General features: G+C 70.0%; 54 protein-coding genes, 1 tRNA gene, 1 other RNA gene and 1 riboswitch. Of the genes, 28 read left to right on the forward strand and 28 right to left on the reverse strand.

Going from position 1 to position 53,208, the window contains the following annotated elements:
• Positions 1 to 28: 28 nt before the first annotated feature.
• Positions 29 to 889 (reverse strand): alpha/beta fold hydrolase, encoded by an 861-nt coding sequence (locus ACWFRB_RS16860; protein ID WP_452642266.1) that lies wholly within the window; start codon positions 887 to 889, stop codon positions 29 to 31.
• 116 nt (positions 890 to 1,005) lie between these two features.
• On the opposite strand from ACWFRB_RS16860, the gene ACWFRB_RS16865 reads away from it, so the two are divergent.
• From ACWFRB_RS16865 to ACWFRB_RS16875, 3 genes are all read left to right on the forward strand, one after another.
• Complete coding sequence (locus ACWFRB_RS16865; RefSeq protein ID WP_452642267.1) at positions 1,006 to 1,629, forward strand: TetR/AcrR family transcriptional regulator; 624 nt, start codon at positions 1,006 to 1,008, stop codon at positions 1,627 to 1,629.
• A 23-nt stretch (positions 1,630 to 1,652) separates the two neighbouring features.
• The gene (locus ACWFRB_RS16870) at positions 1,653 to 2,468 is read left to right on the forward strand and encodes a serine hydrolase domain-containing protein (protein ID WP_452642268.1); all 816 of its coding nucleotides are present in this window, start codon (positions 1,653 to 1,655) and stop codon (positions 2,466 to 2,468) included.
• 126 nt (positions 2,469 to 2,594) lie between these two features.
• The gene (locus tag ACWFRB_RS16875; RefSeq protein ID WP_452642269.1) at positions 2,595 to 3,113 is read left to right on the forward strand and encodes a DUF3145 domain-containing protein; all 519 of its coding nucleotides are present in this window, start codon (positions 2,595 to 2,597) and stop codon (positions 3,111 to 3,113) included.
• Here the strand turns inward: ACWFRB_RS16875 and ACWFRB_RS16880 are convergent.
• A complete protein-coding gene (locus ACWFRB_RS16880; protein WP_452642270.1) occupies positions 3,110 to 3,475 on the reverse strand; it encodes a winged helix-turn-helix transcriptional regulator in 366 nt (121 codons plus the stop codon). The genes ACWFRB_RS16875 and ACWFRB_RS16880 overlap by 4 nt on opposite strands.
• Before the next feature lie 100 nt (positions 3,476 to 3,575).
• Between ACWFRB_RS16880 and ACWFRB_RS16885 the strand changes: the two genes are divergently transcribed.
• The 3 genes from ACWFRB_RS16885 (at position 3,576) to ACWFRB_RS16895 (ending at position 5,733) form a co-directional block, all read left to right on the forward strand.
• The gene (locus ACWFRB_RS16885) at positions 3,576 to 4,226 is read left to right on the forward strand and encodes an NAD(P)-dependent oxidoreductase (RefSeq protein WP_452642271.1); all 651 of its coding nucleotides are present in this window, start codon (positions 3,576 to 3,578) and stop codon (positions 4,224 to 4,226) included.
• Positions 4,227 to 4,404: 178 nt separating this feature from the next.
• Positions 4,405 to 5,259, forward strand: a complete 855-nt coding sequence (locus ACWFRB_RS16890) for a DUF559 domain-containing protein (RefSeq protein WP_452642272.1) — start codon at positions 4,405 to 4,407, stop codon at positions 5,257 to 5,259.
• Positions 5,260 to 5,532: 273 nt separating this feature from the next.
• Entirely contained in the window at positions 5,533 to 5,733 is a 201-nt protein-coding gene (locus ACWFRB_RS16895; RefSeq protein ID WP_027500001.1) for a cold-shock protein, read from the forward strand.
• 73 nt (positions 5,734 to 5,806) lie between these two features.
• Here ACWFRB_RS16895 and ACWFRB_RS16900 read toward each other — a convergent pair whose 3' ends face one another.
• The 6 genes from ACWFRB_RS16900 to aceE all read right to left on the reverse strand — a co-directional run bounded on the left by ACWFRB_RS16900 (position 5,807) and on the right by aceE (position 14,338).
• Entirely contained in the window at positions 5,807 to 7,240 is a 1,434-nt protein-coding gene (locus tag ACWFRB_RS16900; protein WP_452642273.1) for an acyl-CoA carboxylase subunit beta, read from the reverse strand.
• 92 nt (positions 7,241 to 7,332) lie between these two features.
• The gene (locus ACWFRB_RS16905; RefSeq protein WP_452642274.1) at positions 7,333 to 8,583 is read right to left on the reverse strand and encodes a KasA/KasB family beta-ketoacyl-ACP synthase; all 1,251 of its coding nucleotides are present in this window, start codon (positions 8,581 to 8,583) and stop codon (positions 7,333 to 7,335) included.
• On the reverse strand, positions 8,580 to 8,885 hold the full coding sequence (gene acpM, locus ACWFRB_RS16910) for a meromycolate extension acyl carrier protein AcpM (RefSeq protein ID WP_077041999.1): 306 nt from the start codon (positions 8,883 to 8,885) through the stop codon (positions 8,580 to 8,582). The genes ACWFRB_RS16905 and acpM overlap by 4 nt, the downstream gene beginning before the upstream one ends.
• Positions 8,886 to 9,004: 119 nt before the next feature.
• Complete coding sequence (locus tag ACWFRB_RS16915; protein WP_077041998.1) at positions 9,005 to 9,922, reverse strand: ACP S-malonyltransferase; 918 nt, start codon at positions 9,920 to 9,922, stop codon at positions 9,005 to 9,007.
• Positions 9,923 to 10,049: 127 nt separating this feature from the next.
• Positions 10,050 to 11,366: a PucR family transcriptional regulator gene (locus ACWFRB_RS16920; protein ID WP_452642275.1), complete on the reverse strand. Its 1,317-nt coding sequence runs from the start codon at positions 11,364 to 11,366 to the stop codon at positions 10,050 to 10,052.
• Positions 11,367 to 11,476: 110 nt separating this feature from the next.
• A complete protein-coding gene (aceE, locus tag ACWFRB_RS16925) occupies positions 11,477 to 14,338 on the reverse strand; it encodes a pyruvate dehydrogenase (acetyl-transferring), homodimeric type (RefSeq protein ID WP_452642276.1) in 2,862 nt (953 codons plus the stop codon).
• A 272-nt stretch (positions 14,339 to 14,610) separates the two neighbouring features.
• Between aceE and ACWFRB_RS16930 the strand changes: the two genes are divergently transcribed.
• The 3 genes from ACWFRB_RS16930 to ACWFRB_RS16940 all read left to right on the forward strand — a co-directional run bounded on the left by ACWFRB_RS16930 (position 14,611) and on the right by ACWFRB_RS16940 (position 15,625).
• The gene (locus ACWFRB_RS16930; protein WP_097212206.1) at positions 14,611 to 15,033 is read left to right on the forward strand and encodes a DUF3052 domain-containing protein; all 423 of its coding nucleotides are present in this window, start codon (positions 14,611 to 14,613) and stop codon (positions 15,031 to 15,033) included.
• 25 nt (positions 15,034 to 15,058) lie between these two features.
• A complete protein-coding gene (locus ACWFRB_RS16935) occupies positions 15,059 to 15,523 on the forward strand; it encodes a peroxiredoxin (protein ID WP_097212084.1) in 465 nt (154 codons plus the stop codon).
• 30 nt (positions 15,524 to 15,553) lie between these two features.
• A tRNA-Val gene (locus ACWFRB_RS16940) sits at positions 15,554 to 15,625 on the forward strand.
• 114 nt (positions 15,626 to 15,739) lie between these two features.
• Here the strand turns inward: ACWFRB_RS16940 and ACWFRB_RS16945 are convergent.
• On the reverse strand, positions 15,740 to 16,153 hold the full coding sequence (locus ACWFRB_RS16945) for a hypothetical protein (RefSeq protein WP_452642277.1): 414 nt from the start codon (positions 16,151 to 16,153) through the stop codon (positions 15,740 to 15,742).
• Positions 16,154 to 16,471: 318 nt separating this feature from the next.
• On the opposite strand from ACWFRB_RS16945, the gene ACWFRB_RS16950 reads away from it, so the two are divergent.
• Positions 16,472 to 17,350, forward strand: a complete 879-nt coding sequence (locus ACWFRB_RS16950; RefSeq protein WP_452642311.1) for an NAD(P)-dependent alcohol dehydrogenase — start codon at positions 16,472 to 16,474, stop codon at positions 17,348 to 17,350.
• Between the two features lie 17 nt (positions 17,351 to 17,367).
• Here the strand turns inward: ACWFRB_RS16950 and ACWFRB_RS16955 are convergent, their stop codons facing one another.
• The 3 genes from ACWFRB_RS16955 to ACWFRB_RS16965 all read right to left on the reverse strand — a co-directional run bounded on the left by ACWFRB_RS16955 (position 17,368) and on the right by ACWFRB_RS16965 (position 19,060).
• Positions 17,368 to 18,180, reverse strand: coding sequence for a transglycosylase domain-containing protein (locus ACWFRB_RS16955; RefSeq protein WP_452642278.1), 813 nt, complete (start codon positions 18,178 to 18,180; stop codon positions 17,368 to 17,370).
• Positions 18,181 to 18,523: 343 nt separating this feature from the next.
• On the reverse strand, positions 18,524 to 18,649 hold the full coding sequence (locus ACWFRB_RS16960) for a hypothetical protein (RefSeq protein ID WP_452642279.1): 126 nt from the start codon (positions 18,647 to 18,649) through the stop codon (positions 18,524 to 18,526).
• Positions 18,650 to 18,709: 60 nt separating this feature from the next.
• On the reverse strand, positions 18,710 to 19,060 hold the full coding sequence (locus ACWFRB_RS16965) for a type II toxin-antitoxin system Phd/YefM family antitoxin (protein WP_452642280.1): 351 nt from the start codon (positions 19,058 to 19,060) through the stop codon (positions 18,710 to 18,712).
• A gap of 93 nt (positions 19,061 to 19,153) precedes the next feature.
• On the opposite strand from ACWFRB_RS16965, the gene ACWFRB_RS16970 reads away from it, so the two are divergent.
• Entirely contained in the window at positions 19,154 to 19,624 is a 471-nt protein-coding gene (locus ACWFRB_RS16970) for an acyltransferase (protein ID WP_452642281.1), read from the forward strand.
• A gap of 95 nt (positions 19,625 to 19,719) precedes the next feature.
• Here the strand turns inward: ACWFRB_RS16970 and ACWFRB_RS16975 are convergent, their stop codons facing one another.
• Positions 19,720 to 20,424 carry an excalibur calcium-binding domain-containing protein gene (locus ACWFRB_RS16975; RefSeq protein ID WP_452642282.1) on the reverse strand — a complete coding sequence of 235 codons (705 nt, stop codon included), beginning with the start codon at positions 20,422 to 20,424 and terminating at the stop codon, positions 19,720 to 19,722.
• 106 nt (positions 20,425 to 20,530) lie between these two features.
• On the opposite strand from ACWFRB_RS16975, the gene ACWFRB_RS16980 reads away from it, so the two are divergent.
• Positions 20,531 to 20,695 carry a hypothetical protein gene (locus tag ACWFRB_RS16980; RefSeq protein ID WP_189636474.1) on the forward strand — a complete coding sequence of 55 codons (165 nt, stop codon included), beginning with the start codon at positions 20,531 to 20,533 and terminating at the stop codon, positions 20,693 to 20,695.
• Positions 20,696 to 20,699: 4 nt separating this feature from the next.
• Here ACWFRB_RS16980 and ACWFRB_RS16985 read toward each other — a convergent pair whose 3' ends face one another.
• Genes ACWFRB_RS16985 through ACWFRB_RS16995 form a run of 3 tightly spaced genes read right to left on the reverse strand, consistent with a single transcriptional unit; the run spans position 20,700 to position 23,279 of the window.
• Entirely contained in the window at positions 20,700 to 21,272 is a 573-nt protein-coding gene (locus ACWFRB_RS16985; RefSeq protein ID WP_452642283.1) for a thermonuclease family protein, read from the reverse strand.
• Positions 21,273 to 21,282: 10 nt separating this feature from the next.
• Positions 21,283 to 22,590, reverse strand: coding sequence for an FtsX-like permease family protein (locus ACWFRB_RS16990; RefSeq protein ID WP_452642284.1), 1,308 nt, complete (start codon positions 22,588 to 22,590; stop codon positions 21,283 to 21,285).
• Complete coding sequence (locus ACWFRB_RS16995; protein WP_452642285.1) at positions 22,587 to 23,279, reverse strand: ABC transporter ATP-binding protein; 693 nt, start codon at positions 23,277 to 23,279, stop codon at positions 22,587 to 22,589. The genes ACWFRB_RS16990 and ACWFRB_RS16995 overlap by 4 nt, the downstream gene beginning before the upstream one ends.
• A gap of 143 nt (positions 23,280 to 23,422) precedes the next feature.
• Here ACWFRB_RS16995 and ACWFRB_RS17000 point away from each other — a divergent pair, with 143 nt between their 5' ends.
• A complete protein-coding gene (locus ACWFRB_RS17000) occupies positions 23,423 to 24,418 on the forward strand; it encodes a cobalamin biosynthesis protein (protein WP_452642286.1) in 996 nt (331 codons plus the stop codon).
• Here the strand turns inward: ACWFRB_RS17000 and ACWFRB_RS17005 are convergent.
• The 3 genes from ACWFRB_RS17005 to ACWFRB_RS17015 are packed head-to-tail and all read right to left on the reverse strand — an operon-like array spanning position 24,344 to position 26,464.
• Positions 24,344 to 25,249: an SURF1 family cytochrome oxidase biogenesis protein gene (locus ACWFRB_RS17005; protein WP_452642287.1), complete on the reverse strand. Its 906-nt coding sequence runs from the start codon at positions 25,247 to 25,249 to the stop codon at positions 24,344 to 24,346. The genes ACWFRB_RS17000 and ACWFRB_RS17005 overlap by 75 nt on opposite strands.
• Positions 25,250 to 25,299: 50 nt before the next feature.
• Positions 25,300 to 25,806 (reverse strand): low molecular weight protein-tyrosine-phosphatase, encoded by a 507-nt coding sequence (locus ACWFRB_RS17010; protein ID WP_452642288.1) that lies wholly within the window; start codon positions 25,804 to 25,806, stop codon positions 25,300 to 25,302.
• On the reverse strand, positions 25,793 to 26,464 hold the full coding sequence (locus ACWFRB_RS17015; RefSeq protein ID WP_452642289.1) for an HAD hydrolase-like protein: 672 nt from the start codon (positions 26,462 to 26,464) through the stop codon (positions 25,793 to 25,795). Before ACWFRB_RS17015 ends, ACWFRB_RS17010 begins: the two co-directional genes overlap by 14 nt.
• Before the next feature lie 55 nt (positions 26,465 to 26,519).
• Between ACWFRB_RS17015 and cobC the strand changes: the two genes are divergently transcribed.
• Both cobC and ACWFRB_RS17025 read left to right on the forward strand, forming a co-directional pair.
• Positions 26,520 to 27,554: an Rv2231c family pyridoxal phosphate-dependent protein CobC gene (cobC, locus tag ACWFRB_RS17020; protein ID WP_452642290.1), complete on the forward strand. Its 1,035-nt coding sequence runs from the start codon at positions 26,520 to 26,522 to the stop codon at positions 27,552 to 27,554.
• Positions 27,554 to 28,684: a Nif3-like dinuclear metal center hexameric protein gene (locus ACWFRB_RS17025; RefSeq protein ID WP_452642291.1), complete on the forward strand. Its 1,131-nt coding sequence runs from the start codon at positions 27,554 to 27,556 to the stop codon at positions 28,682 to 28,684. Before cobC ends, ACWFRB_RS17025 begins: the two co-directional genes overlap by 1 nt.
• On the opposite strand, the gene ACWFRB_RS17030 is transcribed toward ACWFRB_RS17025, so the two are convergent.
• The gene (locus tag ACWFRB_RS17030; protein WP_452642292.1) at positions 28,681 to 29,907 is read right to left on the reverse strand and encodes an FAD-dependent monooxygenase; all 1,227 of its coding nucleotides are present in this window, start codon (positions 29,905 to 29,907) and stop codon (positions 28,681 to 28,683) included. The two genes, ACWFRB_RS17025 and ACWFRB_RS17030, sit on opposite strands and share 4 nt — an antisense overlap.
• 124 nt (positions 29,908 to 30,031) lie before the next feature.
• Here ACWFRB_RS17030 and ACWFRB_RS17035 point away from each other — a divergent pair, with 124 nt between their 5' ends.
• The 4 genes from ACWFRB_RS17035 to ACWFRB_RS17050 all read left to right on the forward strand — a co-directional run bounded on the left by ACWFRB_RS17035 (position 30,032) and on the right by ACWFRB_RS17050 (position 34,420).
• Positions 30,032 to 30,736 carry a TetR/AcrR family transcriptional regulator C-terminal domain-containing protein gene (locus ACWFRB_RS17035; protein ID WP_452642293.1) on the forward strand — a complete coding sequence of 235 codons (705 nt, stop codon included), beginning with the start codon at positions 30,032 to 30,034 and terminating at the stop codon, positions 30,734 to 30,736.
• Positions 30,737 to 30,825: 89 nt separating this feature from the next.
• The gene (locus ACWFRB_RS17040; protein WP_452642294.1) at positions 30,826 to 31,563 is read left to right on the forward strand and encodes a zinc ribbon domain-containing protein; all 738 of its coding nucleotides are present in this window, start codon (positions 30,826 to 30,828) and stop codon (positions 31,561 to 31,563) included.
• A 53-nt stretch (positions 31,564 to 31,616) separates the two neighbouring features.
• Positions 31,617 to 32,726 (forward strand): bifunctional RNase H/acid phosphatase, encoded by a 1,110-nt coding sequence (locus ACWFRB_RS17045; protein WP_452642312.1) that lies wholly within the window; start codon positions 31,617 to 31,619, stop codon positions 32,724 to 32,726.
• Positions 32,727 to 33,025: 299 nt separating this feature from the next.
• Positions 33,026 to 34,420 carry a dicarboxylate/amino acid:cation symporter gene (locus tag ACWFRB_RS17050; RefSeq protein WP_452642295.1) on the forward strand — a complete coding sequence of 465 codons (1,395 nt, stop codon included), beginning with the start codon at positions 33,026 to 33,028 and terminating at the stop codon, positions 34,418 to 34,420.
• A gap of 137 nt (positions 34,421 to 34,557) precedes the next feature.
• Here ACWFRB_RS17050 and ACWFRB_RS17055 read toward each other — a convergent pair whose 3' ends face one another.
• Both ACWFRB_RS17055 and ACWFRB_RS17060 read right to left on the reverse strand, forming a co-directional pair.
• Positions 34,558 to 35,796: an SLC13 family permease gene (locus ACWFRB_RS17055; RefSeq protein WP_452642296.1), complete on the reverse strand. Its 1,239-nt coding sequence runs from the start codon at positions 35,794 to 35,796 to the stop codon at positions 34,558 to 34,560.
• A gap of 23 nt (positions 35,797 to 35,819) precedes the next feature.
• Positions 35,820 to 36,344 (reverse strand): DUF1697 domain-containing protein, encoded by a 525-nt coding sequence (locus tag ACWFRB_RS17060; RefSeq protein WP_452642297.1) that lies wholly within the window; start codon positions 36,342 to 36,344, stop codon positions 35,820 to 35,822.
• A gap of 86 nt (positions 36,345 to 36,430) precedes the next feature.
• Here ACWFRB_RS17060 and rnpB point away from each other — a divergent pair.
• The 4 genes from rnpB (at position 36,431) to ACWFRB_RS17080 (ending at position 39,619) form a co-directional block, all read left to right on the forward strand.
• Positions 36,431 to 36,846, forward strand: an RNA gene (rnpB, locus tag ACWFRB_RS17065) — RNase P RNA component class A.
• Between the two features lie 46 nt (positions 36,847 to 36,892).
• Positions 36,893 to 37,666: a potassium channel family protein gene (locus tag ACWFRB_RS17070; RefSeq protein ID WP_452642298.1), complete on the forward strand. Its 774-nt coding sequence runs from the start codon at positions 36,893 to 36,895 to the stop codon at positions 37,664 to 37,666.
• Positions 37,667 to 37,962: 296 nt separating this feature from the next.
• The gene (locus ACWFRB_RS17075; RefSeq protein WP_452642299.1) at positions 37,963 to 38,151 is read left to right on the forward strand and encodes a hypothetical protein; all 189 of its coding nucleotides are present in this window, start codon (positions 37,963 to 37,965) and stop codon (positions 38,149 to 38,151) included.
• 46 nt (positions 38,152 to 38,197) lie between these two features.
• Complete coding sequence (locus ACWFRB_RS17080; RefSeq protein WP_452642300.1) at positions 38,198 to 39,619, forward strand: RNB domain-containing ribonuclease; 1,422 nt, start codon at positions 38,198 to 38,200, stop codon at positions 39,617 to 39,619.
• Here ACWFRB_RS17080 and ACWFRB_RS17085 read toward each other — a convergent pair.
• From ACWFRB_RS17085 to ACWFRB_RS17105, 5 genes are all read right to left on the reverse strand, one after another.
• Complete coding sequence (locus ACWFRB_RS17085; RefSeq protein ID WP_452642301.1) at positions 39,594 to 40,466, reverse strand: CHAD domain-containing protein; 873 nt, start codon at positions 40,464 to 40,466, stop codon at positions 39,594 to 39,596. The two genes, ACWFRB_RS17080 and ACWFRB_RS17085, sit on opposite strands and share 26 nt — an antisense overlap.
• A gap of 48 nt (positions 40,467 to 40,514) precedes the next feature.
• A complete protein-coding gene (gene pip / locus ACWFRB_RS17090; RefSeq protein ID WP_452642302.1) occupies positions 40,515 to 41,471 on the reverse strand; it encodes a prolyl aminopeptidase in 957 nt (318 codons plus the stop codon).
• Positions 41,472 to 41,476: 5 nt separating this feature from the next.
• Positions 41,477 to 41,923 carry a hypothetical protein gene (locus ACWFRB_RS17095; protein ID WP_452642303.1) on the reverse strand — a complete coding sequence of 149 codons (447 nt, stop codon included), beginning with the start codon at positions 41,921 to 41,923 and terminating at the stop codon, positions 41,477 to 41,479.
• A 134-nt stretch (positions 41,924 to 42,057) separates the two neighbouring features.
• Entirely contained in the window at positions 42,058 to 42,906 is an 849-nt protein-coding gene (gene panB / locus ACWFRB_RS17100; RefSeq protein ID WP_452642304.1) for a 3-methyl-2-oxobutanoate hydroxymethyltransferase, read from the reverse strand.
• 183 nt (positions 42,907 to 43,089) lie between these two features.
• The gene (locus tag ACWFRB_RS17105; protein WP_452642305.1) at positions 43,090 to 43,965 is read right to left on the reverse strand and encodes a DUF559 domain-containing protein; all 876 of its coding nucleotides are present in this window, start codon (positions 43,963 to 43,965) and stop codon (positions 43,090 to 43,092) included.
• 138 nt (positions 43,966 to 44,103) lie between these two features.
• Here ACWFRB_RS17105 and ACWFRB_RS17110 point away from each other — a divergent pair, with 138 nt between their 5' ends.
• From ACWFRB_RS17110 to ACWFRB_RS17120, 3 genes are read left to right on the forward strand one after another with little or no spacing between them, the layout of a single operon-like run.
• A complete protein-coding gene (locus tag ACWFRB_RS17110) occupies positions 44,104 to 45,678 on the forward strand; it encodes an alpha/beta hydrolase (RefSeq protein ID WP_452642306.1) in 1,575 nt (524 codons plus the stop codon).
• Positions 45,679 to 45,733: 55 nt separating this feature from the next.
• Positions 45,734 to 47,074 carry a type I glutamate--ammonia ligase gene (gene glnA / locus ACWFRB_RS17115; RefSeq protein ID WP_097212112.1) on the forward strand — a complete coding sequence of 447 codons (1,341 nt, stop codon included), beginning with the start codon at positions 45,734 to 45,736 and terminating at the stop codon, positions 47,072 to 47,074.
• A 6-nt stretch (positions 47,075 to 47,080) separates the two neighbouring features.
• Positions 47,081 to 50,095, forward strand: coding sequence for a bifunctional [glutamine synthetase] adenylyltransferase/[glutamine synthetase]-adenylyl-L-tyrosine phosphorylase (locus ACWFRB_RS17120; RefSeq protein ID WP_452642307.1), 3,015 nt, complete (start codon positions 47,081 to 47,083; stop codon positions 50,093 to 50,095).
• A gap of 10 nt (positions 50,096 to 50,105) precedes the next feature.
• Here the strand turns inward: ACWFRB_RS17120 and ACWFRB_RS17125 are convergent, their stop codons facing one another.
• Complete coding sequence (locus ACWFRB_RS17125) at positions 50,106 to 51,209, reverse strand: serine hydrolase domain-containing protein (protein ID WP_452642308.1); 1,104 nt, start codon at positions 51,207 to 51,209, stop codon at positions 50,106 to 50,108.
• Positions 51,210 to 51,379: 170 nt separating this feature from the next.
• A riboswitch (M-box (ykoK) riboswitch) is annotated at positions 51,380 to 51,554 on the forward strand.
• 313 nt (positions 51,555 to 51,867) lie between these two features.
• On the opposite strand from ACWFRB_RS17125, the gene ACWFRB_RS17130 reads away from it, so the two are divergent.
• Together ACWFRB_RS17130 and ACWFRB_RS17135 are read left to right on the forward strand one after the other, a co-directional pair.
• Positions 51,868 to 52,629 (forward strand): MgtC/SapB family protein, encoded by a 762-nt coding sequence (locus ACWFRB_RS17130; protein ID WP_452642309.1) that lies wholly within the window; start codon positions 51,868 to 51,870, stop codon positions 52,627 to 52,629.
• Positions 52,630 to 52,792: 163 nt separating this feature from the next.
• Positions 52,793 to 53,182 (forward strand): hypothetical protein, encoded by a 390-nt coding sequence (locus tag ACWFRB_RS17135; RefSeq protein ID WP_452642310.1) that lies wholly within the window; start codon positions 52,793 to 52,795, stop codon positions 53,180 to 53,182.
• The last annotated feature ends 26 nt before the right edge of the window (positions 53,183 to 53,208 follow it).

Consider the following 53,208-nt stretch of genomic DNA (forward strand, 5'->3'; position numbering starts at 1 on the left):
GCTCAGTCGAGCAGCCCGGCGCCGCTGTCTATTCGGTCAGCCACTCGTCGATGAGGCCGGCGACCCGGTCCGGCGCGTCGAGCGGCACGAAAGCGCCGCAGTCGTCGAGGACCTCGAGTCGAGCGCCGGGGATGTCGGCCGCCAGCCTGCGCCCGAGGTCCAGCTCGAAGACGCGGTCGTCGGCGCCCCAGATGAGCAACGCGCCGCCCGTGAAGGTGCGCAGCTGCTGGGCGGCGGCCAGGGTGTGCGAGGCGTCGATCCCCGCGAAGAACTTGACGGTGTCTCGGCGCAGCCTCCGGTCCCGCAACGGCCGGGTCCAGCCGGCGACCACCTCGTCGCCGGGCCCGCGATGGCTGAGGGGGCGCGGGATCGCGAACCGCCGTGCCGCCCGCAGTCGCATGAGCTGCCCACCGAGGGCGAGGACGCCTGGCGCCCTGCCGAGCGCGAAGAAGGCGCGCAGGGACCGGGGCGGAAACTGCTCGTAGGCATCGCATGCGGTGAGGACCAGCGTCCGCACCAGGTCCGGATGCCGGGCGGTCAGGATCTGGCTCAGGCCGCCGCCGGTGTCGTTGCCCACCACCGTGACCCGCCGGAGCCCGAGCCGCCCGACCATCTCGGCGGCGAGGTCGGCCAGTGCTGGCGGATCCAGTGCGGCGCCGGGGTTCATCGGCCGGGTGTGCGAGCCGAGGGGAAGCGTCGGCAGCAGGCATCGGTAGCCGAGCGCGGCGGCCCGGGCGGCGACGCCGTCCCAGAGGTGACTGTCGACCAGCGCGCCGTGCACGAACAGCAGCGGGCTGCCGGTCGGGGCGCCGATCTCGCGCAGGTGTACCGGGCCCGCGGTGGTCTCGATCCAGCGTTCTGTTTCCAGGTTGGTGCCGCTCTGCGTCATGTCGGACTCCTGTATTGAAAGTGGATTCAATAGCGACTTCGACGGTAGCCTCTGTTGAACGTCATTTCAATAGCCTCCGAACCCCTAGAGTGGGCGCGACCGAGGGGAGGCCGCCGATGCCCGAGCAACGCACCCGGCTGACGACCGAGCAGCGTCGTGCCGAGCTGATCGAGGCGACCCTGCGTGCGCTGGCCACCCGGGAGCCGGAACGGCTTTCCGTGCAAGAGATCTCGGCCGAGGCCGGGGTGTCCGTCGGGCTGCTGTACCACTACTTCGGCGGTAAGGACGCGCTGGTCTTCGCGGCGATGGAGTCCGCGGCGGACAAGATGATCGCGGACCTGACCGCGGCCACGGGGGAGGGACCCCTGCTCGGCAGGCTGATGGCCGGGCTCGGGGCCTACCTCGATCACGTGCAGCTGCACAGCGTCGGGTGGCAGGCCTTGATGCGGGCGGGCGGGAGTTCGGGCCTCGCCGAACTCGGGCGCCGGGTGGACGCGGCCTCGTTCGAGCTGATCCTCGATGCACTCGGCATCGAATCGCCGAGCGAGATCGCGGTCATGGTGATCGAGGGCTGCCTGGCGTTCGAGAAGGCCGCGTGCCTGCGCTGGCTCGCGAGCGAGGACGTCGAACGGGCGGTGCTCGAGCAGGTGCTCGCCGGGACGTTCCTGTCCGCACTCCAATCCGTCTCGGGTGCGGATCCGGCTGTGGCGGCTGGGCTGGCCAGGCTGGCGGAGGGCTGAGCGCGGTCTCGTAGGCTGCACGGGTGCACAGCCTCGATGCGATCGAACACTGGCCCGTCGACCACGCCGCGGTGGCGGTGATCGGTCCGGACGGCCGGATCGGCGCGGCCGGGGACCAGGACCGGGTGTTCGCGCTGGCCTCGGTCACCAAGCCGCTCGTGACGTACGCCGCGCTGGTGGCCGTCGAGGAGGGCGCGATCGAGCTCGACCAGCCCGCGGGGCCGCCCGGCGCCACCGTGCGGCACCTGCTCGCACACACTTCCGGGCTGGCGTTCGGCGAGCCGACCGTGCAGAGCGCGCCCGGGACCAAGCGGATCTACTCCAGCGCCGGATTCGAGGTGCTGGCCGACCTCATCGCGGCCGAGACCGACATCGCGTTCCCGGATTACCTGAGCGAGGCGGTGTTCGCCCCGCTCGGCATGGCGGCGTCGACCCTCGACGGTCCGGCCGGGCACGGCGCCAGGTCCAACGCGGCCGACCTTTCGAGATTCGCCGGGGAGCTGCTGAGCCCGACCCTGATCTCGGCGGAGACGGCGCGGGAGGCCACGAGGGTCCAGTTTCCCGGCCTGGACGGTCTGCTGCCCGGCTACGGCGTTCAGCGGCCCAACGACTGGGGGCTCGGCTTCGAGATCAAGTCCGGCAAGGCGCCGCACTGGACCGGCGCGACGAACTCGCCGTCGACCTTTGGCCACTTCGGTCAGTCCGGGACCTTCCTGTGGGTCGACCCGGACCGCTCGATCGCGTGCGTCGCGCTGGCCGACCGGGCCTTCGGCGACTGGGCCAAGGCCGCCTGGCCGCCGCTGAGCGAGGCCGTGCTGGCCGAGCTCGCGGGTGCTTGATCACACCAATCTCTCCTATAACTGGCGCAACAGGGGGCGCACAGGGCACACTGGTGACGCAAATCGCGCGGCAGGCACATATGAGGTCGTTGGGGAAGACGTCCCTCGTCTGAGCCGGAGGTGCTTGTGCGCGCGTTGAATCAGTTCGCCGATGCGACGACTGGTGTGCTCTACGTGCATTCGTCGCCCGCCGCGGTGTGTCCCCACGTCGAATGGGCACTCACCGCCACTCTCGAGAGCCCAGCCAACCTCAAGTGGACCTCGCAGTCCGCCGGGGCCGGGCTGCTGCGCGCGACCAGCAACTGGGTCGGGCCGGTCGGCACCGGCGCGCGACTGGTCACCGCGATGCGGTCCTGGCCGATGCTGCGGTTCGAGATCACCGAGGACCCAAGCGACGGCGTCGACGGCGAGCGGTTCAGCCATGTCCCCGGGCTGGGACTGTGGCGCGGCGCGATGAGCGCGAACGGCGACGTGATCCTCGGCGAGATGCGGTTGCGCGCGCTGATGCAGGCGCACGGCAGCACGGGGGAACTGGCCTCCGAGCTCGACACGGCGCTCGGCACGGCCTGGGACGAGGCGCTCGAGCCGTACCGCAGTGGCGGCGAGGGCGCCGAGGTCACCTGGCTGCGCAGGAACGTCGGCTAAGTCGCGTCCCGGACCCGGTTCCTGGCGTTGAGCAGCTCGTCCAGGTGTTCGCGGGACCATTCGCAGGCCGCTGCCATGGGCTCGAACAGCGAGTGGCCGAGCGGGGTGAGCTCGTACTGCACCCGGGGTGGGATCTCGGCGTAGGCGGTGCGGGTGAGCAGGCCGTCGCGCTCCATCGCCCGCAATGACTCGGTGAGCACCTTCGGGGTGACCATGCGAAGCGGTACCTGGAGCTCCGAGAACCGGCGCGGGCCCTCCCGCAGGCAGGTGATGATCCGCGCGGTCCACTTGTCGCCGATCCGAATTGGCGTTGGGCCGGTCGAACAACCCTCGAACATGTCGGGCGACAGGGGATTCGTCACCTGGTCAGCGTAACTATCGTTGCGGTAACCGGCACCCTGCTCGCTACCTTCGCGTCGTCGGCAGGCGATCGTGCGCCTGCCCCGTCGAACGGAGCCACCCATGAGCAGGATCATCATCTTCGGAGCAGGCGGGCGTGCCGGGCGTCGTGCGGTGGCCGAGGCCGTCGCGCGCGGTCATCAGGTCACCGCGGTGGTCCGCGATGTCGCGCGGTACCAGGAGCTCGCGGACGAGGGCGCGGACCTGGTGTCAGGGGACGCCACCAGTGCTGACAGCGTTGCCGCGCTCGCGACTGGCCACGACGCGGCGATCAGCGCGGTCGCCCGGATGGATATGCCGTCGGCGGAGTTCTACGTCGCTGCCACCGAGGCGCTGCTCGACGGGCTCGGCCGGGCCCTCGTGGATCGGATGCTGGTCGTCGGGATCGGCACGCTGCTCGAGACGGAGCCGGGCGTCCGTGTGCTCGATGCACCGGGCTTCCCCACGGGGGCACGGGAGTTCTCGCTCGGTCACGCGGCCGGGCTGGAGATGCTCCGCGGCGCCGAGACCGACGTCGACTGGCTCATGCTGGCGCCGCCGCCGATCGTCCTCGACGAGGTTGCGGAGCGCACAGGGCGATACCGGATCGGTGGTATTTCGGTGCCGGCCGGCGTGGAGGGATCCCCAGCCTTCTCCTACGCCGACCTCGCCGTCGCGCTCATCGATGAGGTCGAGCGTCCGAAGCACAGCCGGGAGCTGGTCGCTGTCGGCTGACGGGAACCGGCGAGGGGAGGTTCTCGGGGCAGGGGTCGAGTGCGGCCGCCGAGAACCACCCCTTCGGCGCGGGAACCACCCCCTCGGCCGCCTGTGGACGAGCGGTTCGGTCATCCACAGAACGCACATTCCCTGCCCGACGGGGGATCGGTTCGGGGATTGTCGAGGGGTGAACCCGATGCCGTTCCGAGGAACCCTGGCGGTGCACCTGGGCACCGTCACGGCGCATCAGCTCAGGCGGGATTTCGTGCGGCTGCACCGAGACGTCTACGTGCACAAGGGCACTCCGCCGACCGCAGTGGCCCGTGCGCGCGCCGCACAGCTGTGGTCGGGGGAAGCCGGTGTGCTCGCCGGGTTCTCTGCCGCGGCCCTGCACGGCAGCAGGTGGATTGATGCGAGCGAGCCCGCCGAGTTGATCCGTATCGGTCACGTGCGCGCGCCGAAGGGAATTGTCGTCAGGAAGGCGCGACTGCTCGACGGTGAGACCTGTCGGATCGACGGCGTCGCCGTCACCACCCCGGCGCGAACGGCGTTCGACCTCGGACGTGCACTCGGGTTCGATCGCGCAGTCGAGGTCCTCGACGCACTGTGCCATGCGACTGGACTCGACCCCGCCGAGGCGTTGGCGATCGTGGAGCGGCACCCCGGCGCGCGCGGCGTGGTCCAGCTGAGACGGGTGCTCGAACAGGTCGACGGCGGGGCGGAATACCCGCCCGAGACCCGCACCCGGCTGTTGATCGTGCGCGACGGGCTGCCACGCCCTGAGACACAGATCCGGGTCCGCGACGAGTCGGGGCGTGTCATCGCGAGATCGGACCTCGGGTGGGAGCGCTGGCGGGTCCTGGTCGAGTACGACGGGGACCACCACTGGCTGGATGAACGGCAACGTGCACGCGACATCGACCGGGCCGCGGGCCTCGAGGCGCTGGGGTGGGCGGTGATTCGGGTGAGTGCAGAGCTGCTGCGTGATCGGCCCGACGTGGTGCTGGAGCGGGTGCGCGCGAAGCTGCGGGTGGGCGGGGCGCCAGTGTGAGCAGTCGAGGGGGAGGTTCTCGGGGCAGGGGTCGAGAGCGGCCGGCGAGAACGACCCCCTCGACCGGGAACGGCCCCGTAGGGAATGGATCCGCCGCAGACGGCGTTGAACCAGGCGGTCGTGGTTTTGTGTGTTTGTGTTTTCCGCACGCTCGCAGGAACTCAAGTTGCGTGCGCTCTGTTTGCCTTCAGGAATCTGGAGACGCCGAGTCTCGAACCGGCCCGGGTCACCACACGGTGTGGGTCCCGCATCCCAGCCCTGTAAGGAGCAAATATGAGTCAGGGAACAGTCAAGTGGTTCAACGCGGAGAAGGGCTTCGGCTTCATCTCGCGCACCGACGGACCGGATCTCTTCGTGCACTTCTCCGAGATCCAGGGTTCCGGTTTCCGGAGCCTGGAGGAGAACCAGCAGGTCGAGTTCGAGGTGACCGAGGGTCCGAAGGGCCCGCAGGCCACCGCGGTTCACGTGCTCTGAGCCACCCGTTCAGCGAGAAGGGCCCCCGACCTCAGGTCGGGGTCCTTCTCGTCTCTGGTGCGGCGTCGCCGGATCAGAGCGGGATGTTCTTGTGCTGCCCGCGCCCGGCAGGGGCGGCCGCCAGTGCAGCGGTGACCCGGCTGCGGGTCTTGGCGGGGTCGATCAGCTCGTCGACGACGCCGATCGACATGGCGCGGCCGACGCCGCCCGCGATGGCCTCGTGCTCGGCGGCGAGGCGATCGTGCAGTGCCTCGCGCTCCTCCTCCGGGGCGGCGGCGAGGGCCCGCTTGTGCAGGATGCCGACGGCTGCCTTGGCGCCCATCACGGCGACCTCGGCGTCCGGCCAGGCGTAGACGGCGGTGGCTCCGAGGGCCCGCGAGTTCATCGCGATGTAGGCGCCACCGTAGATCTTCCTGGTGACGACGGTGACCCGGGGGACGGTGGCTTCGGCGAATGCGTGCAGCAGCTTGGCGCCACGGCGGACGACGCCCTCCCACTCCATGCTCACCCCGGGCAGGTAGCCCGGGACGTCGACGATCACGACCAGCGGGATGCCGAACGCGTTGCAGAGCCGGACGAAGCGCGCGGCCTTCTCGGCGCTCTCCGAGTTGAGGCAGCCGCCGAGGCGCAGCGGGTTGTTGGCGATCACGCCGACGGTGCGACCGCCGAGGCGACCGAGGCCGGTGACGATGCTGCGGGCGTAGTTGCCCTGCAGCTCCTCGAGGGTCGACTCGCCCTCGACGTTGTCGAGCAGCTCGTGCACGATCGGCCGCACGTCGTAGGCGCGCTTGGCCGACTCCGGCATCAGCGCGCGCAGGTCGGTGTCGCCGTGTTCGGCGGCGGCCTGATCGAAGGTGCCCTGGTCGCAGAACATCGACACCAGGCGGCGCGCTCGATTGAGTGCATCCAGCTCGTCGGTGGCCGCGATGTGCGCGACGCCCGACTTCTTGGTGTGGGTGTCCGGGCCGCCGAGGGATTCCATGTCGACCTGCTCGCCGGTGACCGAACGGACCACGTCGGGGCCGGTCACGAAGACCCGCCCCTCGGGCGCCATGATCACGATGTCGGTCAGGGCGGGGCCGTAGGCGGCGCCTCCCGCGGCGAAGCCGAGGACGACGGAGATCTGGGGGACGAGGCCGGACGCGCGCACCATCGCCTCGAACACGAGGCCGACCGCGTGCAGGGCCTCCACGCCCTCCGCGAGTCGCGCACCGCCGGAATGCCAGATGCCGACGATCGGGGACTTCTCCTCGATCGCGGTGTTGATCGCGTTCACGATGTGCTTGCAGCCCTCGACGCCCATCGCGCCGCCCATGACGGTCGCGTCGGAGCAGTAGGCGATCGTGCGAACTCCGTCGATCTCGCCGGCAGCGGCGAGCACACCGGACTTGTCACGATCGTGCAGCGGGACGGTGGTCCCGGCGTCGAAGAGGTTCTCGAGTCGCGCCATCGGGTCGCGGGGATCGAGCTGGGCATCGGATCGGGTGATCGGGGCCAAGATGGTCATCGCTTGTCCTCCTTGTACTGGCCGCCTGCGGGCGGTAGTCGGGGTGGGGGCCCCGGGGTGCGAGGCCCCCACCATCGAGCTAGTCCGACCGGTCAGGCTCGGCCGAAGGCGAGCGCGACATTGTGCCCACCGAATCCAAATGAATTGTTGAGCGCGAAATCGATCTGGCCGTAACGGGGCTCGCCCTTCACGACATCGAGATCGATCTCTGGATCCTGGTTCTCGAGATTGAGCGTGGGCGGAATGACTCCGTCACGCACAGCCAGGACCGTGAGCACGGCTTCGAGCGCACCGACGGCGCCGATGGAGTGCCCGAGAGCCGACTTCGGTGCGTACACCGCAGCGTGGCCACCGACCGCGGACTTGATGGCCAGTGCCTCGGCCGTGTCCCCGATCGGCGTCGCCGTGGCGTGCGCGTTCACGTGGGTGATGTCGGACTTCGCCAGACCTGCGGTCTGGATCGCCCGTGCCATCGCACGGGCCGCGCCCGTGCCCTCGGGGTGCGGCGCCACGATGTGGTAGCCGTCCGAGGTGATGCCCGCGCCCATCAGGCGTGCGTGGATGGTGGCCCCGCGCGCCTTGGCGTGCTCCTCGGTCTCGAGGACCATCAGTGCCCCGGCCTCGCCGAAGACGAAGCCGTCGCGATCCTTGTCGAAGGGGCGCGAGGCGGCCTTCGGATCGTCGTTGCGTGAGCTCAACGCCCGCATCATCGCGAAGCTCGCGATCGGCACGGGATCGATCTGGCCCTCGACTCCACCGGTGACGACGATGTCGGCGTCACCCATGATGAGCATCCGGTATGCGTGCGCGATCGCTTCCGAGCCCGACGAGCACGCCGAGACGGGAGTGATCACGCCTGCGCGGGCGCCGAGCTCGAGCCCGACGACCGCGGCGGGACCGTTCGGCATCACCATCTGCACTGAGAACGGCGACACCTTGCGGTATCCCTGGGTCTTGATCTTGTCGACGGCGTCGATCAGTGCCTCGCCGCCCCCGAGTCCGGTACCGAGGACCACGGCGAGCCGGTCCTTGTCCACCTCGGGGCTGCCCGCGTTCTGCCACACCTGGCGTCCGAGCACGAGAGCGAGACGCTCCACGAAGCTCATCCGCCGGATCTCGACGCGGGAGAGCGCATCGTCGGGGTTCACCTTCAGGTGCCCGCCGATGCGGACGGGAAGGTCGTACTCCGCGATGAACGGATCTTCGAGGACGTCGATCCCGCTCTCGCCTGCGAGCAGGCCCTTCCACGTGGCATCCACGTCACCAGCGATCGACGTCGAGGCCGCGAGGCTGGTGACGACGATGTTGGGGAAGTTCCTGGTGGAAGTCACGGGCGAGCTCACTCCTCGTTCGCGGAGTCGAGCTTCGCCTTGACGGCGTCAGCGGCGTCGCCGCCCTCGGCCTCGAGCTTCTGGATGTAGCTGACGGCGTCGCCGACGGTGCGCAGGCTGGCGAGATCCTCGTCGGGGATCTTCACGCCGTACTTGTCCTCGGTCTGCACGGCGATCTCCACCATGGACAGCGAGTCGATGTCGAGGTCGTCGACGAAGGACTTCTCGATGGTCACCTCGGACGGCTCGATGCCGGTGACCTCCTCGATGATCTCCGCGAGTCCGGCAATGATGTCTTCCTGGGTGGTGGCCACTTCGTGGCTCCCTTCTTGTTTGGTGTTACTTGGGTCTGGCCTTGGCCGGTCGGCAGACCGGCCAATGTGGTGTGTGGTCCTGCTGCGAGGGGCCTAGGGCCGCAGGATCGCGGCGGGCCTCATCCGAGCCCGGTGAGCTCGGACAGTGCCGGGATGTCGTCCGGCGTCTTGAGCGCCAGCGTGGGGGTCCCCTTCATCTCCCGCTTGGCGATACCCACCAGGGTGCCTGCCGGGGGGAGCTCGGCGATCGCCGTGACCTGCGCCGCGCGCAGCGATGCGGTGCACAGGTCCCAGCGCACGGGCCTGGTCACCTGGGCGGCCAGCTTGGCCAGCGCGTCGGCGCCGGAGGTGACCGGCTGACCGTCGGCATTGGACAGTAGCGTGCGCGTCGGATCCGAGGGGCTGATTCGGGAGGCAGCCTCGGTGACGGCTTCCTGGGCAGGCGCCATGAACGCGGTGTGGAACGCGCCTGCCACCGGCAGGGCCCGGACACGGGCCTTCTCCGGCGGCGCGGCGGCGAGCTCCTCCAGGGCGCTGAGCAGGCCGGCAGCCACGATCTGGCCGGCCGCATTCCGGTTCGCCGGCTCGAGGCCGAGCTCGGCCAGGCGGGCAAGGACGACCTCTTCGTCGCCGCCGAGGACCGCGGACATGCCGGTCGGCTCGAGCGCGCAGGCCTTGGCCATCTCGGAGCCGCGGAGCGCGGCGAGCGCAACGGCGTCGTCCGAGGAGATCACTCCTGCGATGGCGGCCGCGGCCAGCTCACCGACCGAGTGGCCCGCGGCGATCAGATCCGTGGGGACGAGTCCGCGGCGCTCGAGCTCCTCGAAGGCGAGCAGCGCGGCGGCGACCACGAGCGGTTGGGTGACCGAGGTGTCGGTGATCTCGTCGGCCGTGGCGGTGGTGCCCAGGCGTTCGAGGTCGAGGCCGGAGGCCTTCGACCAGATGGAAATGCGGTCTGCAGTGCCCGGCAGCTCCAGCCAAGGGCTGAGCATGCCGGGGGTTTGGGAGCCCTGACCCGGGGCAAGCAACGAAATCACAATGTAAGGGAACACTGTCCAGCGGCATGCGGGTGATGTTTTTGACCATCAACCTTGGACAAGTGTTTTGTAGGGTTTCCACAAAATCGCACGTGGGGAACTCGCATCGGAAGTGGGCGGCGGAACGTTACAAGTCGATCGCACGGTTTGTGAAGAATGTGATTGGTGTGACTGGATGTGTTGTTTCGTGACTGGCTTGAGCCAAACGACCCACCGTTGACGCGACCCTGAGCACGTACGCGTCGCGAGGGTTCATGGGGTCGCGGCCGGTGATCTCGCTGATCCTTTTAAGTCGATACCGGACAGTGTTGGGGTGCACGAACAGCTTGCGGGCACAGGTCTCCACGGCGGCGCCGCAGTCGAGATAGGTCTCGAGGGTGTCGGTCAGCGCGGAGCCGGCGGCGGCCAGCGGTCGCACGAGCAGATCGATGAGCGAATCGAGGGCAGCCCGGTCGCCGAGCAGGGCCCGTTCGGGCAGCAGTTCACCCGCGTGGACCGGCCGCGGGGCGCCCCGCCAGCCGGCCACCGCCTCCATGCCCGCGAGGGCCTCCACCGCGCTGAAGTGGGCGGCGCTGAGGGTGCGGGTGGTCGGCCCGATCACCACGGGACCGTCGGAGAAGTTGGTGAGCAGGTCCGTCGTGAACTGATCGCCGTACGGGTCCTGTATGTCGCCGCTGACGACCATCACCAGCCGGGAGCCCTGCACGACGGCGAGCGCGGCCCGACCGTGCTTCTGCGCGATCGAGTGCACGGTGCTGACCACCGACACGCCCTGGTCGGGGGGTGGGGTGCCGACGAAAACGGTCGCGGGTGCTGTCGCGTCCCAGTTGAGTGTCGCTGCGCGGGACAGCATGTCGGAGCCGGTGTCGCCGCGGACCACCGCGTCGACGACGAGGGCCTCCAGGCGGGTGTCCCACGCGCCGCGGGACTCGGCGGCGCTCGCATAGACGGAGGCGGCGGCGAACCCGAGCTCGCGGCCGTAGCGCAGCACCGCCTCGGTCAGGGCGATGAGCTGTTGCTCGTTCCTGGCCAGTGCGGGCAGCCACTGCTCGAAGAACTCCATCGCCACCCGCACCATGTCGACGGTCTGGCGCAGGGTCAGCCTGCGGGCCAGGTCCTGGGGGATGACCTGGAAGGCCTCCATGCTGAACCGGATGTCGCCCTCGGGGTCCTTGAGCCACTCGAGGAAGTTGACCACCGCCGTCTGCACGAGCAGCTGCACGCTCGCCCGCTGATCGGCGTCGAGGTCGCCGACGAACGGGAGCTGGTCCTGCATCGAGGTGATCGCCTCGGTGGAGAGCCTGCCGGAGAATTGCTTGACCCGGCGCAGCAGCGCGTCGGGCAGGGGGTCGCGAGGCTGACGCTGCCTGCCGAAAACCGGCACGGCCGCCGCCTGTGTCCCGTCGTCGGTGGAGCCGTCCACCGGGGGTTTCTGCTCGCCCATAGTCTCGAAACTTACGCCCACCGTGACCTCAGGCGCCCGGGGGCGCGATTTCCGCGCGCCCGGGCGCCTGATTTGTCAGGTGTCTATAAACACTCGTGCACAGTTAGTCGTCAGGCGCTGCCGGGATCCTTCAGCGACTTCGGCGCCGCCAGGACGTCGTCGATCCGGTACTGCCGGGCCGCCGCCGCGGGGGTGTTGTGCTCGAGCTTGCCCTCCTTGGCGAGGCCGGCCAGCACCGCGACCACGATCGACTCGGCGTCGACGTTGAAGTAGCGCCTGGCCGCGGTCCGGGTGTCGGAGAAGCCGAACCCGTCGGTGCCGAGCGTGGTGTACGCGCCGGGCACCCACTGCCGGATCTGGTCCGGGACCGCGCGCATCCAGTCCGAGGCCGCCACGAACGGGCCCTCGGCGCCTGCCAGCGCGGTGGACACGTACGGCACCGCGGCGGTGGCCTGCGGGTTCCGCAGCGCCTGCCGCTCGCACTCGACGCCGTCGCGGCGCAGCTCGCCCCACGACGTCACCGACCACACGTCCGCCGCGACGCCCCAGTCCTCGGCCAGCAACTGCTGGGCGCGCAGGCCCTCCGGCATCGCCACCCCGGAGACCAGGATCTGCGCCCGCGGAGCGGGGCCTGCGGAGCGACCTCCTGCGCCCTCCGGCACCTCGCCCTTGCTGTACAGGTAGATGCCCTTGAGCAGGCCCTCGACGTCGAGGGCCTCCGGCTCGGCTGGCTGCACGTACGGCTCGTTGTAGATGGTCAGGTAGTAGAAGACGTTCTCGCCGCCGAACCCGTCCTCGCCGGGCGTGCCGCCGTACATCCGGCGCAGGCCGTCCTTGACGATGTGCGCGATCTCGTACGAGAACGCGGGGTCGTAGGTCACCGCGGCCGGGTTCGTCGACGCCAGCAGCAGCGAGTGCCCATCGGCGTGCTGGAGGCCCTCGCCCGTCAGCGTGGTCCGGCCGGCCGTGGCGCCGAGCACGAAGCCTCGGGCCATCTGGTCGGCGGCAGCCCAGAGTCCGTCACCGGTCCGCTGGAAGCCGAACATCGAGTAGAAGATGTACAGCGGGATCATCGGCTCGCCGTGGGTGGCGTAGGAGGTGCCGACCGCGGTGAACGAGGCGGTGGAGCCTGCCTCGTTGATGCCCTCGTGCAGGATCTGGCCGATCGAGCTCTCCTTGTAGGCGAGCATCAGGTCGGCGTCGACCGAGGTGTACAGCTGGCCGTTGCGGTTGTAGATCTTCAGCGACGGGAACCACGAGTCCATGCCGAACGTGCGGGCCTCGTCGGGGATGATCGGCACGATCCGCTTGCCGATCTCCTTGTCGCGGAGCAGCTCCTTGAGGACCCGCACCAGCGCCATGGTGGTGGCGATCTCCTGCTTGCCGGAGCCCTTCCGCAGCGAGTCGTAGGTCTTGTCCTCGGGCAGCGCCAGCGGCGCGACGTCGGTGCGGCGCGAGGGCAGGAACCCGCCCAGCTGCTTGCGCCGGTCGAGCATGTACTGGATCTCGGGGGCGTCCGCGCCGGGGTGGTAGTACGGCGGCAGGTACGGGTCCTTCTCCAGTTCGGCGTCGGAGATCGGGATGCGCTGCAGGTCGCGGAACGCCTTGAGGTCGTCGAGGGTCAGCTTCTTCATCTGGTGGGTCGCGTTGCGGCCCTCGAAGTGCTTGCCGAGGGTGTAGCCCTTGATGGTGTGCGCCAGGATGACCGTCGGCTGGCCCTTGTGTGCCAGCGCGGCCGCATACGCCGCGTGGATCTTGCGGTAGTCGTGCCCGCCGCGCTTGAGGTTCCAGATCTCCTGGTCGGACAGGTCCTTGACCAGTTCCTTGGTGCGGGGGTCGCGGCCGAAGAAGTGCTCGCGAACGTATCCGCCGTCGTTGGCCTTGTAGGTCTGGTAGTCGCCGTCCGGCGTGGTGTTCATCAGGTTGACCAGCGCGCCGTCCTTGTCGGCGTGCAGCAGCGCGTCCCACTCGCGGCCCCAGACGACCTTGATGACGTTCCAGCCGGCGCCGCGGAAGAACGACTCCAGCTCCTGGATGATCTTGCCGTTGCCGCGGACAGGGCCGTCGAGGCGCTGCAGGTTGCAGTTGACGACGAACGTGAGGTTGTCGAGGCCCTCGGTGGCGGCCACGTGGGCCAGGCCACGAGACTCCGGCTCGTCCATCTCGCCGTCGCCGAGGAACGCCCAGACGTGCTGGTCGGCGGTGTCCTTGATGCCGCGATCGTGCAGGTAGTGGTTGAACCGGGCCTGGTAGATGGCGTTCATCGGGCCGAGGCCCATCGAGACCGTCGGGAACTCCCAGAAGTCGGGCAGCAGTCGCGGGTGCGGGTACGACGGCAGCCCGCCGCCCGCGTCCGCGTGGCTGTGCTCCTGGCGGAAGCCGTCCATCTGCTCGGCCGGGATCCGGCCCTCGAGGAAGGCGCGGGCGTAGATGCCGGGGGAGGCGTGACCCTGGATGAAGATCTGGTCGCCGCCGCCGGGGTGGTCCTTGCCGCGGAAGAAGTGGTTGAACCCGACCTCGTACAGGGCGGCGGAGGATGCGTAGGTGGAGATGTGGCCGCCGACGCCGACGCCGGGGCGCTGCGCGCGGTGCACCATGACCGCGGCGTTCCAGCGGATCCAGGCGCGGTAGCGGCGCTCGACCTCCTCGTCGCCGGGGAACCACGGCTCGTTCTCGGTCGGAATGGTGTTCACGTAATCGGTGGAGGTCAGCGCGGGGATGGACACCCGGTTCTCGCCCGCACGCTCGAGCAGTCGCAGCATCAGATAGCGGGCGCGAGCCGGTCCCGAGTTCTGCAGCAGGCCATCGAAGCTGTCCAACCACTCGGTGGTCTCGTCGGGATCGATGTCGGGGAGATATGAGGCCACCCCCTCACGAATCACGCGGACGCGGCCGTCGCCGCTGGGTGCGGGCTGCTGCGCTGGCGAGAATTGGTCCTGGGTGGGCTCGGACAACGTATGACTCTCCTTCATCGGGGAGGACGCTCGGTGCGGCGCCCAATCCATGCGAATCGCCTGTGTGACGGCAGTCCGCTTTACGCGTGATGGTGATCTGGCTCAATCCTGCCGTATCGCCCGGCGAGGGGCGACGGCGAGTCACAATCGGGTACGTCACAAAATCTTTGTTCGGTTTTTCGGTGGCGTCGGCTTGCGCGAGAGCCGTTCAACCTGTTCGCTTTCACTACTGATCCACTCGGACCGGGTGCTGGAGGTCTCAGCCCCGACAACAAAAGGAGGACACCACCGTGGTCGCCGCGGCGGACGCCCAGAACTATGCCCAGAAACTCGGCATCACCAATGACATGGTTGTTCAGGAACTGGGTTGGGACGAGGACACCGACGATGCGCTGCGCGCATCCGTGGAGGAGACCATCGGTGGGGAGCTCCTCGACGAGGATTCAGATGAGGTGATCGACGTGGTCCTGCTGTGGTGGCGGGACGGCGACGGAGACCTGGTCGACGCACTCATGGACGCGATCGGCCCACTGGCCGACGAGGGTTTCGTGTGGGTGCTCAGCCCCAAGACCGGACAGCCTGGCCATGTCGAGCCCAGCGAGATCGCCGAATCGGCACCGACGGCGGGTCTGACCCAGACCTCGGCGGCGAACCTCGGCCTGTGGAGTGGCAGTCGGCTGGTGCAGCCGAAGGCCCGCCCGGCCAAGCGCTGATCGCACTACTCCAGAAGGAACCCCCATGCCTCTCGACGTCGGTGCGATCGCTCCCGATTTCACCCTCAAGGACCAGAACAACCAGGAAGTCTCGCTCTCGGACTACCGGGGCAAGAAGAACGTCCTGATCGTGTTCTATCCGCTCGCCTTCACCGGTACCTGCCAGGGTGAGCTCTGCAAGGTCAGAGACGGGCTGCCGAAGTTCGAGAACGACGACGCCGCGGTGCTCGCGGTCTCCGTCGGTCCGCCGCCCACGCACAAGATCTGGGCGGCGGAGCAGGGGTACACCTTCCCGTTGCTGTCGGACTTCTGGCCGCACGGCGCGGTGGCCCAGGCCTACGACGTGTTCAACGACAAGGCCGGGTTCGCGAACCGCGGAACCTTCGTCGTGGACAAGGAGGGCTACATTCGGTTCGCCGAGATGAACGGCCCCGGAGAGGCCCGTGACCAGGCAGCTTGGGAGAACGCGCTCGCCGCGCTAGATTCCTGAGTGCAATTCGGCGGGAAACCGTCGGATTCCGGGCGTGTAGCTCAGTGGTAGAGCTCTGGTTTTACACACCAGCGGTCGGGGGTTCGAAACCCTCCGCGCCCACCGCAGTTGCGGCAGGTGAGTCGTCAATCTCGCTGTCGGACACCGAAGAAGCCCCCCACCTCGACGAGGTGGGGGGCTTCTTGCTCGGCCGCACGTGGGAACCGGGCCGGTGGGTCAGGAACCCAACGGGAGGTGGCCGAAGATCAGGTCGTCCACGCCGAGCACGGTGAGGAAGCCGAAGTCCGTCGACCCTGCCGATCCGAGGGGGCTCCCCTGCCGGTGCCAGGTGGTGCAGCCGACGGAGTCGAGCCGGTCGCCGGTCTTCAGTTCGACGATCTGGTACGTGAAGTCAGTATTGTGGCTCGGTGGATTGTCGCCATCAGGGGTCATGACAAAATCGCAGGTGAAGCGCGTGTTGTCCGTCATGCGGGAGTAGTACCACCCCGGCTCCACGTCGACGCCCGCCACATAGGGGTGGCTGGTGGTGCCGGGAATGCTCACCGGGAGCGCGCTGGCGACGCCTGCGGTGCCGATGGTGAGGCCGACTGCGGCGATGGTGGCGCCGATGATTCCTGCGGTTTTCCGCACTGTGGTTCTCCTCGTGGGTTTTTGGAGTGAACCAGGACACGCTAGAGGCTTCACGATGTTCCGGTCGTGAAAGTCGGCAATTCGCCTGCGCCGTCGACGCGTGTGGCCGGCGGCCGCACGCTGCGGAATTCAGGTGGACAGTCGGCATCCGAGCGTGTCGCCTTGGACGAAGATGGTATCCAGCGCCGCGGCTCGGTCTCGGCCGAGCTTTCGGGGGAGGAGGACCTACCGGTGAAAGCAGTCAGGTACGCCGAATTCGGACCGCCGGAAGTCCTCGGCATCTGTGAGGTCGACCGGCCGACACCGCGGCAGGGCGAGGTGCTTGTGCGAGTGCATGCGACGACGGTGACCAGGGCCGAGACTCTCATGCGCAGGGGGAGCCCCCGCTGGGGACGCCTCGTCCTCGGCGTCAGGCGACCGCGGGAGAATCGGAGGACTCTTGGGCTCGAATTCGCCGGCGTGATCGAAGCGACGAGCGCGGGCGTGTGGCGGTTCGCGCCGGGTGACAAGGTCTTCGGATTCACCGGCTTCCATCTCGGCGCCTGTGCCGAATACGTCTGCCTGCCGGAAACCGGGGCGCTCGAACAGCAGCCAGCAGGCATCGGCTTCGAGCAGGCGGCCGCCGCAGTCGACGGGCCGTCGACCGCCCTGTACTTCCTGCGCGACAGGGCGCACGTCCGTAGCGGCCAGCACGTATTGGTCAACGGCGCCTCCGGCAGCATCGGAACCTACGCGGTGCAACTGGCCAAACACTTCGGCGCCGAAGTCACCGCGGTCTGCAGCGCCCGCAACGCCGACCTGGTCACCAGCCTGGGCGCCGACCACGTCATCGACTATCTCAGGGAGGACTTCAGCTCCCACCACGACACCTACGACGTCATCTTCGACACCATCACCGCGAGCTCGTTCCCACGATGCCGACGGGCGCTCACGCAGCACGGCTGTTACCTACCCACCACCGGCCTGATCAACTGGCCACTCGGCGCATGGACTGCGCTGCGCGGCGGGCGAACCGTTCGGCCCGGGATGTCCGTCGAGAAGAAGGCGGCACTCGCCTTCGTGAAGGACCTGATCGAGTCCGACGGACTGCGCATCGTCGTCGACCGCAACTTCCCGATGAATCGGATCGTCGATGCGCACCGATATGTGGACCGGGGCCACAAGGTCGGCAACGTGACGGTCACCGTCCACGGCTGACGTGTCTGGCAGTGCGGCTAGCCGCCGTATTGCGAACTCCACCAGGCGCCCTCGGCCGCGAGCCGATCGGCCACACCCTGGGGCATGACCGCGCAGCTGTGCCGGCCGAGTGGGTGATCGCTGGCTGCATCGGTGATGCCCACCGTCGCGACCGCTCCCTCCCAGCCGCCCATCTGCCGAATCCGCCCCGGCAACTTGTTCTGGGCATTGGCGACGGTGCTGGCCACCAGCCATGTCCCGTCGCTCTCGATGTCGACGCCTCCACCCGGAGCACGCCGGACGTCTTCGCCGAGCGGAAGAAGACCGGCCAGAGTTGCTGCGTTCCAGGGGTTGCTGTCCCACGGCGGACGGTTGAAGTAGTACCAGCTGGCGGCGCAGACGCCGTACAGGTTCGGCCCGAACTGGGCGTAGTTCAGGTACAGCTCGAGCTGCCGCTTGTCGCCCACGAGGCTGAAGGGCCAGGACAGCCCGGCCTCCACGCCCTTGCGGAAGACCCTGGCTCCTGCCGACTCGCCTCGGACGAGAAAGATGTTCTTCACCAGTTGCTGGGGGATGGTCGAGCCGGAGAGGTCCTCACCGGTCTCGAGATAGGTCTGTGTCCGGTCGATGAACTCGCCGACGTGGAACGGTCCCTTGCGCGTGCCGAGTTCGGCGTCCTCGTGGGCGAGCACGGCCGCGATGTAGTGCCTGCTGATGTAGTCGAGTGAGACTTCCTGGAAGACCGTGTTGCCGTCCGCGCTGTCCGTGAGCATGAACATCGTGCGGGGCGGCGTCCATACGCGGTAGATCGCGGGCGTCACCACGAGCCACACCACGAATCCGATCACCATCCACCTCGTCCACCGCCGCCAGGCGGGCCTCCGTGACCTGGGTGCTGCGGTGTCGGGGAACTCCGGGGTGGGCGGGACCGGAGGTATGGGCCCCGGGTTTGGCGGCAGTGGCGGCGGCCAGGCCGGAGCTTCCTGCGTCGCCTGCCGGAACCTTCGTCGCGCCGGGGGAGGCGGCCCGTACGGCGCAAGGCCGGTGGGCCTCGGGGTGTCCGGCGGCAGTGCAGGCCACGGCCGCCGCGACGTCGCGGCAGAGTACCGAGGCTCGGTCCGGGGAATAGGGCGGTTTTGGTCGTCGCCGAGTCGTTTTCTCATGGTGCCGTGGAAGCGCGAGCGCGCGCCCCCGTTACTGCCCGCCCGTGACGGTCGGCCCGTGCACGACGATGCTCCGGTCTGCCGGTACCCCGAGCGCCGTGCGCTGCGCGCCGTCGACATCTCCTTCAGCGGCGGACCGCGCGAATCTCGTGAACACACCTAAAGGTTACCCAAGGCGAGTTGTGGCTCAGGTCACACAGATTGGCGGTCCGGTCGGTCAGGCGATCTGATCGTTGCGTTCCGCGGGCGTTCCGTAGAGGTCGTCGAGGAGCCTCTCCCGGGCGCCCGCCCGACGCAGGCTCTCGAGCAGATCAGGTGACCGCAGCAGGTACGAGGTTTCTCGGAGGGCCTCGTAATGGGACCGTGAGATCAGGACAGCGCTGCCGTGCTTGCCGCCGATCTCGATCGCGGCGGACTCATCGTTTGCCCTCCGGATCAACTTCTTCAGTCTCTTCCTCGCGGTCTTCACTTTCATTGCGGCCACAACGCATCTCCATTCCCGACGGATCTGACTCGTGAATCCTGCCACCACGTGGTCGGGTTGAACCCACTTCTGTGCCCCGGACACTCCCAAATTCTGTATCCGCCGTTCGAAATGCCGCGTCGACGACCGCGTGCCGCGCGCCGGGGTCGGCCGGATCGCGCGGACTAGGGTCACGGTGTGCGTCTGATCAACATCATCCAGTCCTGGCGGCTCGTCCCCGTGTGGCTGCGCATCCTGCTGCTGCTCGCCGGTGGCGCCAAGGTGTGGGGAGCCGGGATCTACGCTGGGTGCCACTTCGGCGGCAAGGGCATCCGGATGGGCGTGGGCACCTTCGTGAACCGGGGCGTGTTCTTCGACGGCACCGCGCCGATCACGCTGGGCAGGCAGGTCGCGGTGGGGCACCAGGTCGCGTTCATCACCAGCACCCACGAGATGGGCCCCGCCGACGGGCGCGGGGGTCGTGTCTACGACCTACCGATCGTCGTCGGAGACGGCTGCTGGATCGGTGCGCGGGCGACCATCCTGCCTGGGGTCACCATCGGGCCCGGCTGCATGATCGGAGCGGGGGCGGTGGTGACCAAGGACTGCGAGCCGAACGGGCTGTACGCGGGGAATCCGGCGCGGCGGGTGCGGGACCTGCCCGCCTGATCGCGGATTCCCGCGCGCGGCTTCGCGATTCGCGTGCCCCGAAGAGGGGCGAGGCGTGGGGCGGCGCGCACTCACGCCGCCCCACGGATCGAGCGCTACTTGTCGCAGGCGATGCCGTCCTTGTCCCGGTCCAGTTTGGGGCTGTAGCCGGGGTCTCCCTTGTACATCGGCGCCGCTCCCGCGGCGATCGCGTCATCGCACGATGAGAACTTGCCCGACGGAGTGGGCGCCTCGACGAGCGGCTGCGGCTTCGTGATCACCGGCGTCGGAGCGGGCCTACGTTCCGAAGTATCCGGAACGTACGCGGGCGCGGGTGCTGCGACGGTCGGACGGGTGGTGACGGGGTCAGGCGCGGCGTAGGTAGTCGGCTTCGGCACCTCGACCAGCGGCGCCGGCTTCACCGGTGCGGGCACCGCGGAAGAGCGGGCCTGCGTGGTCGCGGGCGTGGACGGCCGCGCCGTCGTCGTGGGCAGGGTCCTCGAGACGGTCGGGGAGGAGGCGGGTGCGCTCGTCGCCGAGCCCATGACGCCTGCGGTGACGGCGAGCACCGCCACCGCGACCGCACCGGCCGCGAGGAGCGGGACGGTCTTCGACTTCTTCTTCTGCTCCGGCTCCGGCTCCCGCTCGGGAATCGGGTCTGCCGGGATGACGGGGATGAGGGTGGTGGCGGTCGAATCCGGCGGCACGGGACGCGTCGTCAGGGTCCACTCGTCGCCGTTCCAGTAACGCTGGAATTCCGCGGCTCCGCTCGGCTCGGGATCGGGGTACCAGCCGGGAGGGGGTCCGCCGGGGTTCGTCATGGGTGGTGATACTCCTTTTGGGATGTGTGCCCGCAATGAGTATCAGACGGGGCGGGCGGCATCGACATTCCCCCGGCCCGTGGCCGTTCAGACGTAGGCTTGACCGATGAAGACGGGAGCGGTGCTGACGCTGGTCGGGCTTGCGGTGCTGGCCTTCGGCCTCGGGCTTGCGGCGGCCCGGCTGGAGAGCGTCGGTTGGACCATCGCGCTGGGACTGCTGTGGCTCGTGATCGCCGCGGGCGCCCTCGCCCGGATCCGTCGCAGCGGCTGACGGGTCAATTGCCTTCCAGCGGGACCGAATCCGTGATCCCTTCGCAGGGCGGCCCCCACAGTCCGGCGCCCGCGGCCCGTGCCTCGCTCTCGGCCCGCGTGATGTCGTCGGTCAGTCGACCGGTGCTGCGGCCGTAGGCATACGCCTTGGCCATCCCGGCCCGGACAGCGGTGGTCCCGTAGTCGGAACCGTCGGGCAGTGTCAGGTGGGCGAGGGTGCGGCCGTAGTCGTCGACGGCGTCCGCACGGGGATCGATCGTGACCTGCACCGCGACACCGTCGAGCGCGGCGCGGGCGTAGGCGGTGGACTCCGGTCCCCAGCATCCGACGGTGTATCCCGGTTTCACCGTCTCGGGGGTGTCGATGCCGAGCACCCGGACCGTCAGCTCTCCCTCGCCGTCGCGCGCCCGCACGGTATCGCCGTCGTACACGTACTCGACCGTCATCGCCCGCGGGTCGACGGGCGCTACGGGCTCGGGGGCGGTCCACCGGTCCGCTGCCAGGGCCACCCCTACCGCGAGGACGGCCCCCGCACCCACGAGGAGAATCCACTTCCTCCGGGGTGCAGGGGCGTTCATCGGTCCGAGCCTAATCGGCGAGCACCCTGCGCATCACCGGCCGAGCCACGAGCGCGCTGGCAAGCACCAGGGCGATGCCGGCCGCCAGCGTGACGCCGAGCTGCACCAACGCCATCGGCGTGGTGAGGACGACGGCGCCTGCGAGGGGGAACAGGAACAGCAGCGCGCCGCCCGCGCCCGCCAGCGCCATCACCACGACCGGGGTGCGGACCTGCCGGATGCGAGCGCGGTCCATCACCTCGACGGGGGTGCCCGCCAGGGCGAGGCTTCGGTAGACCTGCCGGTTGTCCAGGATCGTCGACACCTGGGTGAGTGCCGAGGAGATCGCGGCGAGCGCGAAGGTCGCGCCGAGGGTGAACAGCACGCCGGTCCGCATGTCCGTGAAGATGAACTCCTGACCCGGCTGGAGCTCCTGGCCCTCGCCGTTGCCGATCGCGGCGAGCAGCGAGGTGCCCGCCGCGACGAAGGCGGCCATCGTGACGCCGCTGACGGTGCGCCACACGGATTTCGGATTGTCGAGCACCCGCCGCGCGGCGATCAGTGAGGCGGCGTCCCTCGAGCGGGCGAGCATGATGTGGCCGAGCACAGAGATCACGAACGGGCCGATCAGGGCGACGACGCCGAAGCAGACCGCGAGCCCGACCAGGATCGCGGCGATGCCGGGCGCGCCACCGCCTACGGCTGTCCAGCCGATCAGCGCCGCGGCGGCGAGCGCCGCGATGAGTGCCTTGGGTGCCGGCCGGGGATTGCCCTGTGCGACGCCGAGCGGGCTGACGAAAACCTGCCGCATGCCGAGCATCGAGGTGAGGGCGGCCAGCGCCGTCATCCCGAGCACGACCCCGAGCAAGGGCAGGGCGCCGACCCAGATCTCGGCGACCTCGAAGGTGCGGCCCTGGAACCGCAGCTGCGCGACCAGCGGCATCGCGGCGAGGTAGCCGACCGCGCCGACCAGCGCGCCCACCAGGCCTTGCGCGCCCGATTCGGCCGAGCACAGGGCGACGATCTGGCGCGGCGTTGCGCCGATCAGCCGCAGCGCTGCGAGCCGCTCGTCGCGACGCCGCGCACCGAGTCGTGCCGCGGCGAGGCCGAGTGTCACGGCGGGCACCACCATGAGGACCGAGGCCACGCCCGCGAGGGCGAGATACATCTGTGCCTCCGGCTCGCCGGTGCGGCCGTCGAAGGCGCCGTACCCGCCGAGGACCGTGAGCAGCAGCGTGGTGGAGGCGGCGAAGGCGGTGACCGGAAGGGCGTATGTGCTGATCGCCTTTCGGCCCTCGCCCCGCACCGTCAGCAGGGCGACGCGGGCGGTGGCGCTCATGCCGCCGCCTGCTGCGCGACGAGGGAACCGGCCTGCATCACCAGCGTGCGGTCGCACCAGCGGGCCACCTCGAGGTCATGGGTGACCACCACGAGGGCCGACCCGATCTGCTGTGCCGACTCCCGCAGCAGGCGCATCACCTCCCAGCTGGTCTGCGCGTCCAGCGCGCCGGTCGGCTCGTCCGCGAACAGCACCGACGGTTTGGTCGCCAGCGCCCGGGCGATCGCCACCCGCTGCGACTGCCCGCCGGACATCTGGCCAGGCCGACGGTCCTGCAGACCGTCCAGCCCGAGCGGCGCGAAGAAGGTGTTCGCGGTGGCCTTGGCGTCGCGGATGGAGGCGCCGTTGAGGATCAGCGGCAGCGCGACGTTCTCGATCGCGGGCAGTTCCGGGAGCAGCTGCCCGGATTGGAAGACGAAACCGAAGGCCTCGCGCCGGAGTCGGCTGCGGTCGTTCTCGCCGAGGTTCTGGATGTGCTGACCGGCCAGCAACACCGCGCCCGAGTCCGGCTTGACGATCCCCGACATGCAGTGCAACAGCGTCGACTTGCCCGACCCCGACGGCCCCATGATCGCGGTCGCGGTGCCGGCCTGGATCTCCAGGCTGACGTCACGGAGCACGGGGGTCTGCCCGAAGGACTTGCCGAGGGCGTGTACGGACAGGACGGGTGGCTGGGTCGGGATCGTCATGGTTCCACCGTCGCGGATGCGGGGTACCCGCGTCATCGGACCGCCGCCGGATTCCGCGGGGCCCCGCGTCATCCCCGGGTATGACGCGACCCCGAGTCCGACCCGGATCGGCCGCCCGGGGCCGGGTTGATAGAAATACCGGCGTGAACTACAGCGGCCGCGCGACGGCGAGGGCGGCCGGGATCCTGCTCGGATACGCGGCGGATCGGGCCTTGGCCGACCCGGTGCGATGGCATCCGGTGGCCGGGTTCGGTCAGGCCGCGGGTCTCCTCGAAAGGCGCACGTACTCCGATCACCGCGCGGCGGGCGCCGTGCACACCGCGGTCCTGGTCGGCGCGGTCACGGGCGTGACCCTGGTCGCCGTGCGATGCGGGCGCGGGCTGGGCTGGGCGGGGGAGACCGCGATCACCGCCGCCGCGACCTGGACCGCGCTCGGCGGCACCTCCCTGGTCCGAGTCGGCTCCGACATGGCCGCGCGCGTCGAGGGCGGCGACCTCGCCGCGGCCCGAGCGCTCATCCCGTCGCTGTGCGGGCGCGATCCGGACTCCCTCGACGCCGAGGGTCTGACCAGGGCCACGGTCGAATCGGTCGCCGAGAACACCTCCGACGCCACCGTCGGGCCGCTGTTCTGGGCGGCCGTCGCGGGCGCCCCTGGTGCGCTCGGCTATCGGGCCATCAACACCCTCGACGCGATGATCGGCTACCGCTCGGAGCGGTACTTGTGCTTCGGCTGGGCGGCGGCCCGGCTCGACGACCTGGTCAATCTCGCACCCGCCCGCGTGACCGGCCTGCTGGCGGTGCTCACCGCGCCGGTCGTCGGCGGGTCACCTGCCGCCGCGGCGGCGGCGTGGCGTCGGGACGCGGCGGCGCACCCCAGCCCGAACGCCGGTGTCGCCGAGGCGTCGATGGCGGGCGCGCTCGGGGTGCGGCTCGGCGGCCGCACCGAGTATCCGCACGGCGTCGAGGAGCGGCCCACGCTCGGCGACGGTCCGTCGCCCGCGACCGCGGACCTGCGGAGGGTGGTGCGGCTCTCGTCCGCGGTGCAGATCGGTGCCGCGCTCGGATCAGCGGCGCTTGCCGTAGCGATCGGCGAGCTTCGCCTCCGTCGCGGTCATCACCGCGGGCTCGGGCTGCGGTGAGCGGCCGAACCGGCGCCGCGGCAGTGTGATGTCGTCGGTCGCGTCGACCGGTTCGGTGGCAGGCGCCGGGGCGTCGGCGGTCACCGTCGCACGGGCTCGGCGGCGTTCCCGGATCTCGGCGCGCGCGAAATAGATCAGCCCGAGCGGGGCCATGATCCCGAACGCCAGCCACTGCAGCCCGTACGACAGGTACGGGCCCGCATCGAGCTGCGGCAGCGGGATCGGGTTCAGGCCGCCCGGCTGGTCGGGGGCGAGCTGGAAGTAGGCGTCGACGGGCTCGAGGCCGAGCACCGAACCGATCTGGCCCGCGTCGATGAAGTAGACCTGCTCGTAGCCCTTCTCCCTGATCGGGTCCTTGCCCGCGACGGTGCCCTCGGAGACCCTGGCCCGCGCGGTGACCGTCACCTGGTCGGTGGGCGCGGGTGCGAACGACGGCGGCACGGCGCCCTGCTCCGGGCGGGCGTACCCGCGGTTGACCAGGACGATCCGGCCGTCGGTCAGCCGCATCGGCGTGATCACCTCGTAGGCGGGCGAATCCTCGATCGTGCGCAGCCGGATCAGGACGTCGCTGCCGGGCAGGTAACTGCCGGTCACGGTCACCTGGCGCCACTCGTCGTCGCGGGCCAGCGGTCCCGACTCGGGCAGGATCGATTCGACGGGCACAGGTTCGGCGTTACTCGATTCCTCGATCAGCCGGTTGCGGTGCTCGGTGTCGGTGTTCTTGCCGAGCTGCCACGGGGCGAGCACGGTGAAGCACATGAAGGCGAACCCGGCGACAACGGCGGCCAGCGCCAACCAGCCCGGACGCAGCAGAAACTTCAGCCTTCGCACGGCTCCACGGTACTTGCCGCGCCGACCGGCCCGGTCGGCCGGTGTCCGATTCAGCGCTGCTCGCGCACCCACTGCAGCAGGCCGGGCACGGCGGCCTCGATCTGCTCGCGCACGAGCTCGAAGTCGGCGCGGTCGCCGTAGTACGGGTCCGGCACCGAGTCGCCGTCCGCGTCCGGGTCGAAGCTGCGCAGCAGCCGCCGCCGCTCCGCGGGCACCCCGAGATGCGCCAGCGCGCGGTCGTGCCCGCTGTCGAGCGCGACGACCAGGTCGGCGTCGAGGTGGTCGCGGTCGACCTGCGCCGCCCGGTGCCCGGTGGGGTAGCCGTGCCCGCGCAGGACCGCGTTGGTGCGGTGGTCGGCCTCGTGCCCGACGTGCCAGTCGCCGGTGCCCGCGCTCGACACCCGGACCCGCGCGTCGAGGCCCGCCTCGCGAAGGTGCCCGAGCAGGATCTTCTCGGCCATCGGGGACCGGCAGATGTTGCCGGTGCAGACGAAGGTGATGTGCAGCGGCGCGTCAGCGACATCCCCCGTCGCTTCGCTCGCCTCAGCAGGCAGCATCGAGGACCCTCCCGAGCTCGTCGACGGTGTCCACCGACCAGCGGGCGCCCTCGGCTTCCTCGGCGGAGCCGTAACCCCAGCCGACGAACACGGTCGGGATGCCCCAGTGCGCGGCGCCGTGCACGTCGTGTTCACGGTCGCCGACCATCACCACGTCGCGGGTGCCGCCGCGCCCCGCGTCGACCGGTTCGATGCCCAGCCCGCGCAGCGCATGCTCGATCACGTCGACCTTGGCGCGGCGCGCGGTGCCGTCGTCGGAGGCCCCTGCGATCACCTCGAAGTGCTCGGCGAGCGCGAAGTGTTCGAGGATCCGGCGCGCGAACCGTTCCGATTTCGATGTCGCGACCGCCAGCCGGGACCCGCGGCTCGCGGCGGCGGTGAGCAGCTCGCCGATGCCGTCGAACACCGCGTTCTCCGCCCAGCCGATCTCGTCGTAGCGCTCGAAGTAGCTGGCCAGGGCGCGCTGGGTGGTCGCCTCGTCGAGCCCGAGCGAGCGCAGGGTGTCCACCATCGGCGGGCCGACGATCCGGTCGAGCACGTCGCCGTCGGGTTCGGGGGCGCCGACCGCGGCCAGCGCGTGCCGGAAGCCGGCCACGATGCCGGGCGCCGAATCGGTCAGGGTGCCGTCGAGGTCGAAGAGTGTCACGCTGGGGCTCACGCCTCCATCCTGCCCGTTGTCCGGTACGGCGACGCGACCGCCATAAACTCCCCTCGTGGACACCCGCTCCCCGCAGTGGACCGACCTGCGGCATCACGGCGACATCGACGCCGAACCCGGACTGCTCGACTTCGCCGTCAACGTGCGCGGCGACGGGCCGCCCGACTGGCTGCGCCGACGCCTCGTCGACGCGCTGGGAACGCTGGGTCGGTACCCGGAGGTCGCGGCGGAGGAGGCCGCGCGGGACCAGGTCGCCGCCCGGCACGGCCGCCGCCGCGAGGAGGTGCTGCTGCTCTCGGGCGGCGCCGAGGGGTTCGCCATGCTGCCGCGGCTGGCGCCCGCGCGGGCGGCGCTGATCCACCCCTCGTTCACCGAGCCCGAGTGGGCGCTGCGGGAGGCGGGCGTCCCGGTCGAGACGGTGCTGCTGGACGAGCCGTACCGGCTGGACCCGGCCGCGGTCCCCGAGGGCGCGGATCTGGTGGTGATCGGTAACCCGACCAACCCGACGTCGGTGCTGCACCCCGCCGCGGACATCCTGGCGCTGCGCAGGCCCGGCCGGATCGTGGTCGTCGACGAGGCGTTCGCGGACGCCGTGCCCGGCGAGCCGGAGTCGCTGGCAGGCCAGTCCCTGCCCGACGTGCTGGTCCTGCGCAGCCTGACCAAGACGTTCGCGCTGGCGGGGCTGCGGTGTGGGTACGTGCTCGGCCCGCCGGAGTTGCTGGCACGCTTGCAGGTCGGGCGGGCGCACTGGCCGCTGGGCAGCCTGCAGGTGGAGGCGATCCGGGCGTGTAGCGAGCCGGATGCCGTCGCGTGGGCGCGCCGCGAGGCCGAGGTGATCGAGGCCGAGCGTGCGGAGATGGTGGCGATGCTGACCGAGGCGGGTGTCGCCGTGCAGCTGCCCGCACGGGGGCCGTTCCTGCTGCTCCTGGTCCCCGACGGCGAGGCGGTGCGGACGCGACTGCGGGACAAGGGGATCGCGGTCCGGCGCTGTGACACGTTCCCCGGCCTCGGCCCCGACCACCTGCGGGTCGCGGTCCGGGAGCCCGCCAAGGCGAGGGTGTTGGTCGACGCGATGAGAGAGGTGCTGTGATGGCCGTTCGGCTGGCCGAGGTGATCGAGGCGCTGGAGCGGGCCTATCCGCCCGCGCTGGCCGAGAGCTGGGACTCTGTCGGCCTGGTGTGCGGCGACCCGGGTGACGAGGTCAGCCGGGTGCTGATCGCCGTCGATGCCACCGAGTCGGTGGTCGAGGAGGCGCTGGCCTGGGGCGCGCAGCTGCTGCTCGTGCACCATCCGTTGCTGCTGCGCGGGGTGGACACCGTCGGTGCGCACACCCCGAAGGGCGCGCTGGTACACCGTCTGATCCGGGCCGGCTGCGCGCTGTACACCGCGCACACCAACGCCGATTCCGCCGACCCGGGGGTGTCCGACGCGCTGGCGCGGGCACTGGGGCTGACGGTGACTGGCCCGCTGGACCCGGCGCCGTCGGAGCCGCTCGACAAGTGGGTGGTGATGGTCCCCATCTCGGACACCGACGCCGTGCGCCGGGCGTTGTTCGACGCCGGTGCGGGCGAGGTCGGGGACTACCGCGACTGCAGCTGGACGGTCACCGGCACCGGACAGTTCCTGCCGGGCGCGGCCGCGAACCCGGCGCTCGGCGAGGTCGGCCGGCTCGAGCGGGTGGCCGAGGACCGGGTGGAGGTGGTGGCCAGGCGGTCGCTGCGACGCCGGGTGCTCGGCGCGCTCCGTGCCGCCCACCCCTACGAGGAGCCGGCCTTCGACGTCCTCGAGCTGGCCGACACCGGGTCGCCGCGGGGCATCGGCCGGATCGGTGAGCTCGCGGCTCCGGAGACGTTGCGCCAGTTCACCGCCCGGGTGCGGGCGGCCCTGCCCGAGACCACCTGGGGAGTGCGCGCGGCGGGAGACCCGGAAACGCCGGTGCGGACCGTGGCGGTGTGCGGCGGATCGGGTGACTCGCTGCTCGGTGTCGCCGCCGCCCGCGGGGTGGATGCCTACGTGACGGCGGACCTGCGTCATCACCCCGCGGACGAGCACCTGCGCGCGGGCGGCCCTGCGCTGGTCGACGTCGCGCATTGGGCCAGCGAGTTCCCCTGGTGCGACCAGGCCAGGGGAGTGCTGGACGCCCGGTTCGCCGGGACCCCCGGGTGGGCGAGCGCCGTCTCCACTGTCCGCACCGACCCGTGGACGCTGGGCGGCTGCTAGCTCGTCGCCCGCACCCGCTCGGGCACGCTCTCGTAGCGGCCGACGTCGATGGCGTTTGCCGCTCGGGTGGACATCCACGCCAGCAGCCGGCTGAGCGGGCCGAAGGTCAGCACCTTGTACATCCGATTTCGCTGGGTGAGCTTCTTCGCGGTCGGCGGGGCGAGGAAGGGGCCGGCGCCCTTGGCGATCTTCTGGCAGGCCGTCGCGTAGCCGCGGATCTGCTCCTCGTACCGCGCGAACGCGGCGCGGTGGTCGCCGTCCGCGGCGGCCAGCTCGGCGGCCAGCACGTAGGCACTGATCAGCGACATGCCCGCACCCATTCCGCCGCAGGTGGCGCCGTAACCGGCATCGCCGATCAGGGCGATCCGGCCCTCGCTGTAGCGGTCCATCTCGACCACGCTGATCGAGTCGAAGTAGAAGCTCGTCGCGGACTCGAGCTCGCGCATCAGGGTCTGCGTCTGCCAGCCGACGCCGGCCATGACGTCGGCGAGTATCCGCTTCTGCTGGTCGATGTCGCGGTGGTCGTAGTCGATGGGGGCCGACTCGAACAGGCACATGACCTCGCACTCGTCGCCGCTCCTGGTGCCGTACGCCATCACGCCGACGCCCGGCTCGTTGTAGAGGACGGTGTCGTCGCCGAGGCCGATCGTGTTGGGCGCGTTGAAGATCGCGACGTAGTAGCCGGACTGGGCGAGGAACCGGGACTCGTCACCGAAGGTCAGCTTGCGGACGTTGGAGTGCAGGCCGTCGGCGCCGATCACCAGGTCGAAGGTGCGCGGTGCGCCGTGCTCGAAGGTGACGTGCACGCCCTCGTCGGTGTCGGTGAGTCCGGTGATCGAGTCGCCGAAGACGTACTCGGTGTAGCCCTCGGTCTTGTCGAAGAGGAGCTGGGCGAGGTCGCCGCGCTGGATCTCGACGTCGCCGCCGGTGAACTCGGGGGGCAGGCTGGCCAGCGTCCGGCCGTCGGCGTCGATGACGTTCAGTCGGCCGCCGGGCGTCCGGAGTTCGCGGATCTCGTCGAGCAGGCCCATTCGGGTCAGCATCTGCAAGTGCGCCGCGCCACGGAAGTCGACAGCCTGGCCGCCCTCGCGCAGCCGCGGCGCGCGCTCGACGACGGTGGCCGAGAAACCGAACCGGTGCAGCCAGAACGCCAGGGCGGGGCCGGCCAGGCTGGCCCCGGAGATGAGGACGTTGCCGCTGCGTGCCGTTGTCGACTCGATCATGGGTGCCTCCATATAGTAAGTGCGAATCGAATTCACTGTGAATGCCGTTCACGATTGAGTGTAGGTTATACACAGTTTCGGTTCGCGGTCAATCGCGGACCGAGGCGGCAACGGAGGAGAACAGATGACCAGGGCATTCGAGCTGTTGTGGCGAGACGAGGAACCCGCGCGCCGGGGGCGGCGCCCGAGCCTGAGCGTCCGCGAGGTGGTCGCGGCCGCCGTCGCCATCGCCGATGCGGGTGGGCTGGATGCGGTGTCGCTGCAGCGGGTGGCCGCCGAGTTCGGGTTCACCACCACCTCGCTGTACCGCTACGTCCCCGACAAGGCGACGCTCCTCACGCTGATGCTGGACGAGGCGATCGGCCCGCCGCCGGATCTGAGCGACATCGAGGGCGGCTGGCGGCCGCGGCTGGAGGCGTGGGCGCGCGAGCTCCACCGCCTGTTCGTGCGGCGCCCCTGGGTGCTCGCGTCGACCGGCGACCAGGGGGTGATGGGCCCGAATCAGCTCGGCTGGATGGACTCGGCGCTGCGGGCATTCGCCGAGACCGGGCTGGCGCACCGCGATGTCCACCAACTGTTCCTGCTGCTCCTCGGGCATGTGCGGGGCGCGGCCGTTCAGGCGGCGTTGCCCGACGCGACGGCCGAGCAATGGCGCGGGGAGTGGCTCGGTTCGGTCTCGTCGATCGTCGATCGGCGCCCCGGCGACTATCCCGCGCTGATCGACGCCATCGACGGCGGCGCATTCGAGCTGGGGGACCGGGACGGGTTCGAACTCGGACTGCGGTGCGTCCTCGACGGAATCGAGGTATTCGTCGGGCGGGTGCGGTGACCGCTGCGGAGCTGTACTGGACACGCCCCGCAGAGCGGTACGGTAGCGGGGCCAATAACCCCACTCAGCACAAGCAGGAGCCCGCCCGCGTGAACGTCGAACCCCGGATTCAGGCCAAGCTGCTCGACCTCGCCGCGGTGGATACCGAGCTGGCCAGGATCGCGCACCGCCGCCGGACGCTGCCCGAGCAGGACGAGGTGCAGCGCCTCGAGTCCGACCGCGTGGCGCGCAAGGACGCCGCGGTCGCGGTGGAGATCGTCCTCGACGACCTGGATCGGGACATCAAGAAGCTCGAGGGCGAGGTGGACGCCGTCCGCCAGCGCGAGGAGCGCGACAGGAAGCTGCTGCAGGGCGGCACCGTCGGGGCCAAGCAGCTCACCGAGCTGGAGCACGAGCTCGGCAGCCTCGAGCGCAGGCAGTCGATCCTCGAGGACGAACTGCTCGAGGTGATGGAGCGTCGCGAGGCCTCGCAGTCCGACTACGAGCACGCGGGCGCGCAGCTGAGCCAGATCGATGACGCCCTCATCGACGCAAACCGTCGCCGCGACGACGCCGCCGCCGACCTCGACGCGGCCGAGCAGCGGTGCGTGAGTGACCGAGCCGCGCTCGAGTCGGAGTTCCCGGCCGACCTGCTGGCCATCTACGACCGTCAGCGGTCGGCAGGCGGCCCCGGTGCCGCGCTGCTGCAGGCCCGCCGGTGCGGCGCCTGCCGGATCGAGATCGACCGCGGCGAGATCTCCCGCATCGCCAAGGCCGATCCCGAGACGCTGATCCGCTGCCCCGAGTGCAACGCGATCATGGTGCGTACCAAGGAATCCGGTCTGTGACTGCGCCCTTGGGTCGCTCCGCGGGCTCCGCTCCTGCGCCCGGGGGTCGCTCCGTGGGTCACGTTTTCGTCGAGGCGGACGGCGGCTCACGCGGGAACCCGGGACCGGCCGGCTACGGCGCGGTCGTTTTCGACTCCGACCACGACCGGGTGCTGGCCGAGCGCGGCGAGTCCATCGGCATCGCGACCAACAACGTCGCCGAGTACCGCGGGCTGATCGCGGGGCTGGCCGCAGCCGCGGAACTCGGCGCCGGCTCGGTGTCGGTGCGGATGGACTCGAAGCTGGTCGTCGAGCAGATGTCCGGGCGCTGGCAGGTCAAGCACCCGGACATGAAGCCGCTCGCCCGGCAGGCGGGCGAACTGGCCGCCGGTTTCGACCGGGTGGACTACACGTGGATCCCGCGGGCCGAGAACTCGCACGCCGACCGGCTCGCGAACGAGGCGATGGACGGGCAGCCGACGAACCTGACGGCCCCAGCCTCGGCGGCGCTCACGGAGGAAACCGAGAAGCAGGCAGCCGCCCCCGTGTCGCCGGGATGGACCGGCGCTCTGGGGAAGCCGACCAGGATGCTGCTGCTGCGGCACGGCCAGACCGCGCTGTCGGTCGAGCGCCGCTACTCTGGCCGCGGCAACCCGGAGCTGACCGATCTCGGTCTGGCGCAGGCCCGCGCGGCGGCGAAGCGGATCGGCGAGCGTGGCGGCATCACGGCGGTCCTGTCGTCGCCGCTGGGTCGGGCACGGCAGACAGCCGAGGCGGTGGCCGCCGAGCTGTCGCTGCCGGTCCGGGTCCACGAGGGGCTGATCGAGACGGATTTCGGTGACTGGGAGGGATTGACCTTCGGGGAGGCGTCCGCACGCGACCCCGAGTTGCATCGCCGGTGGATCTCCGACACCTCCGTCCGGCCGCCCGGCGGCGAGAGCTTCGACGAGGTGCGGGCGCGCATCGAGCGGGCACGCGACGAACTCATGGCCGAGTTCCCCGGTGCGAACCTGCTGCTGGTCTCGCACGTCACGCCGATCAAGACCCTGCTGCAGATGGCGCTTGATGTCGGGCCGTCGCTGCTCTACCGGCTGCACCTGGACCTGGCCTCGCTGTCCATCGCCGAGTTCTACCCCGACGGCGGCGCATCGGTGCGCCTCGTCAACGACACCTCGCACCTGTAGTGCGGCCGCGCCACCGTGAGTGTGTTCTACCCCTGTCGGGGTGCAACACACTCACCGGCGCGCGGCGCGTTTCTTAGCGGGAGTAACATGCTCCGGGTGAACTCGCTGCTGACCAGTCGACGGTATGTCGACAACTGTCTGCAGGCGAGCGCTGTCTGTATGCGCTGACCCATCCATTCCCGCCACCCGGTCGACGTCTGTCCCGGGCCCGGCGTCCGTCAGCACTCCCCGCGCACCCACCCACCCACGCTCGAACGAGCGTGCCTGCTGCTGCGCACCCATCACGAAAGGTCCGTCACATGTCGGCCCCCACCCTCGCCCGCACCAGGCGCCTGCCCGGCTGGGCAACCTCCTTCGGTCCCCAGATCGTCGTCGGCCTCATCGCCGGTGTCCTCATCGGACTGCTGGCCCGCTCGATGCCCCTCGCCGACGACGGCAGTCCCAACTGGCTGACCGGCACGGTCACGACCATCGGTTCGAGCTACGTCGCGCTGCTGACCGTGGCCGTGATCCCGCTGGTCTTCACGGCGATCGTCAGCTCCATCGCCAACCTCCGCCAGGTGGCCAACGCCGCCCGTCTCGCCGTCCAGACGCTGCTGTGGTTCGCGATCACCGCGTTCATCGCGGTGCTGATCGGCATCGCGGTCGGGCTGATCACCCAGCCCGGCTCGAACACGTCCGTCAATCCCGACGACGCCGCGGTCCCGAAGGGGTCCGGCTCCTGGTGGGCGTTCCTGACCGGCCTGGTGCCGCAGAACTTCCTCGCCCTCGGCGCGAAGACGACGGTCACGGACGCGGGTGCCGCGACCACGTCGCTGAGCTTCAACGTCCTGCAGTTGCTGGTCATCGCGATCGCGGTCGGGATCGCGGCGCTCAAGGTGGGGAAGAAGGCCGAGCCGTTCCTGGAGCTGAACGCCTCGTTGCTCGCGATCGTGCAGAAGGTGCTCTGGTGGATCATCCGGCTCGCGCCGATCGGCACCGCCGCGCTGATCGCCAAGGCCGTGGCCACCTACGGGTGGGACGCGATCGGGCAGCTGGGTGTGTTCACCCTGGCCGTCTACATAGGCCTGGCCATCGTCTTCTTCGTCGTGTACCCGATTCTCGTTCGCGTGCACGGGCTCTCGGTCAAGCAGTTCTTCTCCGGCGTGTGGCCGGCCACCCAGCTCGGCTTCGTGTCGCGGTCCTCGATCGGCACCCTGCCGCTGACCGAGCGGGTCACCGAGCGCAACCTGGGCGTTCCGCGTGAGTACGCGTCGTTTGCGGTGCCGCTCGGCGCGACCACCAAGATGGACGGCTGCGCCGCGATCTACCCGGCCATCGCCGCGATCTTCGTGGCCCAGTTCTACGGCATCGATCTGACCCTGACGGACTACCTGCTGATCGTCGTGGTCTCGGTGATCGGTTCGGCCGCCACCGCGGGCACCACCGGCGCCACCGTGATGCTCACGCTGACCCTGTCCACCCTTGGTCTGCCGCTCGCGGGTGTCGGGCTGTTGCTGGCCGTCGAGCCGATCGTCGACATGGGCCGCACAGCGCTCAACGTCACCGGGCAGGCGCTGGTCCCGACCATCGTCGCCAAGCGGGAGGGGATCCTCGACGAGGAGCTCTACAACGCGCCCCGCAACGGCGACCCGTTCGCCGACGAGGACCCCGATCTGCCGCCGTCCGCGGAGAAGGTGTCCGTGACCGTCTGACCGGACCCCGCGGGAACGTCCCCGACGCGAAGCGCCCGTCTCCCTGTTGTGGAGGCGGGCGCTTCGTGTTCTCGGGCGACCGCGTCAGGACGCGTCCGGGCCGGTGAGGCGCTCCGCCCGCGCCCGCCCCTGCGGTGTCAGAGCGCCAGCCACAGCGCGGCGACGGCGCCGACGATGGTCAGGGGAGTGCTGATCAGGCCGAGCATCGTGAAGGTCTTCAGCGTCGGCGGCTGCCCACACCGGGTCGCGACCCGGCGCCAAAGCAGCGTTGCCAGGGACCCGGTGTAGGTCAGGTTCGGCCCGAGGTTCACGCCGATCAGCATCGCCAGGAGCAGTCCGGTCGGTGCGCCCGGCCCGAGGGCGCCGATCATCAGAAGGGTGGCGGGCAGGTTGTTGATCAGGTTCGCGGCGATCGCGGCGACGGAAGCCGTCACCAGCAGGGCGGTGAACGACTCGGAATGTGGCAGTAGGGCTCCGACCCAGTCGCCGACCTCCCCGTCGGTCAGGGGAGCGACGAGGATCCCCAGCGCGAGCACGAACACCGCGAAGTAGGGATCGGCCGCCGCGAGCATCGACCGCGGCCTGGTGCGCCCCTCCTTCAGCGCGGGCACACCGAGCAGGACCGCGCCGGCGACCGCGATCCACACCGGGGCCACCCCGATCAGGCCGGACAGCGCGAAGCCCAGCAGGGTCAGACCCAGGACCGTCAGGGCCCAGCGCGGCGCCGGCGCGAGCCGGGTCGGCGTCGGTGTCGGGGCCGGTTCCGACGGTGCGGCGAGGTCGCGCGCGAAGAAGAGCCGGAACACCGCGAACTCCACGGCGATCGCGAAGAACCACGGCAAGGCCATCAGGGAGGCGAAGTGGAGGAAGCCGAGGCCCGTCGCCGAAAAGGCCAGCAGGTTCGTCAGGTTCGAGACCGGCAACAGCGTCGATGCCGAGTTGGCCAGGTGCGCCGCGGCATAGTTCACCGGGCGCGCCGAGATGCCCATCCTCGTCGCGGTTGCCAGGATCGCGGGCGTCAACAGCACCACAGTGGCGTCCAGGCTCAATACCGCGGTGGTGACCGCGCAGGCGGCGAATGCCAGGCCCAGCAGCCGCTTCGGGCGACCCCGAGAACCGCGCCGCAGGACCGACGCGGTCCACGTGAAGACGCCGTTCGCGTCCGCGAGGTGGGCGAGCACGAGGATCGCGGCGAGGAACGCCACGGTCGGACCGAGCGCGCGCACCTCCTCCATCGCCTGCGCAGGGGTGATCGCCCCGACGGCCACCACGATCACGGCGGCGGGCGCGGCGACGGCCGCCTCGGGCAGTCCGTGCGGACGGAGGATCGCGGCGGCCAGCACCAGGGCGACGAGGGCGCCGACGAGCCAGATCATTCGGCGAGTACCTCAGCCGACCGTCACAACAGCTTGCGCAGCGTGCGCAGGTTCCGGTTGGTCGTCGTCGACTTGTACTTGGCCTTGGCGCTGAGCTTTCCGAACGGGCTCTGCAGGGTCTGGCCGCGTTCGACATGCCAGTACAGGACGCCGTCGCCGAGCGCGACCGCCTCGTCGCCGAGCGCCAGAGACTGTGCGGCGGCGAACATGTCGTCCAGTGACGCCGGGTCCGAGGACAGCAGGACGTACGGGTGCCACCCGTCCCTGTCGGCCTCGAACGGGAAGCCCTCGACGATCGCGGTCAGGCTCTGGTGGTCCACCAGCACGATCCAGGCGTCGTAGCCGAACCTCTCCCGCAGGCAGGCCTCGACATCGGACTTGATCGCCTCCCGGTCCGTGCGGTCGGAGTCGAAAAGCACATTGCCCGAGGCCAATACGGTCTTGACGTTGTCGAAACCGAGGCCGGAGATCGCGTCCTTGAGGTCCGCCATCTTGATGTTGATCCCGCCGACATTGATGCCCCGCAGCAACGCGATGTATCTGGCCATGGCTAGACCGTAGACAGTCGACGTCGGTCAAACAAGCGTTCGAGTGTCGGAAACGTGCGCGGCAGGCAGTAGTCTGTAGCGGCGGACGAGTTGGTCGGGCGGCCGCGGCTCGGGGAACCGTGCGCTCGCGCGCGCAGGCCCAGGGCCGAGGAAAGTCCGGACTCCACAGAGCAGGGCGGTTGCTAACGGCAACCCGGGGTGACCCGCGGGACAGTGCCACAGAGAACAGACCGCCGGCGCGTGAGCGTCGGTGAGGGTGAAACGGTGCGGTAAGAGCGCACCAGCACCCCAGGTGACTGGGGTGGCTAGGTAAACCCCGCCCGGAGCAAGGTCGAAGGCCGCACCTTCTCGAAGGTGCGGCTGCGCAGGTGTTCGAGGGCTGCTCGCCCGAGCCTGCGGGTGGACCGCTCGAGGTACCCGGCAACGGTGTGCCCAGATGGATGGTCGCCACCCGGCGCCTCGGCGCCGGGGACAGGATCCGGCTTACAGACCAACTCGTCCGCCCACTTACCGAGAATGTGCGGGTCGGCAGTCGTTACTCTCTGCCGATGACATTGCTCAAGTCGTCGAGGGACGCCTTCCTCACTGTCGCCTCGCTCGTCTTCCTCGGGGCCTACGCGCTCCCGATCCTGGTGGTGGGACTGGCGCCAGGAATGCGGCTCCTCTGCGACGTCACGATGATCGTCACGTGGATCGCCTTCGCGCTCGACTACGGCGACCGGCTCGTGCGGGCGCGCGAGAGATGGGCCTTCGTCCGGGCCAACCTCTTCGAACTGGTGGCGCTGCTGCTCCCGGTGCTGCGTCCGCTGCGCCTGGTGGTGGTGCTGGCCGCGCTCAGCCGCAGCATGGCCGGATCGTTTCGGGGCAGGGTCGGCGCATACGTGGTCGGCGGGGCCGGGCTGTTGGTGTTCTGCGCCGCCCTCGCGGTCCTCGACGCCGAACGTGCCAATCCGGACGCGAACATCACCGGGTTCGGGGACGCGCTCTGGTGGGGGGTGACGACGGTGACCACCGTCGGCTACGGGGATCGGTACCCCACCACGGCGGAGGGCCGCCTGATCGCGTTCGGGCTGATGCTCGGCGGCGTCGCGCTGCTCGGTGTCGTCACCGCGTCCCTGGCCTCGTGGTTCGTCGAACGGGTCGCCGCGGCCCAGGAGGACGGGGCAAAGCACGCCACCGACGAGATCCACCGGCTCACCGCTGAGGTCGCAGACCTGAACCGGCGGCTGGCGGAGCAGACCGGAGCGGCGAGCGCACAAAAAGATGCCCCCGCCGAATCGGCGGGGGCATCTTTGGTGACGACCGACCTTAGACCGGGTTGACGACCAGGGTGGTCGCCCAGTGCTGGGCGGCGTCCGCTCCGAGATGCGGGAGGAGGGCATCGTAGAGCAGGTAAGACATGGGGGCCATGCGGGTGATTCTCCATTTCATACGGGTTGAGGCGGTGCAGCGCGGATACTCTCGAATCCTGGATACGGGTGCGGTGGATGTGACACGCCGTACCCTGCCGAGCGTAAGAGTCTCATGCTTGCGTGCAGTCCTCAAGCGAACGGGCCGAAAAGATTTCGAGTCGGCGGTTCGGATGGTGAGGGTCCCGGGAACCGGGCACACTGAAGGCATGACTGAGGACGAAGAGCACCTCTGGTACTACTGCGTGTCGGACGGCTCGGTGCGTCAGGGCAAGGACGCCCGCGGGCTCGACCGGATGGGCCCCTATCCCGATCGCGAGACCGCCGCGCGGGCGTTGGAGATCGCGGCCGAGCGCAACAAGGCCGCGGACAAGGCCGAGGACGACTGGAACAACTGACGGTCGGCCGCGCGGTCAGCGCGAGCCACTACGCTCGGCAGTTGTGATGACGCGTATCTCTGCCCGCGGGATCGACTTCGGTGCCATCCGGACCGACTTCTCGCTGACCGCCGACTTCCCTCCGAGGGCCATGGCGGAGGCGGAATCCGCGGTCGACCGATATGCGGTCGAGCGCGCGGACCGAACCGACCTGGCGCTGGTCACGATCGACCCGCCGACGTCCATGGACCTCGACCAGGCCCTGCACCTCGAGCGCACGCCCACCGGGTTCGTCCTGCACTACGCGATCGCCGACGTCGCGGCCGTCGTGGTCCCCGGCGGGGACCTGGACGCGGAGGTCAGGCGGCGCGGCCAGACCTTCTACCTGCCGGACGGGTCGCTGCCGTTGCACCCGCGGGTGATGTCCGAGGGTGCGGCCAGCTTGCTCCCTGATCTGGTGCGGCCTGCCGCGCTGTGGCGGATCGAGCTCGACGAGCGGGCGGAGCCGATCTCGGTCGAGGTCTCCCGCGCCCTGGTGCGTTCGGTCGCGCGGTTCGACTACGCAGGGGTGCAGGCGGATTCGGAGTCCGGCTCGTTGCATCCCTCGATCGCGGCGCTGCCCGAGTTCGGCAAGCTGCGACTCGCGTCCGCGATCGACCGCGGCGCGATCGAGCTCAAGCTGCCCGAGCAGGAGGTGGTCGGCGACGGCGACGGGTGGCGGCTCGAGCTGCAGCCGCGCACCGAGGCCGACGACTGGAACGCGGAGGTGTCGCTGCTGACCGGGATGTGTGCGGCGAAGCTGATGATCGACGCCGGCGTCGGACTGCTGCGCACCCTGCCCGCCCCGGCGCCGGGTGCGGTCGCGGCACTGCGCAGGGCCGCGACCGCCCTCGGCATGGACTGGCCGAAGCAGGTCCCGGTCGGCGAGTTCCTCGCGGGCCTGGAAGCGAACACGCCCGCGACGCTGGTGATGATGACCGAGGCGACCTCGCTGCTGCGCGGTGCGGGCTACGCCGCGTTCGACGGCGAGGTGCCGGAGTTGGTCACGCATTCCGGGATCGGTGCCCCGTACGCCCACGTGACGGCGCCGCTGCGGCGCCTCTCGGACCGGTTCAGTACCGAGGTGTGCCTGGCGATCTGCGCGGGAACACCGGTGCCGCAATGGGTTCGCGACGCCCTGCCCTCCCTGTCCGATCTGATGAGGGGCTCGGACACGTTGGCCAACAAGGTCGATCGGGCCTGCGTGGACCTCACGGAGGCCACCTTGCTCGCCGGCCGCGAGGGCGAGGTGTTCGACGCGGTGGTGCTGCGCGGGGTGGACGGCAAGCGGGAGGCCGAGGTCTTCGCGCCGCAGGCGACGGTGATCGGCAAGTGTCTCGGTGATCCGCCGGAGGGCGAGGCGGTGTCCGTACGCCTGGTTCAGGCCGATGTCACCGCGCGGACGGTGAAGTTCGGCTACCCGGCTACAGCTTCCGGCTCGCAGAGCTGATCTTGCGCACCAGCTTTCGAGACCGCGGCACGGCGCGTCGGACCCGGTCGGCCTCGACGGCGGTCAGCACGCCGTAGGTGAAGGTGTCCTCACCCGCCCCGCGGGCCAGGTCGGCCGCGACGAGCAGTCGAGACCGTGCGACCACGGAATCGTGGTGTTCGCCGAGCACGGTCTGTAGCTTCTTCGCCGCCTTGCCCGCCCGCACGGGCGAGGGACGGGTGGATGCGGCCGCCTCGGCGGCGTACCGGAGCGCCTTGGCACGCTTGCGGACCGTGTGCAGGCGCTCCGGCGTCGGTTCGCCGGCGCCCCGTGCGGTGAGTCCAGCCTTACGCGCGGCCTTGCGTAGCTTGCGACGGGCCCGGTGCAGCCCGAATGGGACCGCGTCCGCCCGGTACGGGGGCGCCGCGAGCAGGGCGTCCAGCGAGGCCAGGAGCGCCTCGTAGCGGGTGCCGTCCAGCGCGGCGACCGCCTCGGTGTGCGCGTCGCGGTAGGCGAGCTCGTTCGCCGCCACCAGGCGGTGGCGGACGGGCCCGCGCACCAGTTCGGGCGGCTGCGAGTCGAGCAGGTCGCGAAACCGCTCGGCCATCACCTCGGCGTCCCTGGCGTTGCCGAGAACCGTACCCAGCCATCGGAGTTCGGCCCGCACGCCGTCGGTCGCGCCGTCCGGGAACAGCGATCGGTAGCTGCCGAGCACGCTACGCAGGCGCCGCGTCGACACCCGCATCTGGTGCACCGAGTCGAACTCGTCGCGGCGCACCTCGTCGGCGCGCGCATCGAGTTCGTCGGCGTGATCGCGCAACGCCGCCAGCACGGCCGTGGTCCCGTCCGATGTGCGCCCCTTGCCCATACCTCAGGTCTACCCGCCCGCGTCCGTCGCTGTCGAGAGTTGCGCGCGTCAGCCGCGAAAGGCGTCGGTCGACTCGACCAGGTGATGGGTGATCCCCGGCTCGTTGGCGGCGTGCCCGGCGTCGTCGACGATCACGAGTCGGGCCGACGGCCAGGCCCGGTGCAGGGCCCACGCGCTGGTCGCCGGGCACACCACGTCGTACCGGCCCTGCACGATCACCGCCGGGATCGTCTCGATCGCGGCGATGTCGCGGAGCAGCTGGCCTTCCGCGAGGAATCCGTGATTGCGGAAGTAGTGGTTCTCGATCCGCGCGAACGCCAGTGCGAAGCGCGGCTCCGCGGATTCCTCGACCCGTGCGGGCCGGGGCAACAGCGAACTGGTGGCACCCTCCCATGTGGACCAGGCGACTGCGGCAGCAAGCGCGACGTCGGCGTCGGGGGAGTGCAGCAGGCGGTGGTAGGCCTCGACGAGGTCGCCGCCCCGCTCGGCCTCGGGCACCGGGGCGAGGAAGCCCTCCCACAGGTCGGGGTAGATCGCGCTCGCGCCGCCGTTGTAGTACCAGTCGATCTCGCTGCGGCGCAGCAGGAACACCCCGCGCAGCACCAGCTCGGTGACCCTTTCCGGGTTGGCCTGCGCGTACGCCAGCGCCAGCGTCGAACCCCAGGAACCGCCGAAGACCTGCCAACGCTGCACCCCGAGATACGTGCGCAGCGCCTCGATGTCGGCGAGGAGGTGCTCCGTGGTGTTCACCGACAGGTCCGCGCCGTCGGCGACGTGCGGGGTCGAACGCCCGCACCCGCGCTGATCGAACAGCACGATCAGGTAGGCGTCGGGGTCGAAGAACCGGCGGTGGTCTGCGGTGGTGCCGCCGCCGGGCCCGCCGTGCAGGAACACGACGGGTTTGCCTGCGGGGTTGCCGCTGACCTCCCAGTAGATGCGCTGCCCGTCGCCGACGTCGAGGTGCCCGGCGCGGTGCGGCTCGATCTCGGGGTACAGGTCCCGCATCGGTGTCAGAACCCGATCAGGCCCGATGCCAGGTCCGGGATCCGCAACGACTCGATGGCCTCGGCACGCACGTCCGCGCACTGAGCCTGGGTGATCACGTCGATCCGGGCCTTGTTGCCCATCAGCTCGATGACGTTGATGCCGTTCTGGGCGGCCCACGTGCCGACGACCGTGTTCAGACCGCCCTTGCCGATGGTCGGGGTGTACGTGCGCCAGCTCTGCAGCTGCGCCTGCATGTCCGCGCACAGCTGGGCGGCCTGCGCCTCGGTGACGCCGCCCGCGACCACGCCGCCGGGCGCGGGAGCGGCCGAGGTGCCGGGCAGGGTGCCCGTGCCGCCGCTCGGGGCGGGAGCGGGGGCCGGGGCCGGGGCATTGTCGGTGGCGCAGCCGCCCGCGAGAGCGACGACAGCAGCGGCTCCGGCGACGGCGGCCGCGAGACGGCGATGGAACATGTAGGCACCCTGTCTTTCGGTGAAGTGTGTGACGGCGCACGGGATACCCGCGCGCGCCGTTGTCATCGAGTGTGCCATCGCGCGACGACAACCCGCCCGAGAGGGCGGATCGTCGCCGCGCGTGGAAACCGGCGTCAGAAGCTGTGTTCCTCCGCGGGGAAGGTGCCGGACCGGACCTCGGCGGCGTAGGCGGCCGCCGCGCCGCGCAGATCGTCGCCGACCGCGGCGAACTTCTTGACGAACTTGGCGGTCTTGCCGCTGGTGTACCCGGCCATGTCCTGCCAGACCAGCACCTGCGCATCGCATTCGGCGCCCGCACCGATGCCGACGGTCGGGATCGTCAGCTTCCTGGTGACCTGCCCGGCGATCTCGGCGGGCACCATCTCCATGACCACGGAGAACGCGCCCGCCTCCTGCACGGCGATGGCGTCGGCGACGAGCTGCTCGGCTCCGTCGCCGCGGCCCTGCACGCGGAAGCCGCCGAGGGTGTTCACGGACTGCGGGGTGAACCCGATGTGTGCCATCACCGGGATGCCCGCGGCGGTGATCGCGGCGATCTGCGGGGCGACGCGCTCGCCGCCCTCGAGCTTGACCGCGTGCGCCTGGCCCTCCTTCATGAACCGGGTGGCGGTGGCCAGCGCCTGTTCGGGGGAGGACTCGTAGCTGCCGAACGGCAGGTCGGCGACGACGAGGGCGTTCGGGGCGCCGCGGACCACGCCGCGGACCAGCGGGATCAGCTCGTCGATGGTGATCGGCACCGTCGTGTCGTAGCCGTAGACGACGTTCGCGGCGGAGTCGCCGACGAGGAGTACCGGGATGCCGGCCTCCTCGAAGAGCCGCGCGGTCGAGTAGTCGTAGGCGGTGAGCATCGCCCAGCGCTCACCCTCGGCCTTCATGGTCTGCAGGTGATGGGTGCGGATCTTGGTTCGCTTGGCGGCCGGCTGAGCGGGCGCGGAACCATAGGGCGCAGTGTTATCGGACATCAGTGTCCCTTTCGTGCCTCGAGGCCCAGTGCGGGTCCCCGGGTTGTGGGTGATGACGTAGCTCAGTCTGCCACCGGCCGACCACCCCGAGAACAGGCGGTGACGTGCAATTGGTCACACCGGTAGTGGGTGGTCTTGGGAAGGATCTGCCCCGCATTCCGGGGCTGATCCTTCCCAAATCGGTCAGGACCGGCTTTCGAGTGCCGCGACGATCTGGTCCAGGACGGAATCCGGGTCATGCCGCAGCTGGTGCCAAGTGAAGCGGAGCACGTGCCAGCCGGCGTTGACCAGGATGTTCTGGCGCCGGGCGTCGTTGTTGAACCGGGCCACGTCACGGTGCCAGGCCCACCCGTCCACCTCGATCGCGACTCGGTTGCGCACGAACGCCACGTCGATCTCATATCCACAGCTGGTGACGTAGGCACTCCAGTCGGTCAGTTCCGATCTCCGCAGCAACCGCAGCAGCATGCGCTCGGCCTCCGACGCGCCACCCTCGCCTGCTGAGCGGAGCAGGCGGGCGGCGGCGGCGGTGCCGTACCGTCCGCTGTTCCTCTCGTGCACGGCCTCCAGGACCGGGAGCGTCGTGTGACGCTGCAGCGCTCGGTCCATCAACACTGATCCGTCCCGGAGTTCGACGGCAGCCTCGAGGACGGTGAGTGGGAGTTCGGTGACGCGCAGGCCGCGGACCGTGCCGATATCGGTCCAGTGCAGGTCGCGCCGCCGGATACGGATCCGGTCCCGGTTCTTGACTGCACGGGCGCGGGGAACCGTGACGAGGTCGTCGGCGGGAGGCCGGTCGGTGAGGCCGAGCCACCAGGCCGCGCTCGTACTGCTCGCCACGGCGTCCGGCCCGGCCGCGAACACCGACGCTCGCAGCCGTGCGGCCCGAGTCAGCTGCCGGTCGGACCGTAGGTAGATGCCCCGGTGCAGACGCCGCCACTGACCGGTGCTCACCCGGCGGTCGACGGCGGTCGTGCTCATGCCCGCCGACCGCGCCTGATCCAGGGTGATGACGCCGTCCTGATTTGCCATCAGGGCGTGCACGGCGATCGGTGTCATGTCGTCTTGGACGTCGGTCGGACCGCCTCAGGTTCCAACGAGCACGACCTTTGGCAGGATCTGCCCCGGAATTCGGGGTCGATCCTGCCGAAGTTGCGCGGACCTGCCCTGTTCGCTGCCCGTGGCACCATCGATGGCATGCCGATGTCGCGCCGAGTCCCAGTCGTACTGGCCGTGGGAGCGCTCGTCGCTGCCATGGCCGCCGGATGCGGGAGCGTGGTCGACGGGGCCGCCCAAAGCGAGGCGGCAGGCAGGCAAGCGGGCGACTTCGGTCCGGGTGCGGGCGCGGTCCCGGCGGGCCTGGAGGCGTTCTACACGCAGACCCCGCAGTGGGAGTCCTGCGAGCGCTACAGCACCGACGGGATGCCGCTGGCCAGCAGCCTCGAATGTGCCGAGATCACCGTGCCGGTGGACTACGCGGACCCGAAGGGGGGCACCGCGAAGGTCGCGATCTCCCGGAGCCAGGCGACCGGCCAGAAGGTCGGGTCCCTCCTGGTCAACCCCGGCGGCCCCGGCGCCTCCGGCTTGGCGATGGCGACCGACGGCGCGGGCACCGCGTTGGGCGAACGGTTCGACATGATCGGGTTCGACCCGCGCGGGATCGGCGCGTCGACACCGCAGGTTCGCTGCCTGACGCCGGCGGAGACCGACGCGCAGCGCGCTGATCCCGGCGTGGACATGAGCCAGGAGGGGATCGCCAGGATCGAGGCGAAGAACGCCGACTACGCGCGCAAGTGCGCCGAGCGGACCGGTGCCGAGTTCCTCGAGCACGTCGGCACCCGTGAGGTGGTCCGGGACATGGACGTGATCCGTTCGGTGCTCGGCGACAAGAAGCTGAGCTACCTCGGGTACTCCTACGGCACCCGGCTCGGCTCGAGCTACGCCGAGACGTTCCCCGCGAACGTGCGCGCGATGGTGCTCGACGGCGCGCTGGACCCGAACCAGGACCAGGTCCAGGAGGTGGTGCTGCAGGCGGCGGGCTTCCAGGAGGCGTTCGACGCGTTCGCTGCGGACTGCGCGCAGTCGGACGACTGCCCGCTCGGCACCGACCCCGCCCGGTTCAGCGCGCGGTTCAAGGAGCTGGTCGATCCACTGGTCGACAAGCCGGCGGACACCACCGACCCCAGGGGCCTCGGCTACCGGGACGCGATCACAGGGGTCCAGCAGGCGCTGTACTCGCAGAACCTGTGGGGGATGCTCCGTGGCGGGCTCAGCTCGCTGGCCGACGGCCACGGCGACACCCTCCTGCAGCTGGCCGACACGTACGAGGGTCGCCAGGAGGACGGCAGCTACAGCAACATCGAGGACGTGTTCAACGCGGTTCGGTGCGTCGACGACCCGCCGGTCACCGACAGGGCGGAGGCAGGCGCGGCGGATACCGAGTTCCGGCGGGCCGCGCCGTTCCTCGACGACGGTCGCGGCACGGGCAATGCCCCGCTGGACACCTGCGCCTTCTGGCCGGTGCCCAGCTCCGGGAGCCCGCACACGATCGATGCCCCCGGTCTGCCGCACCTCGTGGTGATCTCGACGACCGAGGATCCCGCCACGCCGTACCAGGCGGGCGTGGAGCTGGCCAAGCAGCTCGGGGCCTCCCTGATCACGTACAGGGGGACCCAGCACACCGTCGCGATGAGCGGCGTCTCCTGCGTCGATGACCCCGTCGTCGAGTACCTCACCGAGCTGACCGAACCCCAGCCCGACCTCACGTGTTAGTAACCGATTTCACGATGTAACACAGATTTAACGGACTTTGCCTACTCTCGCGGACATGGATCGCCAAAAGGAATTCGTGCTCCGCACCCTCGAAGAGCGCGACATCCGTTTTGTACGACTGTGGTTCACCGATGTGCTCGGCTACCTGAAGTCGGTGGCGATCGCCCCGGCCGAACTCGAGGGTGCCTTCAGTGAGGGCATCGGGTTCGACGGTTCGGCCATCGAGGGCTTCTCGCGGGTTTCGGAGGCGGACACCGTCGCCAAGCCGGACCCGTCGACCTTCCAGATCCTGCCGTGGGCGCACAAGGACGGCGCGCAGCACTCCGCGCGCATGTTCTGCGACATCGCGATGCCGGACGGGACCCCGTCCTGGGCCGACCCGCGGCACGTGTTGCGCCGACAGCTCAGCAAGGCGAGCGACCTCGGGTTCAGCTGCTACGTGCACCCCGAGATCGAGTTCTTCCTGCTCGAGAACGGCCCCGCCGACGGCACCCCGCCGGTGCCCGCGGACAGTGGCGGCTATTTCGACCAGGCCGTGCACGACTCCGCGCCGAACTTCCGCAGGCACGCCATCGACGCGCTCGAGTCGATGGGCATCTCCGTCGAGTTCAGCCACCACGAGGCCGCGCCCGGGCAGCAGGAGATCGACCTGCGCTACGCCGACGCGCTGTCGATGGCCGACAACGTGATGACCTTCCGCTACATCGTGAAGGAGGTCGCGATCAACGAGGGCGTGCGCGCGACCTTCATGCCGAAGCCGTTCAGCGATCAGGCCGGGTCGGCGATGCACACCCACATGAGCCTGTTCGAGGGCGAGAACAACGCCTTCCACAACCCGGACGACCCGATGCAGCTCTCGGACACCGGTAAGGCGTTCATCGCAGGCATCCTCGAACACGCCAACGAGATCAGCGCAGTGACGAACCAGTGGGTGAACTCCTACAAGCGGCTGATCCACGGCGGCGAGGCCCCGACCGCCGCGTCCTGGGGTCCGTCGAACCGCTCGGCCCTCATCCGGGTGCCGATGTACACGCCGAACAAGGCCTCCTCGCGTCGTGTCGAGATCCGCAGCCCAGACTCGGCCTGCAACCCCTATCTCACCTTCGCGGTGCTGCTGGCCGCCGGACTCCGTGGCATCGAGAAGGGCTACGAGCTGCCGCCCGAGGCCGAGGACGACGTCTGGTCGCTGACCTCCGCGGAGCGCAGGGCGATGGGCTACAAGGAGCTGCCGAGCAGCCTCGACACCGCGCTGCGCGAGATGGAGCGCTCTGAACTGGTGGCCGAGGCACTCGGCGAGCATGTGTTCGATTTCTTCCTGCGCAACAAGCGGCGCGAGTGGGAGGAGTATCGCAGCCAGGTGACCCCGTTCGAGATCAAGACCTACCTGGGTCTGTAAGCACCAATGGTCAAGCCGCCTACCGCCCGTTCCACCATCCCCAGCGTCGGCCGTCTCGGCCTCGTCGAGCCGACCGCGGGGGCCGAGCTCGCCCACCTCGACTGGGCCAACCCGGAGAGTCTGGAGCTGCTCTGGGCGCTCTCGCGCGCCGCGAACGCCGACCTTGCCCTGCGCACCCTGGTCCGCGTCAAGGACGGGCTCGGTGACGGTTGGGCCGAGCTGGATGCCGAACTCCGCACCGATACTGCCTTGCGGGGCAGGCTGTTCGGATTGATCGGCGCGTCGAGCGCGTTCGGTGACCACCTCGTCGCGGACCCGTCCGGGTGGAAGCTGCTGGCGGGGGAGTCCCAGCTGCCGAGCCGGGACGAGCTCACCGACGAGCTGCTGGCCAGTGTGCAGGCCACCCAGGACGACAGCGCGTCCGAGACCAATCTCGTGTACCGGGCGGGGATCACCGGCCCGGCCGCGATCGCCGCGCTGCGCAAGACATACCGCGACCAGCTGATGGTGCTGGCGGCCTCCGACCTCGCGGCCACCGTGGAGAACGAGCCGGTGTTGCCGTATCAGACGGTCGGCCGCCAGCTCTCCGACATGGCCGATGCCGCCCTCACGGGCGCGCTCGCGGTCGCGGTCGCCGAGATCTACCCCGACGGGCCGTGCCCGGCCCGCCTCGCCGTGATCGCGATGGGCAAATGCGGTGCGCGCGAACTGAACTACGTCAGCGACGTCGACGTGGTGTTCGTCGCGGAGCCCTCGGACGCGTCCACCAGCAGGCTCGCGGGCGAGCTGATGCGGGTGGGGTCTGCCGCCTTCTTCGAGGTGGATGCGGCGCTGCGACCGGAGGGCAAGCGCGGCGAGCTGGTGCGCACGCTCGACTCGCACATCGCGTACTACAAGCGTTGGGCCAAGACCTGGGAGTTCCAGGCGCTGCTCAAGGCGCGACCGGCGACCGGTGACCTCGAGCTCGGCGAGCGGTACGTCGACGCGCTGAGCCCGATGGTGTGGATGGCCTCCGAGCGCGAGGACTTCGTCGTCGACCTGCAGGCCATGCGCCGCCGGGTCGAGGAGATGGTGCCGCCGGAGCTGCGCGAGCGGGAGATCAAGCTCGGCCGCGGCAGTCTGCGCGACGTCGAGTTCGCGGTGCAGCTGTTGCAGCTGGTGCACGGGCGTGCGGACGAGTCGCTGCACGTGAAGAGCACCGTCGACGCGCTGACCGCGCTGGCGGCAGGCGGCTACGTCGGGCGCGACGACGCCGCGAATCTCGCTGCGTCGTATGAATTCCTGCGGTTGATCGAGCACCGGCTGCAGCTGCAGAAGCTCAAGCGCACGCACACGCTGCCGCCCGCGGACGACGAGGAGGCGCTGCGCTGGCTCGCTCGCGCGGCGCACATGCGTCCGGACGGCCAGCGGGACGCGCTCGGCGTGCTCAACGCCGAGGTCAAGCGCAACGCGCACCGGATCCGTCGCCTGCACGCCAAGCTCTTCTACCGGCCGCTGTTGGAATCGGTTGCCCGGCTGGACAAGGACGCGATCCGGTTGAGCCCGGACGCGGCGACGCGTCAGCTCGCCGCGCTCGGCTACACCGCGCCCGAGAATGCCCTCGGTCACCTGAAGGCGCTGACCGGCGGCGCGTCGCGGAAGGGGCGGATCCAGGCCCTGCTGCTGCCGACCTTGCTCGAATGGCTCAGCGACACACCAGATCCCGACGCCGGACTGCTCGCATACCGCAGACTGTCCGAGGCGATGCTCGAACAGGACTGGTTCCTGCGGGTGCTGCGCGACGAGGGTGCGGTGGCCCAGCGCCTGATGATCGTGCTCGGATCGTCCGCGTACATCCCGGACCTGCTGATCAAGGCGCCGGACGTGCTGCGGTTGTTCGCCGACGGACCGACCGGACCCCGACTGCTCGACATCGACCCGGACGAGGTCGCCCGCGGGATCCTGTCCTCCTCCGCGCGTTACGACGATCCGGTGCGTGCGGTCAACGCCGCTCGCTCGCTGCGCAGGCACGAGCTGGCGCGGGTGGCGTCGGCCGACGTGCTGGGGATGTTGGACGTCCCGCAGGTGTGCCGCGCCCTGTCCTCGGTGTGGGCGGCCGTGCTCGGGGCCGCGCTGGACGCGGTGATCCGTGCCAGCGAGGCCGAACTGGGTGGTCCTGCGCCCGCGTCGTTCGCGGTGATCGGAATGGGCAGGCTCGGCGGTGGCGAACTCGGCTACGGCTCGGACGCGGACGTCCTGTTCGTCTGCGAACCCAAGCCCGGCGAGGACGAGGTCCGGGCGGTCAAGTGGGCCAACAGCATCGCGGATCGGGTGCAGAAGCTGCTCGGCGCGCCGAGCACGGACCCGCCGCTCGAGGTGGACACCGGCCTGCGCCCCGAGGGCCGCAACGGTCCACTGGTGCGGACGTTGGCGTCGTACGAGGCGTACTACCGACAGTGGGCGCAGGCCTGGGAGATCCAGGCGCTGCTGCGCGCGCACACCGCCGCGGGGGACCCGGACCTGGCTCTGCGGTTCCTGCACATGATCGACCAGACCCGGTACCCGGAGGGCGGGGTCTCCGAACAGGCGGTCCGCGAGATCCGGCGGATCAAGGCCAGGGTCGACTCCGAGCGGTTGCCGCGCGGCGCCGACCCGGCCACCCACACCAAGCTCGGACGCGGCGGCCTGGCCGACGTGGAGTGGACGGTGCAGCTGATCCAGCTCCGGCACGCCCACGACGTGCCCGCGCTGCACAACACCTCGACCCTCCAGACGCTGGACGCGATCGGCGCGGCGGAACTGATGAGCGAGACGGACATCGAGCTGCTGCGCGAGGCCTGGCTCACGGCGACCAAGGCCCGCAACGCCCTGGTCCTGGTGCGCGGCAAGCCCACCGACCAGCTGCCGGGACCGGGCCGGGTGCTGTCCGCGGTCGCGCAGGTCGCCGGCTGGAACTCCGGCGACGCCGGGGAGTTCCTGGACAACTACCTGCGCGTCACGCGCCGGGCGAAGGCCGTGGTGGAGCACACCTTCGGCGCCTGATCGAGGTCCCTCACGGGCACAGCGCGTGCGAGAGCAGGGCCTCGCTGTCGGTCTGCCGGGTCGGGATCTGGGTGAGGGTGATGGTCACCGCCCGGCCCTCGGCGCTCGCACCGGACAGGGTGTAGTAGCCGGGGATCCCGCCGGTGTGGCCGACGTACCTGACCCCGCACGGCAGGTCGGTTGATCCGACGCCGAGGCCGTAACCCATGCCCTCGGCCTCGTCGGTGGCGGGTAGTGCCTTCGTCATCTCGTCCAGCTGCGCACGGGGGACCACCTTCCCGTCCAGCAGCGCGAGCCAGAACCTGTTGATGTCGCGGCCGGTGGAGACCAGGGCACCCGCCGACCAGGGGACCGAGGGTTCGATCATCGAGACGTCGGTCATGACGCCGCCGACGTCCTGGTATCCGGAGGGGTGCGGGCCCCGGATCGCGCGCTCGCCGGGTCCGGGAAGGTAGGTGTCCTCGAGGCCCTGGGGACCGAGGATGCGGGTGGTGAGCTCGTCGGTGTAACTGTGCCGGGTCACCGCCTCGATCAGCATGCCGAGAACGATGTAGTTGGTGTTGGTGTAGACGAATCGGGATCCCGGCGGAAACTGTGCCGGTTTCGCCATCGCGATCGCCACCGCCTGGGCCGGGGTCGTCGTGCGGTTCTCCATCGCGGCGACCAGCTCGTCCGCCCCCGGCTCGCCCGCGAACTCGGGCAGCCCGCTGCGGTGCTGCATGAGCTGCCGGACCGTGATCGCCGTGCCCTCCCCGCCCGCGCCCGCGACCACGCCGGGCAGGTAGCCGTCGACGGCGCGGTCGAGCTCGACCTTTCCCTCCGCCACGAGTTGCATGACGATCGCGGACGTGAAGGTCTTGGTGATGCTGCCCACTCGGACCCGACTGTCGTCGGCGATCAAGGCGCCGGTCGTGCGGTCGGCGACGCCGCTCGTCAGGACCGTGGTGGTGCTGCCCGCGCTCACTGTCGTCACGGCGCCGACGACCCCAGCGCTCGTCAGTCCGTCGAGGTCCTTCTGCAGGGTGCGGGTGCGCTCGAAATCCGCACAGCCGCTGAGCAGTAGGGCGATCGCGGCGATGGCGGCGACGGTGAGCGCCGGCTTCTGTGGTCGCATGGCGATGACCGTACGGACGGGGCCGATCGGTGTCATCGGGGTTGCCCCTGATCTGTGCCCTGATATTCGGTCGGGGAGTGGCCTCGGCGACCTGATCGGTGTCGGCCTCGGCGTCGCGCGGCGGCGTGGGCGGGTTGCCCCTCCCGAACATCGCGCCTACGGTGGAAAACGCAGCACCTCGTTAGGCGAGGCTCCTGCACGAACACAGGCCACTGATCTGACGACGTCGAGAGACGCCCAAGGTTAGGACAGATCTCCCCGGATTAAGGGGTGATCCGAAGTGGCTTCCCTGAGGTGATCGGGGATACGTCGTGCAGTGCCAAAGCCCTTACGTGGAGGTGTCAGTCGACGGAATCCATATCGCTGTAAGTGGATTCGGCGCCGTGTGCTCGCAGGTTCCACCGCGACGGTGCCCATCCGTTCGCAGCAGCCAGACATACGAGGAGGTGACCACCGTGGACGACCCGCCCAGTGGAGTTTTGACGCAACATGATTCGGCCGACGGTGGTCGCTCAGGCGACTAGTCCCGCCCACCTCGGTCCTTCCCCTCGCGACCTCGGGTCGCGTTCGAGCCCGCGACATTCGATGTTTCGGAGCAACCCTGTGCTGCGCGCCGACCCTGTCGGAGCCGATCCGGCACATGGAACCAGGAGTGACGATGGATACGACGGTGATCATCCTGCGCGTAGCGCTCGGCCTCACGCTGGGCGCTGCGGTCGGCATCGAGCGACAGTGGCGGTCCCGGCTGGCCGGGCTCCGGACCAACGCACTGGTCAGTCTGGGGGCCACGCTCTTCGTGATCCTGGGCGCCTACAGCTTCGACGGTCCGGGCGCGGACCCGACCCGCGTTGCCGCACAGATCGTTTCGGGCATCGGGTTCCTCGGGGCCGGCGTGATCATGAAGCAGGGCGCCTCGATCACGGGATTGAACACGGCTGCGACGTTGTGGGCGACGGCGGCGATCGGTGCGCTGGCGGGCGGCGGGATGTACTGGGCCGCGGTGATCGGCACCGTGGCGATCATGACGGCGAACACGCTGCTGCGTCCGCTCGGCCGGTTGATGGACCACCAACCGGCCACCAAGGGGCGCGAGTTGCCGCCTGCGGAATACGTCTTCGAGGTGACGTGCCGTGACGACGCCGAGGCCCACGTGCGCGGCCTCGCCGTGCAGTCGGTCTCGCGCCCGGAGTTCCGGCTGCGATCGGTGCGCTCCTTCGACCTGCCGGAGACCGGCGAGGTGACGGTGCTGGCGGAGCTGTCCGCCGACGAGCGGGACGACCGGCTGCTCGAGAGCGCGGTCAGCAGACTCAGCATGGAGCCACTGGTGACGCACGTGCGTTGGACGGTGGAGACCGACTCTCGCTGCGCTCGACCCGCCGCCGAGTGTGCAGCTGCAGGCGCCCGCTCTCGGCCGACGTGACGGTGGGTGCACACTCGGCGCGACGCCGCTGGTACTCGGACGATTGTCCATATGTCGGCGCCTGCCGGAGCCCGGGGAATTGCGGCGTTTCGCGCACCCACTGCCGCGACCGGAAGTTACAGTCAGTCCTGGCTCGTCCTTCGTCTGCAAGGTGAGGATCGACATGAAACTGATGACCCGAACGTCAGTATCGGCCCTGTTCGCCGCGGCACTGATCGCCGGAGCGGGAACTGCACACGCCAGCCCGATCTCCCCGGACGAGGGCCAGTCGCGACCGGTGGTCCCGGGGGTGCACCTGGTCGACCAGAAACAGGCGGCGCTGGAGAACATGCTCAACGAGCTCAATCTCGGTTGGGCCAACGGCGGTGCGGCAGGAACGGCGATCGGCGCGGCCATCGGGCTCGGCGTCGGATGTCTCTCGATGTTCCCTGGCAGCCTCGCCGGTTGCATGATCGGGTTGCCGACCGGTGCCGTCACCGGCGCGCTCATCGGAATCGGCAATGGAAACCCCAAGGCTCAGAAGGCGATCGAGGACTACATCAACACCCCATAGTTGGGTGTCGCGCTCGCGCCGGGATC

This window comes from Rhodococcus sp. NPDC055112 (assembly GCF_053607505.1).

Excerpts from the sequence above, each read along its gene's own strand:
- ACWFRB_RS17025 (WP_452642291.1), top strand. The coding sequence starts at position 27,554 with ATGGCCGTTCGGCTGGCCGAGGTGATCGAGGCGCTGGAGCGGGCCTAT.
- ACWFRB_RS17130 (WP_452642309.1), top strand. The coding sequence starts at position 51,868 with ATGGATACGACGGTGATCATCCTGCGCGTAGCGCTCGGCCTCACGCTG.
- ACWFRB_RS16895 (WP_027500001.1), top strand. The coding sequence starts at position 5,533 with ATGAGTCAGGGAACAGTCAAGTGGTTCAACGCGGAGAAGGGCTTCGGC.
- ACWFRB_RS16935 (WP_097212084.1), top strand. The coding sequence starts at position 15,059 with ATGCCTCTCGACGTCGGTGCGATCGCTCCCGATTTCACCCTCAAGGAC.
- glnA (WP_097212112.1), top strand. The coding sequence starts at position 45,734 with ATGGATCGCCAAAAGGAATTCGTGCTCCGCACCCTCGAAGAGCGCGAC.
- ACWFRB_RS17060 (WP_452642297.1), bottom strand. The coding sequence starts at position 36,344 with ATGGCCAGATACATCGCGTTGCTGCGGGGCATCAATGTCGGCGGGATC.
- ACWFRB_RS17120 (WP_452642307.1), top strand. The coding sequence starts at position 47,081 with ATGGTCAAGCCGCCTACCGCCCGTTCCACCATCCCCAGCGTCGGCCGT.
- ACWFRB_RS17075 (WP_452642299.1), top strand. The coding sequence starts at position 37,963 with ATGACTGAGGACGAAGAGCACCTCTGGTACTACTGCGTGTCGGACGGC.
- ACWFRB_RS17125 (WP_452642308.1), bottom strand. The coding sequence starts at position 51,209 with ATGCGACCACAGAAGCCGGCGCTCACCGTCGCCGCCATCGCCGCGATC.
- ACWFRB_RS16990 (WP_452642284.1), bottom strand. The coding sequence starts at position 22,590 with ATGAGCGCCACCGCCCGCGTCGCCCTGCTGACGGTGCGGGGCGAGGGC.
- ACWFRB_RS16900 (WP_452642273.1), bottom strand. The coding sequence starts at position 7,240 with ATGACCATCTTGGCCCCGATCACCCGATCCGATGCCCAGCTCGATCCC.
- pip (WP_452642302.1), bottom strand. The coding sequence starts at position 41,471 with ATGCGGGACCTGTACCCCGAGATCGAGCCGCACCGCGCCGGGCACCTC.
- ACWFRB_RS16890 (WP_452642272.1), top strand. The coding sequence starts at position 4,405 with ATGCCGTTCCGAGGAACCCTGGCGGTGCACCTGGGCACCGTCACGGCG.
- ACWFRB_RS17050 (WP_452642295.1), top strand. The coding sequence starts at position 33,026 with ATGTCGGCCCCCACCCTCGCCCGCACCAGGCGCCTGCCCGGCTGGGCA.
- ACWFRB_RS17135 (WP_452642310.1), top strand. The coding sequence starts at position 52,793 with ATGAAACTGATGACCCGAACGTCAGTATCGGCCCTGTTCGCCGCGGCA.
- ACWFRB_RS17070 (WP_452642298.1), top strand. The coding sequence starts at position 36,893 with ATGACATTGCTCAAGTCGTCGAGGGACGCCTTCCTCACTGTCGCCTCG.
- ACWFRB_RS17030 (WP_452642292.1), bottom strand. The coding sequence starts at position 29,907 with ATGATCGAGTCGACAACGGCACGCAGCGGCAACGTCCTCATCTCCGGG.
- ACWFRB_RS16920 (WP_452642275.1), bottom strand. The coding sequence starts at position 11,366 with ATGGGCGAGCAGAAACCCCCGGTGGACGGCTCCACCGACGACGGGACA.
- panB (WP_452642304.1), bottom strand. The coding sequence starts at position 42,906 with ATGTCCGATAACACTGCGCCCTATGGTTCCGCGCCCGCTCAGCCGGCC.
- ACWFRB_RS17035 (WP_452642293.1), top strand. The coding sequence starts at position 30,032 with ATGACCAGGGCATTCGAGCTGTTGTGGCGAGACGAGGAACCCGCGCGC.
- ACWFRB_RS17095 (WP_452642303.1), bottom strand. The coding sequence starts at position 41,923 with ATGTTCCATCGCCGTCTCGCGGCCGCCGTCGCCGGAGCCGCTGCTGTC.
- ACWFRB_RS16975 (WP_452642282.1), bottom strand. The coding sequence starts at position 20,424 with ATGACGAACCCCGGCGGACCCCCTCCCGGCTGGTACCCCGATCCCGAG.
- ACWFRB_RS17085 (WP_452642301.1), bottom strand. The coding sequence starts at position 40,466 with ATGGGCAAGGGGCGCACATCGGACGGGACCACGGCCGTGCTGGCGGCG.
- ACWFRB_RS16995 (WP_452642285.1), bottom strand. The coding sequence starts at position 23,279 with ATGACGATCCCGACCCAGCCACCCGTCCTGTCCGTACACGCCCTCGGC.
- ACWFRB_RS17055 (WP_452642296.1), bottom strand. The coding sequence starts at position 35,796 with ATGATCTGGCTCGTCGGCGCCCTCGTCGCCCTGGTGCTGGCCGCCGCG.
- aceE (WP_452642276.1), bottom strand. The coding sequence starts at position 14,338 with ATGAAGGAGAGTCATACGTTGTCCGAGCCCACCCAGGACCAATTCTCG.
- ACWFRB_RS17110 (WP_452642306.1), top strand. The coding sequence starts at position 44,104 with ATGCCGATGTCGCGCCGAGTCCCAGTCGTACTGGCCGTGGGAGCGCTC.
- ACWFRB_RS16860 (WP_452642266.1), bottom strand. The coding sequence starts at position 889 with ATGACGCAGAGCGGCACCAACCTGGAAACAGAACGCTGGATCGAGACC.
- ACWFRB_RS16865 (WP_452642267.1), top strand. The coding sequence starts at position 1,006 with ATGCCCGAGCAACGCACCCGGCTGACGACCGAGCAGCGTCGTGCCGAG.
- ACWFRB_RS17080 (WP_452642300.1), top strand. The coding sequence starts at position 38,198 with ATGACGCGTATCTCTGCCCGCGGGATCGACTTCGGTGCCATCCGGACC.
- ACWFRB_RS16985 (WP_452642283.1), bottom strand. The coding sequence starts at position 21,272 with ATGAACGCCCCTGCACCCCGGAGGAAGTGGATTCTCCTCGTGGGTGCG.
- ACWFRB_RS16980 (WP_189636474.1), top strand. The coding sequence starts at position 20,531 with ATGAAGACGGGAGCGGTGCTGACGCTGGTCGGGCTTGCGGTGCTGGCC.
- ACWFRB_RS16955 (WP_452642278.1), bottom strand. The coding sequence starts at position 18,180 with ATGGTGATCGGATTCGTGGTGTGGCTCGTGGTGACGCCCGCGATCTAC.
- ACWFRB_RS17105 (WP_452642305.1), bottom strand. The coding sequence starts at position 43,965 with ATGACACCGATCGCCGTGCACGCCCTGATGGCAAATCAGGACGGCGTC.
- ACWFRB_RS16885 (WP_452642271.1), top strand. The coding sequence starts at position 3,576 with ATGAGCAGGATCATCATCTTCGGAGCAGGCGGGCGTGCCGGGCGTCGT.
- ACWFRB_RS17010 (WP_452642288.1), bottom strand. The coding sequence starts at position 25,806 with ATGCTGCCTGCTGAGGCGAGCGAAGCGACGGGGGATGTCGCTGACGCG.